The sequence below is a fragment of the Burkholderia sp. Bp8998 genome (assembly GCF_003854235.1).
Classification (GTDB): Bacteria; Pseudomonadota; Gammaproteobacteria; order Burkholderiales; family Burkholderiaceae; genus Burkholderia.
This window is the reverse complement of sequence record NZ_QTQF01000005.1, coordinates 113,429-169,975: the sequence shown is the minus strand read 5'-3', so window position 1 is coordinate 169,975 and position 56,547 is coordinate 113,429. Positions and strand designations below refer to the sequence as shown.

At 66.5% G+C, this 56,547-nt stretch carries 54 protein-coding genes and 2 pseudogenes (2 of these 56 only partly in view); 26 read left to right on the top strand and 30 right to left on the bottom strand.

Features of this window, described 5'->3' with window-relative positions; all coding sequences use genetic code 11:
* The 3 genes in view from DIE06_RS08375 to DIE06_RS08365 are tightly spaced (at most 21 nt apart) and all read right to left on the bottom strand, a layout consistent with a single transcriptional unit that may run on beyond the window.
* Positions 1–812 carry the 5' portion of a branched-chain amino acid ABC transporter permease gene (locus tag DIE06_RS08375; protein WP_260433559.1) on the bottom strand. 118 nt of this gene lie to the left of the window's left edge, so 812 of the gene's 930 nt are visible here — the first part of the coding sequence; the start codon lies at positions 810–812; the stop codon falls past the left edge of the window.
* On the bottom strand, positions 809–1,669 hold the full coding sequence (locus DIE06_RS08370; protein ID WP_124660991.1) for a branched-chain amino acid ABC transporter permease: 861 nt from the start codon (positions 1,667–1,669) through the stop codon (positions 809–811). Before DIE06_RS08370 ends, DIE06_RS08375 begins: the two co-directional genes overlap by 4 nt.
* Positions 1,670–1,690: 21 nt before the next feature.
* Positions 1,691–2,932 carry an ABC transporter substrate-binding protein gene (locus DIE06_RS08365; protein WP_185733369.1) on the bottom strand — a complete coding sequence of 414 codons (1,242 nt, stop codon included), beginning with the start codon at positions 2,930–2,932 and terminating at the stop codon, positions 1,691–1,693.
* A 241-nt stretch (positions 2,933–3,173) separates the two neighbouring features.
* On the opposite strand from DIE06_RS08365, the gene DIE06_RS08360 reads away from it, so the two are divergent.
* The 6 genes from DIE06_RS08360 (at position 3,174) to DIE06_RS08330 (ending at position 10,698) form a co-directional block, all read left to right on the top strand.
* Entirely contained in the window at positions 3,174–4,382 is a 1,209-nt protein-coding gene (locus DIE06_RS08360) for a S9 family peptidase (protein ID WP_057928674.1), read from the top strand.
* Positions 4,379–5,317 carry a branched-chain amino acid transaminase gene (locus DIE06_RS08355; protein ID WP_124660990.1) on the top strand — a complete coding sequence of 313 codons (939 nt, stop codon included), beginning with the start codon at positions 4,379–4,381 and terminating at the stop codon, positions 5,315–5,317. Before DIE06_RS08360 ends, DIE06_RS08355 begins: the two co-directional genes overlap by 4 nt.
* 543 nt (positions 5,318–5,860) lie before the next feature.
* Complete coding sequence (locus DIE06_RS08345; RefSeq protein WP_260433558.1) at positions 5,861–6,406, top strand: intradiol ring-cleavage dioxygenase; 546 nt, start codon at positions 5,861–5,863, stop codon at positions 6,404–6,406.
* Positions 6,407–6,891: 485 nt separating this feature from the next.
* Entirely contained in the window at positions 6,892–7,872 is a 981-nt protein-coding gene (locus tag DIE06_RS08340) for a DNA-binding protein (protein WP_124660988.1), read from the top strand.
* A gap of 12 nt (positions 7,873–7,884) precedes the next feature.
* Positions 7,885–9,366, top strand: coding sequence for a tyrosine-type recombinase/integrase (locus DIE06_RS08335; RefSeq protein WP_124661073.1), 1,482 nt, complete (start codon positions 7,885–7,887; stop codon positions 9,364–9,366).
* Between the two features lie 309 nt (positions 9,367–9,675).
* Positions 9,676–10,698, top strand: a complete 1,023-nt coding sequence (locus DIE06_RS08330; RefSeq protein WP_124660987.1) for an AraC family transcriptional regulator — start codon at positions 9,676–9,678, stop codon at positions 10,696–10,698.
* A 28-nt stretch (positions 10,699–10,726) separates the two neighbouring features.
* On the opposite strand, the gene DIE06_RS08325 is transcribed toward DIE06_RS08330, so the two are convergent.
* Positions 10,727–12,034, bottom strand: a complete 1,308-nt coding sequence (locus DIE06_RS08325; protein ID WP_124660986.1) for an MFS transporter — start codon at positions 12,032–12,034, stop codon at positions 10,727–10,729.
* A gap of 525 nt (positions 12,035–12,559) precedes the next feature.
* On the opposite strand from DIE06_RS08325, the gene DIE06_RS08320 reads away from it, so the two are divergent.
* Complete coding sequence (locus tag DIE06_RS08320; protein ID WP_124660985.1) at positions 12,560–12,784, top strand: hypothetical protein; 225 nt, start codon at positions 12,560–12,562, stop codon at positions 12,782–12,784.
* Positions 12,785–12,972: 188 nt separating this feature from the next.
* A complete protein-coding gene (locus DIE06_RS08315) occupies positions 12,973–14,730 on the top strand; it encodes a SulP family inorganic anion transporter (protein ID WP_124660984.1) in 1,758 nt (585 codons plus the stop codon).
* Positions 14,731–14,822: 92 nt separating this feature from the next.
* On the opposite strand, the gene DIE06_RS08310 is transcribed toward DIE06_RS08315, so the two are convergent.
* The 6 genes from DIE06_RS08310 to DIE06_RS08285 all read right to left on the bottom strand — a co-directional run bounded on the left by DIE06_RS08310 (position 14,823) and on the right by DIE06_RS08285 (position 17,941).
* Entirely contained in the window at positions 14,823–15,062 is a 240-nt protein-coding gene (locus DIE06_RS08310; protein WP_124660983.1) for a hypothetical protein, read from the bottom strand.
* 55 nt (positions 15,063–15,117) lie between these two features.
* The gene (locus DIE06_RS08305; RefSeq protein ID WP_124612133.1) at positions 15,118–15,768 is read right to left on the bottom strand and encodes a BON domain-containing protein; all 651 of its coding nucleotides are present in this window, start codon (positions 15,766–15,768) and stop codon (positions 15,118–15,120) included.
* A 57-nt stretch (positions 15,769–15,825) separates the two neighbouring features.
* Positions 15,826–16,260, bottom strand: coding sequence for an Hsp20/alpha crystallin family protein (locus tag DIE06_RS08300; protein WP_124660982.1), 435 nt, complete (start codon positions 16,258–16,260; stop codon positions 15,826–15,828).
* 179 nt (positions 16,261–16,439) lie between these two features.
* Positions 16,440–16,715: a DUF1488 domain-containing protein gene (locus DIE06_RS08295; RefSeq protein WP_124660981.1), complete on the bottom strand. Its 276-nt coding sequence runs from the start codon at positions 16,713–16,715 to the stop codon at positions 16,440–16,442.
* Between the two features lie 34 nt (positions 16,716–16,749).
* Complete coding sequence (locus tag DIE06_RS08290; protein ID WP_124661072.1) at positions 16,750–17,223, bottom strand: universal stress protein; 474 nt, start codon at positions 17,221–17,223, stop codon at positions 16,750–16,752.
* Between the two features lie 88 nt (positions 17,224–17,311).
* Positions 17,312–17,941, bottom strand: a complete 630-nt coding sequence (locus DIE06_RS08285) for a hypothetical protein (protein ID WP_260433557.1) — start codon at positions 17,939–17,941, stop codon at positions 17,312–17,314.
* 203 nt (positions 17,942–18,144) lie between these two features.
* On the opposite strand from DIE06_RS08285, the gene DIE06_RS08280 reads away from it, so the two are divergent.
* Positions 18,145–19,746, top strand: a complete 1,602-nt coding sequence (locus DIE06_RS08280) for a bifunctional aminoglycoside phosphotransferase/ATP-binding protein (protein ID WP_124660980.1) — start codon at positions 18,145–18,147, stop codon at positions 19,744–19,746.
* Positions 19,747–19,814: 68 nt separating this feature from the next.
* Here DIE06_RS08280 and DIE06_RS08275 read toward each other — a convergent pair whose 3' ends face one another.
* The 7 genes from DIE06_RS08275 to DIE06_RS08245 all read right to left on the bottom strand — a co-directional run bounded on the left by DIE06_RS08275 (position 19,815) and on the right by DIE06_RS08245 (position 27,648).
* On the bottom strand, positions 19,815–20,264 hold the full coding sequence (locus DIE06_RS08275; protein ID WP_124660979.1) for a CBS domain-containing protein: 450 nt from the start codon (positions 20,262–20,264) through the stop codon (positions 19,815–19,817).
* Between the two features lie 186 nt (positions 20,265–20,450).
* Entirely contained in the window at positions 20,451–20,915 is a 465-nt protein-coding gene (locus DIE06_RS08270) for a hypothetical protein (protein ID WP_124660978.1), read from the bottom strand.
* Positions 20,916–21,068: 153 nt separating this feature from the next.
* On the bottom strand, positions 21,069–22,328 hold the full coding sequence (locus DIE06_RS08265) for a nitrate/sulfonate/bicarbonate ABC transporter ATP-binding protein (RefSeq protein ID WP_185733372.1): 1,260 nt from the start codon (positions 22,326–22,328) through the stop codon (positions 21,069–21,071).
* A 119-nt stretch (positions 22,329–22,447) separates the two neighbouring features.
* The gene (locus DIE06_RS08260; protein ID WP_124660976.1) at positions 22,448–24,181 is read right to left on the bottom strand and encodes an ABC transporter permease subunit; all 1,734 of its coding nucleotides are present in this window, start codon (positions 24,179–24,181) and stop codon (positions 22,448–22,450) included.
* A 197-nt stretch (positions 24,182–24,378) separates the two neighbouring features.
* On the bottom strand, positions 24,379–25,338 hold the full coding sequence (locus DIE06_RS08255) for an acetyltransferase (protein ID WP_124660975.1): 960 nt from the start codon (positions 25,336–25,338) through the stop codon (positions 24,379–24,381).
* 171 nt (positions 25,339–25,509) lie between these two features.
* Positions 25,510–26,874, bottom strand: a complete 1,365-nt coding sequence (locus DIE06_RS08250; protein WP_124661070.1) for a nicotinate phosphoribosyltransferase — start codon at positions 26,872–26,874, stop codon at positions 25,510–25,512.
* 324 nt (positions 26,875–27,198) lie between these two features.
* Complete coding sequence (locus DIE06_RS08245; RefSeq protein ID WP_124660974.1) at positions 27,199–27,648, bottom strand: CBS domain-containing protein; 450 nt, start codon at positions 27,646–27,648, stop codon at positions 27,199–27,201.
* A gap of 608 nt (positions 27,649–28,256) precedes the next feature.
* Between DIE06_RS08245 and phaZ the strand changes: the two genes are divergently transcribed.
* Entirely contained in the window at positions 28,257–29,471 is a 1,215-nt protein-coding gene (phaZ, locus tag DIE06_RS08240; protein WP_124661069.1) for a polyhydroxyalkanoate depolymerase, read from the top strand.
* Positions 29,472–29,615: 144 nt separating this feature from the next.
* Here phaZ and DIE06_RS38930 read toward each other — a convergent pair.
* From DIE06_RS38930 to DIE06_RS08220, 4 genes and pseudogenes are all read right to left on the bottom strand, one after another.
* A pseudogene (locus tag DIE06_RS38930) lies at positions 29,616–29,816 on the bottom strand (glucose-6-phosphate dehydrogenase); the annotation flags it as partial.
* Between the two features lie 72 nt (positions 29,817–29,888).
* Positions 29,889–31,382 carry an argininosuccinate lyase gene (gene argH / locus DIE06_RS08230; RefSeq protein WP_124660972.1) on the bottom strand — a complete coding sequence of 498 codons (1,494 nt, stop codon included), beginning with the start codon at positions 31,380–31,382 and terminating at the stop codon, positions 29,889–29,891.
* 128 nt (positions 31,383–31,510) lie between these two features.
* Positions 31,511–32,857 (bottom strand): MFS transporter, encoded by a 1,347-nt coding sequence (locus DIE06_RS08225; protein WP_124660971.1) that lies wholly within the window; start codon positions 32,855–32,857, stop codon positions 31,511–31,513.
* Positions 32,858–32,875: 18 nt separating this feature from the next.
* Positions 32,876–34,081 (bottom strand): porin, encoded by a 1,206-nt coding sequence (locus DIE06_RS08220; protein ID WP_124660970.1) that lies wholly within the window; start codon positions 34,079–34,081, stop codon positions 32,876–32,878.
* Positions 34,082–34,759: 678 nt separating this feature from the next.
* Between DIE06_RS08220 and DIE06_RS08215 the strand changes: the two genes are divergently transcribed.
* A complete protein-coding gene (locus DIE06_RS08215; RefSeq protein ID WP_124660969.1) occupies positions 34,760–35,800 on the top strand; it encodes a substrate-binding domain-containing protein in 1,041 nt (346 codons plus the stop codon).
* A 171-nt stretch (positions 35,801–35,971) separates the two neighbouring features.
* Here DIE06_RS08215 and DIE06_RS08210 read toward each other — a convergent pair whose 3' ends face one another.
* Positions 35,972–36,877, bottom strand: coding sequence for a LysR family transcriptional regulator (locus tag DIE06_RS08210; protein ID WP_124660968.1), 906 nt, complete (start codon positions 36,875–36,877; stop codon positions 35,972–35,974).
* 119 nt (positions 36,878–36,996) lie between these two features.
* On the opposite strand from DIE06_RS08210, the gene DIE06_RS08205 reads away from it, so the two are divergent.
* From DIE06_RS08205 to aroE, 5 genes are read left to right on the top strand one after another with little or no spacing between them, the layout of a single operon-like run.
* On the top strand, positions 36,997–37,947 hold the full coding sequence (locus DIE06_RS08205) for a ketopantoate reductase family protein (RefSeq protein ID WP_124660967.1): 951 nt from the start codon (positions 36,997–36,999) through the stop codon (positions 37,945–37,947).
* The gene (locus DIE06_RS08200; protein WP_124660966.1) at positions 37,944–38,336 is read left to right on the top strand and encodes a VOC family protein; all 393 of its coding nucleotides are present in this window, start codon (positions 37,944–37,946) and stop codon (positions 38,334–38,336) included. Before DIE06_RS08205 ends, DIE06_RS08200 begins: the two co-directional genes overlap by 4 nt.
* A gap of 2 nt (positions 38,337–38,338) precedes the next feature.
* On the top strand, positions 38,339–38,797 hold the full coding sequence (locus DIE06_RS08195; RefSeq protein ID WP_124660965.1) for a MaoC family dehydratase: 459 nt from the start codon (positions 38,339–38,341) through the stop codon (positions 38,795–38,797).
* Positions 38,797–40,020, top strand: a complete 1,224-nt coding sequence (locus DIE06_RS08190) for a CaiB/BaiF CoA-transferase family protein (protein WP_124660964.1) — start codon at positions 38,797–38,799, stop codon at positions 40,018–40,020. The genes DIE06_RS08195 and DIE06_RS08190 overlap by 1 nt, the downstream gene beginning before the upstream one ends.
* Positions 40,017–40,850 (top strand): shikimate dehydrogenase, encoded by an 834-nt coding sequence (gene aroE / locus DIE06_RS08185; RefSeq protein WP_124660963.1) that lies wholly within the window; start codon positions 40,017–40,019, stop codon positions 40,848–40,850. The genes DIE06_RS08190 and aroE overlap by 4 nt, the downstream gene beginning before the upstream one ends.
* 152 nt (positions 40,851–41,002) lie before the next feature.
* On the opposite strand, the pseudogene DIE06_RS39530 reads toward aroE, so the two are convergent.
* From DIE06_RS39530 to DIE06_RS08175, 3 genes and pseudogenes are all read right to left on the bottom strand, one after another.
* Positions 41,003–41,332, bottom strand: a pseudogene (locus DIE06_RS39530) (methyltransferase domain-containing protein); the annotation flags it as partial.
* A complete protein-coding gene (locus DIE06_RS38220) occupies positions 41,310–41,465 on the bottom strand; it encodes a hypothetical protein (RefSeq protein WP_185733375.1) in 156 nt (51 codons plus the stop codon). The gene DIE06_RS38220 and the pseudogene DIE06_RS39530, both read right to left, overlap by 23 nt.
* A 65-nt stretch (positions 41,466–41,530) precedes the next feature.
* Positions 41,531–41,875, bottom strand: coding sequence for a DUF3088 domain-containing protein (locus DIE06_RS08175; RefSeq protein ID WP_124660962.1), 345 nt, complete (start codon positions 41,873–41,875; stop codon positions 41,531–41,533).
* A 188-nt stretch (positions 41,876–42,063) separates the two neighbouring features.
* On the opposite strand from DIE06_RS08175, the gene DIE06_RS08170 reads away from it, so the two are divergent.
* The 5 genes from DIE06_RS08170 to DIE06_RS08150 all read left to right on the top strand — a co-directional run bounded on the left by DIE06_RS08170 (position 42,064) and on the right by DIE06_RS08150 (position 46,796).
* Positions 42,064–42,363: a hypothetical protein gene (locus DIE06_RS08170; RefSeq protein ID WP_124660961.1), complete on the top strand. Its 300-nt coding sequence runs from the start codon at positions 42,064–42,066 to the stop codon at positions 42,361–42,363.
* The gene (locus DIE06_RS08165; RefSeq protein ID WP_124660960.1) at positions 42,360–43,544 is read left to right on the top strand and encodes a porin; all 1,185 of its coding nucleotides are present in this window, start codon (positions 42,360–42,362) and stop codon (positions 43,542–43,544) included. Before DIE06_RS08170 ends, DIE06_RS08165 begins: the two co-directional genes overlap by 4 nt.
* Before the next feature lie 124 nt (positions 43,545–43,668).
* Positions 43,669–44,937 (top strand): sulfite dehydrogenase, encoded by a 1,269-nt coding sequence (gene soxC / locus DIE06_RS08160; RefSeq protein ID WP_124660959.1) that lies wholly within the window; start codon positions 43,669–43,671, stop codon positions 44,935–44,937.
* Complete coding sequence (locus DIE06_RS08155) at positions 44,930–45,487, top strand: c-type cytochrome (protein ID WP_124660958.1); 558 nt, start codon at positions 44,930–44,932, stop codon at positions 45,485–45,487. Before soxC ends, DIE06_RS08155 begins: the two co-directional genes overlap by 8 nt.
* 109 nt (positions 45,488–45,596) lie before the next feature.
* Positions 45,597–46,796 (top strand): LLM class flavin-dependent oxidoreductase, encoded by a 1,200-nt coding sequence (locus DIE06_RS08150; protein WP_124660957.1) that lies wholly within the window; start codon positions 45,597–45,599, stop codon positions 46,794–46,796.
* 2 nt (positions 46,797–46,798) lie between these two features.
* On the opposite strand, the gene DIE06_RS08145 is transcribed toward DIE06_RS08150, so the two are convergent.
* Both DIE06_RS08145 and DIE06_RS08140 read right to left on the bottom strand, forming a co-directional pair.
* Positions 46,799–48,187 carry an LLM class flavin-dependent oxidoreductase gene (locus DIE06_RS08145; protein ID WP_124660956.1) on the bottom strand — a complete coding sequence of 463 codons (1,389 nt, stop codon included), beginning with the start codon at positions 48,185–48,187 and terminating at the stop codon, positions 46,799–46,801.
* Between the two features lie 39 nt (positions 48,188–48,226).
* A complete protein-coding gene (locus DIE06_RS08140; RefSeq protein WP_124660955.1) occupies positions 48,227–49,444 on the bottom strand; it encodes an acyl-CoA dehydrogenase family protein in 1,218 nt (405 codons plus the stop codon).
* A 209-nt stretch (positions 49,445–49,653) separates the two neighbouring features.
* On the opposite strand from DIE06_RS08140, the gene DIE06_RS38215 reads away from it, so the two are divergent.
* The 5 genes from DIE06_RS38215 to DIE06_RS08120 all read left to right on the top strand — a co-directional run bounded on the left by DIE06_RS38215 (position 49,654) and on the right by DIE06_RS08120 (position 53,186).
* Positions 49,654–49,818, top strand: a complete 165-nt coding sequence (locus DIE06_RS38215) for a hypothetical protein (protein WP_185733368.1) — start codon at positions 49,654–49,656, stop codon at positions 49,816–49,818.
* An 82-nt stretch (positions 49,819–49,900) separates the two neighbouring features.
* Complete coding sequence (locus tag DIE06_RS08135) at positions 49,901–50,854, top strand: transporter substrate-binding domain-containing protein (RefSeq protein ID WP_185733367.1); 954 nt, start codon at positions 49,901–49,903, stop codon at positions 50,852–50,854.
* The gene (locus DIE06_RS08130; RefSeq protein WP_124660953.1) at positions 50,851–51,585 is read left to right on the top strand and encodes an amino acid ABC transporter permease; all 735 of its coding nucleotides are present in this window, start codon (positions 50,851–50,853) and stop codon (positions 51,583–51,585) included. The genes DIE06_RS08135 and DIE06_RS08130 overlap by 4 nt, the downstream gene beginning before the upstream one ends.
* Positions 51,575–52,360, top strand: coding sequence for an amino acid ABC transporter permease (locus tag DIE06_RS08125; RefSeq protein ID WP_124660952.1), 786 nt, complete (start codon positions 51,575–51,577; stop codon positions 52,358–52,360). The genes DIE06_RS08130 and DIE06_RS08125 overlap by 11 nt, the downstream gene beginning before the upstream one ends.
* The gene (locus DIE06_RS08120) at positions 52,347–53,186 is read left to right on the top strand and encodes an amino acid ABC transporter ATP-binding protein (protein ID WP_124660951.1); all 840 of its coding nucleotides are present in this window, start codon (positions 52,347–52,349) and stop codon (positions 53,184–53,186) included. The genes DIE06_RS08125 and DIE06_RS08120 overlap by 14 nt, the downstream gene beginning before the upstream one ends.
* 1 nt (position 53,187) lies before the next feature.
* Here the strand turns inward: DIE06_RS08120 and DIE06_RS08115 are convergent, their stop codons facing one another.
* From DIE06_RS08115 to DIE06_RS08105, 3 genes are all read right to left on the bottom strand, one after another.
* Entirely contained in the window at positions 53,188–54,519 is a 1,332-nt protein-coding gene (locus tag DIE06_RS08115; RefSeq protein WP_124660950.1) for an LLM class flavin-dependent oxidoreductase, read from the bottom strand.
* On the bottom strand, positions 54,516–55,883 hold the full coding sequence (locus tag DIE06_RS08110) for an MmgE/PrpD family protein (protein ID WP_124660949.1): 1,368 nt from the start codon (positions 55,881–55,883) through the stop codon (positions 54,516–54,518). The genes DIE06_RS08115 and DIE06_RS08110 overlap by 4 nt, the downstream gene beginning before the upstream one ends.
* A 113-nt stretch (positions 55,884–55,996) precedes the next feature.
* Positions 55,997–56,547, bottom strand: the 3' portion of a protein-coding gene (locus DIE06_RS08105; RefSeq protein WP_124660948.1) for an ABC transporter permease. It continues 337 nt past the right edge of the window; the window shows 551 of its 888 coding nt (coding positions 338–888); the start codon falls outside the window, past its right edge; the stop codon is at positions 55,997–55,999.

Below are 56,547 nucleotides of genomic sequence, written 5' to 3'. Positions count from 1 at the left end.
ACGACGACACGAAACAACACCACGATCACCGCGCCCGCAAGGGGCCCGAGAAGCGTGGCAGGACCGCCGACGATCACCATGAGCAGGGTTTCCGCCGTCTCGCCGAGGGCGAGCGCGTGAGGGCTGATGAACTGCTGGTGAAAGACGTACAAGACCCCGGCGAGCGACGCAACGAGACCCGCGATTGCAAACGCGCACATGCGGATCGTCCAGATGTCGAACCCAAGCGCGGACATGCGCTTGGGCTGCGAGCGCACCGCGGCCAGACTGATGCCCAGCGACGAGTGCATGAAGCGATGCAGCGCAACGACCAGCACCAGGAACAGCACGCTCACGCACTCGTACCACACGACAGGTTCAGCAGCAGACCCGACCGGCAAGGACGGCCGCGGAATACCACTGATACCGTTTTCTCCTCCGGTGACTCCGCTCCAGTGCAGCGCGAGCCCCCACATGACCTGCGCCAGCGCGAGCGTGATCATTCCGATGTTCAGGCCGGTCGCGCGCAAGGCCAGCGCACCGATCGCGACGGACAGCAACAGCCCCGCGGCCACTGCACCCAGCGCAGCCAGCCACGGCGAAAGCCCGCCCATGACACATCCCAAAGCGGCCATATAACTGACGGTGCCGGCAAGTGCGGTCTGCGCAAACGACAGGAGACCGCCGAGCCCGAGCAACAGGTTCAGACTGCTGGCAATGAGGCCTGCAATCATCATCTGCACGAGCAGGTCGAGATAGAACGGCGAACGGATGGCGACAGGCACGAGCAGCAACAGCGCACCAGCCAGTGAAGCGAATGTCCTGGATTTCACGATACGGCCCTCCCGAACAGCCCTTCCGGACGCACCGCGAGAACGAGGATCATCGGCACGAACAGAAGGACATAGGAGAGCTCGGGCAACCAGGCCTGCCCAAAGCTGTACACGAGGCCAGTCACGACGCTGCCCAGAAGCGCGCCGCCGATGCTTCCGGTTCCGCCGAGCACGACGACGATCAGCACCAGCGGCAGCACTTCCATGTCCAACCCCGGATACACGGACAGGATGGGTGCCCCCACCACGCCCGCGAATCCAACCAGCGCGGCCCCGACGAAAAAGCTCGTCGCGAACAGCCGGTTGACGCGGATGCCCGATGCCCGCGCCATCGTCCTGTCCTCGACTGCTGCGCGAACCCGGGCGCCGAGCACTGTGCGGGTCAGCGACACATCGAGCCCGATTGCGATGACGATTGCGAGCGCGATCACCGCGAGCCGGTAGAGCGGGAACGCCCAGTTGCCCAGGCGGATCGTGCCTGACAGCCACTGGGGCGCAGCCACCTCGAGAGGCATGCCGCCCCAGAGCACCCGGCAACCGTCCGAAATGACGAACGCGATACCGAGTGTGGCGAGCACCTGGGCCAGTTCGTTGCCGGCGATCTTCGCGAGCACCGTTCGCTCGATGAGGGCCCCGATCGCCCCCACGCCCAGTCCGGCCATGATCGCTGCCGCGGCGAAAGGCAGGCGACACGACAGCAACGTCACCGAGATGTAGGAGCCCAACATGAAGAAGCCGCCATGCGCCATGTTGGGAATGCGCATCAACCCGAAGATGAGCGTGAAGCCGGACGCCATCAAAAACAGTAGCGCGGCGAAGGTCAGCCCATTCAGCGCTTGCGTTGCGAGGAGTGACATGATGAATTCCTTGATCGCCCGTTACTCGACGTTCCGCGACGGCGGAAAATCTCGTGAGTAAACCGGGTTCGCCAGAAACGCTTTCGGTTCGTAGGTCCAGAACTGGCTCACGTCCGGATAGCGCTGAAGCACTGCGTTCACGAGCCTCCCGTCCACGCGCTTGATCTGGCGGATATAGACGGTGACGATCGGGTTGCCGTAACTGTCCAGCTTCAACGGGCCGCGCGGGGACGCGTCGAGCTTCACCGCATGGAGTGCGGTGGCGAGCGCCTTGCCACTGACGGGTTGATCGCCCATGGACTTGAGCGCCTGCTCGAGAATCAGCCCGGCGCTGTATCCTCCCGTCGCGTAAAAGCCCGGGGTGCTTCCGTAGGCCTTGCGGAAGCCGTTCACATAACGCGTGTTGTCCGCTGTCTCGATTGCCGCGCTATACCAGCCGGCGGACACGATACCGATCGCTTCATCGCCCATTTTGTCGAGCAACGACTCGTCGACCGTATTCATCCCCGCGATCAGCGGAATCTTCTGCTTGAGCCCGAAATCGGCGTACTGCTTGAGGAATCGCGTGGCATTTGCGCCCGAGAAGTTGATGAATACCGCATCGACGTCCGGCTTGATCTGCGCAATGACTGTTGCGAAATCGCTGGAATTGAACGGCGGCCACAGCTTCTGGACCACCTTGCCGCCAGCTTCTTCGTAGCTGCGCTGGAAACCGGCCACGGTCTCTTGCGAGAACGAGAGATCCTCCGCCACCACGGCAACCCGCTTGTATTTGAGGGTCTTCGCGACGTAGACGCCGAATGGCTGGGTCGCCTGTGCCGATGAACTGGAACTGCGCACCATCCAGGGGTCGGCCTTGCGCTGGGTCAGGTCCTCTGCCGCGGCCGAACTCAAGATGAGCGGCACGCCTGCGCGGGCGACGTCGTCACGGATCGCGACGGCCTCGAATGTCGCCAGCGGCCCAACCACCACGTCCACGTGGTCGCGCTCCGTAAGCTGGAGAAACTTTGCCTTCGCCGTGACCGGAGACGCAGCCGTGTCGACCACGACAAGCTCCACTGCACGCCCGGCCAGTTTGCCGCCGCGCTCCCTGAGCAAATACTCGAAACCGTCCTGCATCTGCGTGCCGATGCCTGCCGCCACGCCTGTCTTGACGGTCATGAGACCAACCTTGATTGGGGCGGGATCCGCGGCCTGCGCGGCCGAGCCAAGCGTTGCCGCCAGCCCCGCGACGCATAGCGCCATAAGCTTTCGAGACAGCATTGAAGACCTCCGGATGACCCTTCGACGGGTCGTTGTTGAAAGTTTCGAACACTGTCATTTTTGTGATCACAGATCGCAACTGGCGTTTACACCTAAGATCCAGCGAACCCGGCAATCCGCGGTAATTCGGCGCTTTTTTGCCAGTATGGCCAAGCGCAGCGCTCTTATTTTCTCCTTGTGTGATCTCAGATCACGAATGTATGCTGGTCCGTGTAGTTTCAAAAAACGGAGAAAGGGAATCATGGATACGATGCGCAAGGGCCAACGCTGGGTGTTGGATGCGTTTCTTTCGGTAGGCGGATTGGACGTGCTGCACCCGGACGCGGGTGCGCTTTTCGAGCAGATCGGCTACGACTCGACGGACATCAAGCGTGTCTTCGCGCCAGTCAAGGCCGGCTCGATGTTGCCGGCATGCTGGAGTGCGGCGGCCAGGGAAATCGAGCAGCGCGCCAGGCACTGGGAGCAGCGCGGCTTCGCGTCGACAGCGAAGCGCATGTATGAACGCGCGACGCTCCTTTACGCGCGCACGCATTATTCGGTGCTTGCCGATGACCCGCGACGCACGCGTTACCTGAACAAGGTCGTGCAGTCTTTCGAGAAGGTCATCGAACTGGCTGCCCACCCCATCGAACGGATTGCGCTGCCATTCGAAGGCAAGCATCTTCACGGCATTCTCGAGACGCCGGCCGGCGCCGCAAGCGTGCCCTGCGTGATCATGCTGCCGGGCATGGACATGTTCAAGGAAGACTGGCACAAGGTGATCGAGCAGCGCATCCTGCCGCGTGGCTGGGCCGGCTTCTCACTCGATGGCCCCGGCCAAGGCGAAAGCCTGACCAAGGGCTTGAAGATGACGCTCGACAATTACGACCGCGCCATCAGCACGGTCATCGACTGGCTGTCCAGCCACCCTGCCATCGACCCCTCACGCATCGTCATCATGGGATCGAGCATGGGTTCGTGGTGGGCGACGCGCGCGGCCGCGGTCGAGCCGCGCATCGCGGCGATTGCGGCGAACATGTCGAACCTCGGAGACAAGTACGTCCTGCTGAACCAGGCGCAACCGAGCTTCATGGCGGGTCTGATGTTCATGACCGGCATCACCGACCCTTCGGTAATCCAGGACCTGTCCAGGAAGATGCTGCTGGACGACCTGGCGCCGAAGGTCAAGGTGCCTTATTTGATCGTCACCGGCGAGAACGACGAACTGACGACGATCGATGCAACCATCGACGTCTATGACCGGCTGCAAGGTCCCAAGGAGCTGTGGATTTACCAGCACGAGTTTCACCCGATCGGACCGCAATCGGACGAGTGGATCAACGCGTCGCTCGACTGGCTCGGCGCAGCCCTTGCCGGCCGATTCCAGCATGGCCACGAGGTGCGAACGTTCATTACCAAAGGTGGCGAATACGTCGACGGAACGGGCCAGCCGACGTGGTGGAATCCATGAACAGCAAAACCACGGCAGCAATCGACGACCGCGACGGAAAAATATGGCTGGACGGCAAGCTGGTCGAGTGGCGGGACGCCCGGATTCATGTGCTGACCCACACGCTGCATTACGGCATGGGGGTGTTCGAGGGCGTGCGCGCATACGACGGTCCAGACGGCGCGGCGATATTCCGGCTCACGGAACACACGCAGCGCTTGCTGAACTCCGCGAAGATCTTTCAGATGAATGTGCCCTTCGATGCCGAAACGCTTGCGGCCGCGCAGCGGGAGGTGGTCCGCGCGAATGACCTCCAATCGTGCTATCTGCGCCCGCTCATCTGGATCGGCTCGGAAAAGCTCGGCATCGCGGCGAAGGCCAACACCATCCATGTCGCCATCGCCGCGTGGCCTTGGGGCGCGTATCTGGGCGCGGACGGTCTCGAAAAAGGCATTCGCGTCAAGACTTCGTCGTTCACGCGCCATCACGTCAATGTTTCGATGGTTCGTGCGAAAGCCTCGGGGTGGTACGTGAACTCGATCCTGGCGAATCAGGAAGCGTTGACAGACGGTTACGACGAGGCGCTCTTGCTCGACGTGGACGGGTACGTGTCAGAAGGCTCGGGCGAGAACTTCTTCATCGTCAATGGCGGGACGCTCTTCACGCCTGACCTTGCCTCGTGCCTCGACGGCATTACGCGCAACACCATCATTACTTTGGCACGCGACCTCGGGATACCGGTCATCGAGAAACGCATCACGCGCGACGAAGTGTACACGGCCGATGAAGCTTTCTTCACCGGAACGGCGGCGGAGGTCACGCCGATTCGCGAGCTGGACAATCGGACCATCGGTACCGGCGGTCGCGGAGCGATAACGGCGATACTCCAGGCGGCGTATTTCGACATCGTTACCGGAAGGGATTCACGGTACGCCCGCTGGCTGACAAGGGTCTGACTGCGCTTCATGATACGCCCGACGGGCTATCCCGCCGTCGGGCGTATGCCGTTCTTCGACGCACCCGCTCAACTACCGGCCGTCCGACAAGCCGCTCTTGATGCCACGCGGAAATCGTCAATGCACGCGCGGCGAACATGCGCGCGCTGCGCGGCAGATCGGTGGCAGGACGGGTAATACCCGACGTCAGAAACACGCTGCGACATCTCGAGGATCGAGGGCGATGCTGTGCGGTTGAACGGTTAAAGCAGACAAGCGCGCAGCGGTACGCCGGGAGAGATCCGCCTCCATTACGACGACAGATCATTCACCGGCTGTGCCCCTGAAGGCTCACCTGACCTGAAGTTTCGGCTTACCATGGTTGGCACGGGTGCAGGCTCCGGTCACCGTGACGGCGTCCGCACGGCCGCTCGTCGGCTCCACTGCGCGCACCGCGCAGCGTGACGATCGAGCGGGAAGCAAGGAGCCTCCGCGATGAGGACACGAAGTGTGAGCCGGGGACGGCGCGATTTTCTTCGCAGGTCGGGTGTAGTGCCGTCCGCGTTGCTGCTGTTGGCCCTCGGCAATGTCAACCATGGCCGGGCCGGCACGGTTTCCGCTACGCCCGCGTGCACCGACGATCACGAACCGACGCCGCGGCAGACGGCAGGCCCGTTCTTCCTGCCACAATCGCCGCAACGGGCAACGCTGCTCGAACCCGGGATCAATGGAACGAAGATCGTGCTGACCGGGCGGGTGCTGTCGACACGATGCACGGCGGTGTCCGGGGCTTTGCTCGATTTCTGGCACGCCAATGACGCAGGGGAGTATGACGTCGAGGGGTTCCGGCTGCGCGGCCACCAATTCGCCGACCGCGAGGGACGCTACCGCCTCGAGACCATCGTGCCGGGTCTATACCCGGGGCGCACGCGACATTTCCACGTGACGGTGCGGCCACCGAACGGACCGATCCTCACCACTCAACTGTACTTCCCCGGGGAGCCGCGTAACGCTCACGATTTCCTGTTCGATCGCCGGCTGCTGATGACGATCGACGATCACGGCGAGCAAAAGGCGGCCCGGTTCGATTTCGTGCTCGCGCTCACGTAGCGCAATTCTTCCTGACGGCGGCGGCGCTGCCGTGGTGGCTGCCCGGAGCCGCGTCGAGCGAACGCGCTACGGCCCCGACTTGCTAACGTCGGTCATGTGGGCCGGATCGCCGACATGCACACCAGGCTGTGTGGCGGCGCAGCCGCGACTCACCGCAATCTCCAACAGTCCTATTGTGGGGTCCCCTTGATTTCGCCGCGTTTTCCAGGGGTAGACTGATCTAGGTGCGACAAGGCTTAGCGCTCCGCCCCCAAAACAATAATCAATCAAATCAGCCACTTCCTGACTGGTCTATCCATCGTTCCTCAGCACCTTTTCGCCGATTCCCATCCGGCGGCGGCATACGCTGATCGCCGTCCAGGAGCCTGCATGGACGCGATAAGAAAACTTATCGTGGGTAGATGATCAGATATCGTCATAAATGTGGTCTTATAACGATAGACTTGTGTGGAATAATTTGACCACCTTGACCGAATTCCCGCACCATGCCCCGTCCTGTCGCCGTGACCGCCGAACAGATCCGCTCCGCCGTGCTCGCGATGCTCGCCGAGGCCGGCGATGCCGCGCCGGCCACCGGCGCGCGCTTTCGCCAGATCGTGTCGGTCCGCAAGCTCCGCGCGCGACTGGGCGTCGGGGACCCCGCGACGCTCGCGCGCGCCCTGAACACGATTGAGGCGGAGGTCGTGCGCGCGGGGCTCGCCGAAATCGCGATTCCTGACATTCCGCCCGACGTTGCCGACTTGATGCGCACGCTCTGGCAGGCCGCCGTCGCCGTGCAGATTGACGACGTGGCGCGCCTCAAGCAGTCGGCCGATGACAGCGTCGCCGCCGCCGAGGCGGCCCGCACCGATGCCGAGCTGCGCGTCGAACTGCTGCGTCAGGAGGTCCAGGACCTGCGCACCGCACTCACGGCCCGCGACGCGGAGCTAGCCGACCTGCGTGCACAACACGGGGTGCTGCAGGACCGTTGCGCGTCCCTCGACGCGCAGGCTCACGAGTGTCAGGCTGCCCTTAGCGCGTTGGCAGCCGAACAGGTCGACCGCGACCGCGCGCACACCGCGGCGCTCGAGGCGGCGCAGCACCGCTATGAGGCGCTGTCGAAGCAGCTGCTGCAGGAAACTGCACATCAGCGCGAGGCCCTGAAGAAAGAACACGCGCAGGCGGCGTCGCAACTGAAATTTGCCGAGCGCCGGATCGCCGCGCTGGAGGGCGAGCGCGACCGCCTCGACAGCGAGCTGGCGCACGAACGCGAGGCGCGTCAGCATGCCGTCGGCGAAGCCCTCGCCCTGAAGGCGGTCAACGCGCAGCAGCACGCCCAGCTCAGCGACCTGTTGCGTGATATCGCGCCCAAGCCGACACGGACCGCGACACATGCGGGCCTCGCGACGGCGAAGCGCGCGACAGGTGGCGCGACCACGAAACGCAAGGGAAAATGCCCCGGACGGCCACCTGCCTCCGTTTGCTGATCAGCCATGCCGATGAACTTTGCCGACTGGATTGACACCGGCGCGACGCCGCCGCAGCGCCTGCCTGACGGCATCGATCCCGCCATCGCCTACGTGACCGACATACTTGGTCACGTCGTTTACGTGCGCTGGACGTTGGAAGTCGTCAAGCGGCACTATCCGTCGCTCGCCGACGCGAAGGCAGCCAAACCGACCGTGATGCGTCTGCTACTTGACCAGAGGGCGGCCGTTGAATACTGGGACCGCGGTCGCGCGCGGGTCGTGCCGATCGACGACGCGCCCGAGCCTGAAATGGTGTTGGTACGTGTGCTGCGTGCGCACACGCGACGCTTCAAGCGCGGTCAGGCGCCTCTGCCTGCTGTGACGAGTGGTGAGGGGCTACAGGAGCCGATGCCGGTGGTCGCCGGGATACCAACCGCGTTTCGGCAATGGTTCGCCCGCGCGGGCCGCTTCGCCAATCTCGCGAGCGCGACCAATACACTCGGCGTCGGTAACGACGCCCAAGCGGTGGCGCTGTTTCTGCGCGATCGGGGCAGCCGGTCGCCGCATACCATGCGCGCTTATCTGACCGAGATCCGCCGCCTCGCAGTGTGGTGCATCGCCCATGAACGGGGACCGCTGTCGGATCTGACACGCCACGATCTACTCGAGTACAAGCGGATGTTGCGTCGTCCTTCGCGTGTGGCAACTGAAGATTCTCGGCTCAAAGGCATGCTCTCCGTGGCGGCGCAGGCCCGCGCGCTCGCGGTGATCGCGAGCCTGTTCCGGTACTGGACCGAAACCGGTTATCTGACGGCGAACCCGGCTGCCGGCCTGGTGCGCGGACAGCCACGGCACGCCGGTTTCGCGCCGACCCGCATGCTGACGCCCGCGCAACTGGCCGCCTGCGACGTGCAAGTCGATCGCGTCGACAGCGATGTTGAGCCGCTGGTGGCCGCACGGCGCCGAGCGATCTGGAGCCTGTACCGCTACGCCGGCGTGCGGCTCGTCGAGCTGGTGTGGTCCGACGAACGGCGCCTGCCCGCGCTCGACGTCGACGCGAAGGGAAACTGGACGTTGCACGTGTGCGGCAAAGGAGAGAAACACCGTGCGATTCCGTTGCCGGTGGCCTGCGTGTCGGTCCTGCAGGTCTATCGGCGATTGCGTGGCCTCCCCACTCAGCCTGAACCAGGCGAGCACGTCGCGTTGGTTCATGGCCTCAAGGGCGGGTCGCTGCAAGGCTCGGGGCTGTACGACGAGGTCAAGGCGATTTTCCAGTCGGCGGCCGCGCTGCTCGCCCGGAGCGATCCGGCGAGTGCCGCCACGCTGCGGCGAGCATCACCGCACTGGCTGCGCCATGCCTATGCGCGCACGTTGGTGGTCGACCGGCAGGTGCCGCTGCCCGCCGCGCAGGCGCTGCTCGGCCACGCCTCGATTCAGACCACAGCCGGCTATGCGAAGACCGACCTGTCACAGTTGCGCGGATTCGTCGATCGCGCATTCGGTGTCGATTAGGGGTGCCGTCAAGATTCGGACGTTTAGTATTCCAACGGCGAAGCCGTCAGATTTGGGCCTGAGACGTCGATGCGGAGGCATCACTAATGGGGAAAACGACGGTAGCCGGCCAGGACTGGTCGTTCACACTCTTGAACGAGTGACCCAAATGCGTCGGGCTACGGCCGATCTCGTGTCCTGCGTGTCAGCTCACGAGAAATTCCAGGCCCGCTTTTTTGAAGAATTCGCTCCGGACAAATATTCGGTTAGATTCCCAAAGCGTATACTCGACAAGACTTTCGGGCACATTTCAGTAAAGAACTTCTTCGCATGAACTCCCGCGCACCCACGGTTGATGTCGGCCGTCCGCTTGAACGCGGGATTGCGCATAGTCATTTCAGCGTGCATGGCGAACCGCCACGACTTCGCCTGCCGGCCTGGCGCGATCGGGTCGGTCATATTGTTGACGTGCTGCCGTCGCGGGCTGACCTGGAGAGGCCGTTTCAGGCTTCAATTGACCGCTTTCAGGTTGGCGATCTGGTGTTGACGGATTGCCGGTCCGACATGATGGTTCTCGATCGCTCACTGGCCCGGATCTCGACAGACCGGATACGCGACTTCGTCTTTCATGTGTTTTTGGAGGGTGGCGTCGACAACGTCGCCATACGCCCCTCTCATCGCAGTCCCCCGCCCGCTCCGGCACGCATCCTCGCACTGGATATGAATCAGCCCTTTCGCATGCGACGCCTCGCATGCAGGGTAATCACGTTTTTCGTGCCGGGCGCGTTGGTTCAGGAAGTCTTTCCCGATCCGGAGGCCATCCACGGCCGGGTGCTCGATGGGACGATGCCACTCGAACGGCTGATCGTCGAACACGTCACGGCGCTCAGCCAGACGATTACCCGCATGGAAGCCCCTGAGGCGGACGACGCAATTTGGGCGGCGGGCAGGCTCCTGGTTGCCGCGTTCGGTCGGCAGGCACGCCTGAGCGGCGACGCGCGCGCGGCAGCTCGGGCGGCCATGTGCGGTCAGATTCGGCGCTATATTCGGGCGCACCTGACCGAGGACGACCTCTCCCCCGAAAGCGTGCAGGCTGCGTTTCAATTTCCCCGCCCGACTCTTTATCGCCTGTTTCAGCACGAGGGCGGCGTAGGCGCGTATATCCGCCATCTGAGGCTGCGCCATGCGGCTGACGAGCTGATCCGTTATCCGCACGTCGCGGTAGCGGAGATTGCTTACGGATTCGGCTTTAAAAGCGCTTCTGATTTCACGCGCGCGTTCCGGCGGGCGTACCACATGGCGCCACAGGATTTTCGGGCGCTGGTGAGCAGCAAGATGCTTCGGACGCCGTGAGCGAGGCGTCAACGCGTGCGCGGAGAGCTCAGGCTTCAGCGCGCCGTTCCTTGAAAAGCATCAGCGCGCAGAAGCTGACTCCACATGCGGGCGCGACATACCAGGCCGCAGACAGGGGATCACCGGTCCATTTGATCAAACCGGTCACGATGAATTGAGCAGTGCCGCCGAACAACGCAACGTTCAACGCATGCGAAACGGCCATGCCGCTCGCGCGCACCTGCGGGGGCAGCGCTTCGAGCACAAGCAGGGTGACCGCGACGGCGCTGAACGCCACCGTGATGCTGAAGACTGCGACGCCGCACAGGATCGGCAGTACGCTCGTCGCGCGTGCGATCATCAGAAAGACCGGATAAACCAGCAGCGCCGAGCATCCCGAGGCCACAAGGGCCAATGGCTTGCGGCGCGGCAGACTGTCTATGAGACGGCCGGCCAGCGGCGGAATGGCCACTAGCAGCAGCGCGGACAACGCGGAAGCCTGGAATCCGGTGACGGCGGGCATGTGCATCACGCGAGTCGCATAGCTCGGCATGAAGTAGACGATCGCGTAGACCGGTATGGTTTGTCCCATCGTCATCAGCATCGCCAGCACGATCGTCGTCCGATGTTGGCGGAGCAGTTCGGTCAGGGGAGGGCCCGCGTGTTCGGCGGCGTTGGCGAGAAACGGATCATCGCGAAGCCGGCGGCGAACGTAGAGCCCGACCGGCGCGATCAAGAGACCGATCAGGAACGGGATTCGCCAGCCCCACAAGGCAAGCGCCGCCGGCGACACCGTGCTGGTGATCAGCACGCCCAGGGTCGCCCCCAGCAAGGCGGCCGCGCCCTGACTCGCGAGCTGCCAGCTGACCAGATAGCCCCGGCGCGACTCGGGCCCTGCCTCGAGGACGAAGGCAGCGGCAACGCCGATGTCGCCGCCGACGGCAAAGCCCTGCAACGATCGACCGGCGATGACAACGAGCGGCGCAATCACGCCTATGCTGGCAAACGACGGGCACAGAGCGAGCGCGGCGGTCCCCAGCGCCATCATCCAGCTCGTCCTCGCCATCGCTGCACGGCGTCCCACGCGGTCCGCGTAAGTGCCGATGACCATTGCGCCAACAGGCCGCATGAAAAACCCGATGCCAAATGTACCGACGGCCCACAGCAGCGACGTCATCGGATCGTTCGCCGGGAAGAACCGGTCTCCGATCACCACCGCGAAAAATCCGAAAACGGTGAAATCGAACATTTCGAGGCCAGTCACAAGTGATGCCGCGACGACGGATTTCGAAAGTTCACGGGGAGGTTCCTGATTGCCGGATAGCTGGTCGCACGGCGGGATGATAGGCGTGAACATTCGTTTGTAAGGTGATCAGTATTGGCGCATGAGTTTCACGTTGAAAACGCATTCTCGCTACTTGATGCGTTGCACGATACCACGTGCGCTCCTTCGCTGATCGACCGCGCACAGAGGGTTTGCGCTCCCGGAGGCCATTACGGAAACATGGAATAGCCCCGCCTCATCAGTCGAGGGGATCTCGGGAAACGTGCGGGAGATTCGCCAGGCTGCCCGTCGGAGAATCATTGGTGATTGACTGGTGCCGGCCTGGGAAAGGACCGTCTTGAATGTTGTCCGATCGGCGGCTTGGGGTGATCAGCGACGCTCGCCCCGAGCGCTTGGCGTACGAAAAAATCCCTATCTTGACGGCACCCCTTCTTCTTCGATGTCCCGCGCCGTGTAGGAATCCGCCGACGAAACGGGTGCGATTCCTACCGCGACTTCGGGACACGCTGATTGAACCGGGGGCGCGCGGCAGCGATACTGAAATCACGGATACCGGCAGCCCGGCACACCGATCGCAAAACAACCAGGAGAGACGTCATGTCACACGCCGACTATCGTTCCGATTCGGGGATGCAGGCCGCCACGTCCGACACCGCCGCGCTCGATACGATCGCACTCGTCGCACTCGCCCGGGACGCCGGCATGCTGGTGACACTCGACGGGCAGATCGGGCGCGAGCGGTACGAAAGCGTGACGGGATCGATCGCCACCCTGGCCCGCTTCGCCCAGGCGCTGCAATTGTCGGGGTTCAAGGGCGCGTGAAGCGGCGTGCGGCCCTGTCGGGACACTGCGCCGGAATCCGGAGCGCCGGCATCGCCGCGGCATTCGACGCCACGGTCACGTTCGTACCACCATTCGTACGTCTGTCGATACCGACCGCATCCCGATGAACTCGCGCCCGCCGGACCCGGCCCCGTTTTCCGCGTGGATTGCGCCCGGATGACGCCGCGATGAACGGGCCCCTTTCCGGACGGATCGTCCGCATGCTCCCGGGCGTCGCGCTGCTCGCGCATTACCGGCGTGCATGGCTGTCGCGCGACCTGTACGCGGGCATCGCGCTGTCCGCCGTGCTGGTGCCGGTCGGCATGAGCTACGCGCAGGCGGCCGGGTTGCCCGCCATCACGGGCCTCTATGCATCGATCGCCGCGTTGCTCGCCTATGCGCTGCTCGGCCCGAGCCGGATCCTCGTCCTCGGCCCCGATTCCGCGCTCGCGGCACTGATCGCTGGCGCCATCGTCCCGCTCGCCGGCCACGACCCGCAGCGCGCGATCGCACTGTCCGGCGCGCTGGCGCTGTCGGCGGGAACGATCTGCATCCTGCTCGGCGCGCTCGGCCTCGGCTTCGTCACCGATCTGCTGTCGCTCCCGATCCAGTACGGTTACCTGAACGGCATCGCGATCGCACTGGCGGTCGGGCGGCTGCCCGAGCTGTTCGGCATGCCGGTCCCGGCGGGCGACGTGTTTTCCAGCGTCCCGCGTATCGTGCATGCGTTCGCCGACGGCCGGTTTTCTCCCGGTGCCGGCGTGCTCGGCGTCGCCGCGCTCGCGGCCATTTTCCTGATGAAACGCGTGATCCCGCGCTGGCCCGGCATATTGATCGCCGTGCTGGCGGCCACGCTCATCGCCCGCCTGCCGCCCTGGCACGGGATCGCGACGGTCGGCACGTTGCCGGCCGGCATGCCCGCCCCGCATCTTCCGGTCGTCTCGCTCGCCGACGTGAGCGCGCTCGCGTCCGGCGCGATCGCCATTGCGCTGGTGTCGTTCGCCGACATCAGCATGCTGTCGCGCGCGCTGTCCGGCCGTGCAGGCGATGCGCCGGACCGCAACCAGGAACTGATCGCCTTGGGTGCCGCCAATCTGCTGGCCGGCGTGACGCGTGGCTGCGCGGTCAGCAGCAGCGCATCGCGCACGCCGGTCGCGATCGCCGCGGGCGCGCAGAGCCAGGTCACGAATGTCGTCGCGGCCGCGTGCATCGCGATCCTGCTCATTGCCGCGCCGGCGCTGCTGACCTTCGTCCCGCGCACGGCGCTGGCCGCGGTCGTGATCTACGCGGCGTTCGGCATCGCCGACGTCCGCAGCGTCGTGCGGCTGTACCGGATGCGCCGCGGCGAATGCCTGATTTCCGTGCTGTGCTTCGCCGGCGTGATCGGCATGGGCGTCGTGCCCGGCATCCTGCTCGCCAGCGCGCTGTCGCTGCTGTCGTTCGTCTGGCGGGCCTGGCATCCGTACGACGCAGTGCTGGGCCGACTGACGGGCGTGCGCGGCTATCACGACGTCACGCGGCATCCGGACGCGGCGCAAACGCCCGGGCTCGTGCTGTTCCGCTGGGATGCGCCGCTCTTCTATGCGAACGTCGAGATCTTCTGCGAGCATCTGGATGCCGCGATCGCGCAATCGGCGAGCCCGGTCACATGCATCGTAGTCGCGGCCGAGCCCGTCACCGACATCGACGTGAGCGCCGCGGACCGGCTCGTGGCGCTGCACGAGGAGCTCGGGGAGCGCGGCATCGCATTGAATTTCGCGGAGATGAAGGGGCCGGTGAAGGATCGCCTGCGCGCTTACGGCCTGTTCGACGTGTTCGGCGCCGCCAGTTTCTTTCCGACCGTGACCGATGCGGTTGCCAATCATGTCCGACAGCCGCGCCGGCATACGCGTGCCTGCAAGAGAAGGCGGGCCCCGCGCCGGCGTGTCTCGAGCAAGACAAGGTAGGCGATGGCGGCGCGAATCGATACGTCGGTCGCCGCGTCGCGCGACGGGACCGACGCCGCTGTCGACGCGCCCCGCCCGCGACACCCGCCGGTTCAGACCGTGAAGGTGTTCGACTTCTTCATCTCGATCCACGTCATCCCGGTGCGCAGCCCGTCGATCGCGGCCTCGCGCTCGGTTGCATGGGTCCTGCAGTGCGCGAACGTCCGCTCGCAGACGCCATCCGGCGACGCGAGCGTGACGTGGATCCGGCAACGAAAGCCGCCTGGTTCGGCCGCGACCGTCTCGATCGCGACCGACCAGTCCGCTTCGTGCAGTTCGCCTGACAGTGTCATCCGACGTTCCTTCCGGCGCCCTGCGGGCTGCGTATCCGCCGGCCGCCTGCCGGCTTCATTCGACGACCAGGTCGTCGACGACCGCGCGCACGCCGCGCGCCGACCACGCGGCACCGCGCACGGCCTTGCGCTCGGAAAACGAGCCGACCTTGCCCGACAACCGCACGGTGCCGTCGTGCACGTCGATCGCGATGTGCTTCGCTTCGCGCTCCGCGTGACGCATGATCGCGCGCTTGATGTTGCTGCCGATGTCGTCGGCGCCGACCGTCCCCTGTACCGCGATGTGGTCGGTCACGCCGGTCACGCTGCGCATCTGCGAGATCGACCGCACGGCCAGATGGCTCTGGTACGCCCAGTCGACCTTGCCGGACAGCGTGATCCAGCCGCGTTCGACCTGCACCTTGACCGCATCGTCGTGCAGACCGACCGTCCAGTGCAGGACCGAGCGCACCGCTTTCGCGATGTCCTCGTCGGTACGCACGTCGTCGTCCGGCAGATGCACGGTCATGTCGACGACGAGCGCCTTGACGCCGCCCACGCGGTTCGCCGCGCGCTCGATCGCCAGCTTCTCCGCATAGCTCGGCGGGTGCCCCGAAAGCGTCACGATCCGGTCGGTCACCTCGACACCGATGCGTGTCGAATCGATCGACGGGTCGGACTCCAGTTCATCCTGAACGTCCTGCTTCAACTGCTTGTCGGTTTTCATCGTCTGCTCTCCTGTGAGCCGCGGCGTGCCTGCATCGCCCGTCGCCCGATCAGCTGATCAGCTGATCGTGAGTTTCTTCTGGCCGACCGGCGCCTTCTTCGGCAACGTCAGCGACAGCACGCCATCCTGATACGTCGCCGTCGCGTTCGCGTCGTCGATATCGCCGGACAACGAGAACGTGCGGCTGATCGCACCGCTGTAGCGCTCGCGCCGGATCACGCGCTCGCCCTCCTTCTGCTCGCTGTTGCGCTCGATCTTCGCGTTGATCGATACGGTATTTCCCGTGACCTGGACGTCGATGTCGTCCTTGGCGACGCCGGGCAGTTCCGCGTTGACCGTATACGCCTTGTCGTTTTCGGTGACGTCGATCTTCATCGACGCAAGTTCGGGTTCGTCGGCCAGTGCCATGCCGCGCAGCGGCCTGAACAGCCCCTGGAACAGGTCGGAAACGGGTTCGATCGAAAACGGATCGTAACGCGTCATGTTGCTCATGGTTCGTACTCCTTCGACAGTTGACGTGCGGCCGTCGCCTTCGTCCCGACGGCATCGGCTGCAATGAAGATCGGATGGCGCGACGCCGCGGGCCGCGCAAGGGACGAGTGATCGTTCGAAAATCCAGCGTACTCGCCCGCCCAGGCACGCGCTTGATGCGCGTCAAGGGCTCAGGCCGCTTACGTGCAGAACCGGAAATAGCCGCTGTGAAGCAGGATCGGCCGCCCGCCGACTTCCTCGAGCAGGCAGCGCGCCGCGCGTTCGATGGCGGGACGATGGCGCGCAAACGCATCGACGAGATCCTGCTCGCGAGGCGACGCCGCGCGGAAGTGATCTTCCAGCGCGGCCGCGGTGATCGCGCAGTGCACGCGGCGGCCTTCGACGAGTGCCGTAAAGCTCAGCGCGGGGTCGATGCCGCAATACGTCGGATGTTCGGAAGGAAACGAGATCTGCATGATGATCACCTGCGCAGGTGGCATGGCCGCGACACTAGGCCGCCGCGACGGTGGCGTGCGCGGCATCGTCGCCGCGCACGAGCAGGACCGGGCAACTCGCGGTGCGCAGGAAGCGTTCGGCGACACTGCCGAGCACCAGCCGCCGGACACCGCGTCGACCGTGCGTACCGACCACGGCCAGATCGATCGAATGATCGGCGACGTATTGCTGCAGGCGCTCCGCGACGTCCTGACCGAAATCGGTCTCAATGATTTCCGTCTCGCCGTTGACTGACGCGCGCGAGATCGTCCGGTCGGCATCCCGCAGGATCGCCGCGCCATGCCGCCGGATCTCGTCGAGCAACGCTTCGGGCTCCATGCGGCCGCCGTAAACGAACAGGGTCGATTTGTCGACGACGAAAACGGCGAACAGCCGGGCACCGGATAGCCTGGCCATCCTGAGACCTTCGTCGAGCGCCAGTTTCGCGGAAGGACTGCCGTCCGTGGCGACCATGATATTCGTGTACATGCGAACCTCGCGGAATGAGCGGACGCGCGTCCGGCGTCCGGATTCATTTCCATCATCGGCACTCGGCGCAAGCCCGCGTTGACCGAGGTCAACGGTTTGGAACCGCATCGGGCGGGTTCTCGTACGACTGAAAACCGTTCCCGATCTCGAGGATTTTCCTGGCGCACGCATCGTATTGCCACCCGGGGCCGCCATTGCTGTCGTACATGCCCTTGCACATCGCCTTGAGCCGGATCACCGCGCCGCCGTCGCCCGATGCCGCGCGCGATGCCCAGAGATAGACGTCTCCCGCCAGATGCGGTTGCGCCGTTTCGATCCGGTCGGCGCTCGCTCGCGTGATGCGGGTTGACGAATGAGCTTCGACGTAGCGCCGCGTGCGACTCCACGCACGATCGCATTCCGACGGCGTCGCGCACTGCAGCGATGCAGCCTGACGCATCGCAAGCAGTCGCGTTTCCGTCGTCCTGAATGTCCCGGCCCGCTCTGCCCCCGCACATGCGCCCAATACAAGCAGCACACCGACCATCAACGCTCGTCGTTTCATCGTGAATGCCTCGTCGGGCCGTGAGTTCCGCCCGCAATCGAGCGACATGACCGCGCCCGGTGCCCATCCCGCCGTGGCGCGGCGCGCGTGCTGCATGCCGCGCGCTGTCGCGCCTTCCCGGGTGCTGGAACCGACTGTATTGCCGCTCCCGCGAGCGCGGTTGACCTGCGTCAAGCGCCCTCTTGCGTGGCAGGCTTGACGCGTGTCAAGCCGGCACGCGCGATGCTCGGCTGCAATGGAGTCCGTTGGCCGGTGGTGCGTGGCTTGCCCCACCGATCCGCAAAATCGAGCCGACGAGAACGTGCCGTTCTCGTGCGAATCCAACCCGCGGGGTGCGGCAACCAGGACGCGCGCCCCGCCACACCGATCCGTCCATCATGTCCCGAACGCGTCACGTACCGTTTGCGCTGGGCCGCGGAAATGCACGACGAAAGGCGATGCAGTTCGATCGCGCATTGAGCCGGCCCGTCACGTATCCGCACCCCGCGGGCCGCATCGAGCGGATCGAAACCCATCTGTCCGTCGTCTATCTGGCCGGGCGCTGCGCGTACAAGCGCATCAAGCCGGTGCGTTTCGCCTTCGTCGATCTCGTGCGCCCTGCGCGGCGGCGCCGCTGCGCGCTCGCGGAGTGCACGCTCAATCGACCGTTCGCCGGCCCGCTGTACCTGGGCGTCTGGCCGCTCGTCGCGCGCGGCCGGCGCTGCACGTTCGGTGCGCCGGTACCGACCGGCGGGCGCCGGCGGCGGCAGACGGCAACCGGCGAGTACATCGTGCGCATGCGCCGGTTCGACGCGGATGCGATGTTGTCGGTTCGCATCGCGTCGCGCGACGACGGCCTGGCCGATGCGGACGCCCTCGCCGATACGCTGGCCCGCCATCATCTGCACGCACCGCACCGTACGCCGCGCGGCCATCCCGGCAGCGCGGCGAGCGTCGCGACCCAGTGCCGGCCATTGCTCGACACGCTCGACGTCGCCGTGCCGGACGAAGCCGCGCTGCGCGCCTGGTACGAAGCCGAGTTGACCCGCATCGCACCGCTGCTCGCCGATCGGCATGCGAACGGTTTCGTGCGCGCGTGCCACGGCGATCTGCATCTCGACAACATCGTCCGCTGGCGCGACCGGATCCTGATGTTCGACTGCATCGAATTCAACGACGCGCTGCGCTGGATCGACGTGGCGAGCGATCTCGCGTTCGCGTTGATGGATTTCTCCGCCCACGGGCGCGAGGATTGCGCTCACCGCCTCCTGTCCGGATGGCTGGCACGCACGGGCGACCATGCGGCACTGGGCGTGCTGCCGTGCTACTTCGTCTATCGGGCGCTGGTGCGCGCGCTGACCGCGCGTCTGCGCAGTGACGAAGCGGCGCGGGCCCGCTATCTGCGCATTGCGTCGGCCATGGCCGATGCACGACGCGATGCGCAGCCGGCGTTGCTCCTGTGTCATGGGGTGTCCGGGTCGGGCAAATCGCTGGCCAGCCGCGCCCTGGCCGAGCGGCTGGGTGCCATCCGGCTGTCCAGCGATGTCGAACGCAAGCGTGATGCCGGTGTCCCCGGGAACACGCGCCTGCCGCCCGGCGCGTATTCGGACATGGCGATCGACCGGATCTACGAAAGGCTGCTTTCAGAGGCCGACGTGGTGCTCGCCAGCGGCTACACGGCGATCGTCGACGCGACGTTCCTGCGCGAACGCAACCGCGCGGCGTTCATCTCGCTCGCCGCACGGCGCGGCGTGCGCGTCGCGATACTCGATTTCGCCGCGAGTCAGGCGACGCTCGCCGCGCGGGTCGCGGCGCGGGCGGCACACGGACGCGATGCCTCCGATGCCGACACCGCCGTGCTGGCCCGACAGATCGAGCATGCGGACCCGCTGACCGAACCGGAGGCCGCGATCGCGATTCGTTTCGACACCGATTGCGATGCCGCGGCGTACGGCAGCCACGCGTTCTGGGCGCCACTGCTCGCCGCTTTGCGTCAGTAAGAAGCTGGCGGCGCGAGCCCCGCGTGCAAGCGGCCAGGCCACCCGCGCCGGGCCGCTTGCCCGCAACGTCACGCGCGGAATCGCTGCTCCTCGATCTGCTGCAGCTTGCCGACTTCCGCGACGCCGCCGAGCAGCCCCGCGAGATGCTCGACGATATCGTCGAGCGTGACGATGCCGACGAGGCGGCCTGCGTCGTCGACGACCGGCAGTCGCCGGATGCCCGAGCGGCGCATCTCCTCGAGCGCGACGCCGATTTCGTCCGTGTCCGACACGACGACCAGGCCCCGCGACATGATCTGGCCCGCCGTCACGTCGGCCGGGTCGTCGCCGCGGGCCATCACCTCGATCACCAGGTCACGATCGGTCACCAGGCCGATCGGAACGGCTTCGCCATCGCGGTACTCGATCACGACGATGTCGCCGACATGGGCGTGCCGCATGCGATCGGCCAGTTCTAACGCACTGCATTCGGCCGTGCACGATTCGACCGGCTGGGTACTGATTCTTCCGATGTGCATGTTGAGACTCCCGTTGCCCTTTGCGTGGACGATACGCACGTGCCCCCGCCCGGCGGCGACACATGCTTCCCGAATTCAGCGTAAGCGCGGCGCCCCGGGCAGGCTTGACGCACGTCAACGTGCCGCTCGCCGTCGGGGCCGGCGACGAACGCGCGCCTGGCGCCCGCTCCCGATTTCAACCGCCTGCTAGATGCTGAGATAACCCTGGAACAGCCACGGCGGGCCGGTGCGCTCGCCCGTCGCGCGACCGCTCGCGGCCGGCGCGCAGATCCCCGAGAAGCCGGGCGACCCGTCCTGCCAGAACGACGGCACGAAGGAAAATTCGCCGTTGACCGTGACGACGAAGCTGCGATTGAACTGCGACGGCGCGAAAATCGTCACCTCGCGGAAAAACGACGCGGCATCGTCGCGCGCCGTGCTGCGCGCGGCAAGCAGCCCCCTGGAGTCATAGCGCGCCGGCAGCGTGTAGATTTTCCCGCCGCGCTCGACCGCTTCCGCCGGCGTGAAGACGAGTTCCACACCCGGATACGGCAGGCGGTAAGCCTCGCGACAGATCGGGCCGTCGGGCCCGAGCGCGAGCGGCGGATGAGCCCACAGCGCAAGCGACAGCGGGCTCGTGCGCTGGGCGAAGTATTCGGCAAGCCAGTTCATGGTCAGTCCTCCCGTGAACGGTCATTGGCGTGGAGATGCGGAGCATGGCGACCGGATCGACGCGGCAGCGCCGTCGGTACATCCAGCGTCGCACGCCCCGCCGCGCGACACTTGATGCCGATCAAGCGCGCAACCGACATGCGACCCGAACGATCAGCGGCCGAAGGTACGGGTATGGTCGTCGTAGTCGAACAACCCCGCGTAACGCCCCCAGTCGGTCACGACCCGCAGCGCCTGCTCCGCGCTGCGCGGATCGAGATGGTCCTCGAGCTCGAGCTCGAAACGCGCGCGCGGCGCGCGATGCCCTTCGCGTTCGCCCAGCACTTCGTCGATATGCGCGGCGAGCGGCACGAACCGGACAATATGCTCGCGAAACAGACGCCGCCGCGCATCGTCGTCGCTGTGCGCGAACACGTGGCCCGCGGCGCTCAACCGGATGGTCCGGTCGTGCCATTCGGCAAACGCGAGCAGATGGAGCGCGGCCGCGGTCGAATACAGCGCGTCGACCCGGAGAGCCAGCGCCGATGCGATCGCACCGAGCTCCACATGACCTTCGTATGGCGCGGCCGCGAGCGTGTCGACGAACCCGGCGAGATGGTGGCTCGACACGTTGGGCAGCTTCATGGCCAGCGCGCTGCCAGCCGCCTCCCGGCCGGCGGTCGCGTCGGCGATGCGCGCGGTCAGCGTCGCATAGATCTTGCCGACGATCGCCTGAACGGCCGGATCGTGCCGGCTGCGCGGACGCGGCAGCGGCACGCTCAGCGTAGCCTCGATGTGCGCGGGACCAGCGCCGAGCACCAGGATGCGATCGCACATGAGCACGGCTTCCTCGATGTTGTGCGTCACCATCAGCACCGAACGCGTCGACAGCTGGCGCGCGTCCCACAGGTCGAGAAAATCGGTGCGCAGCGTTTCCGCGGTCAGCACGTCGAGCGCCGAGAACGGTTCGTCCATCAACAGCAGCACGGGGTCGCTGACGAGCGCGCGGGCGAAACCCACCCGCTGGCGCATGCCGCCCGACAGCTCGCGGGGAAATGCCGATTCGAACCCGTCGAGCCCGATCAGCTCGATCGCGGCGGACGCGCGTTCGCGCACGGCGCGCGGCGCGAGGCCCAGCGCGTCGAGGCCGAGCTCGACGTTTTCGATGACGGTCAGCCACGGGTACAGCGCGAAGGTCTGGAACACGACCGCGATGCCGTCGGTCGGGCCGGTGAGCGGTGCACCGCGATATGCCACCGCGCCGGACGAGGGCTTGACGAGCCCGCCGGCGATCCGCAGCAGCGTGGACTTGCCCGAGCCCGAGCGGCCCAGCAGCCCCAGTATCTCGCCTTCGTGCAGGGCGAGATCGATATCGGCCAGCACGTGCAGCGGTTCGCCGGACGGCTTCGTGAACGATTTGCATACGGCCCGCATCTCCAGCACGACGGCCGCGTTGTCCGAAGGTGGCGCAGCCGCGCTCGCGACGTTCCCTTCCGTGTATTCGCTGAGGTTCGGCAAGCGGGTCTCCCGTGAGCAAGTGATCAGGCGCGGGCTCAATCGAGCCGCGTGCGGCGCTCCGCGAACGCGTACATCGGACGCCACACGAGCCGATTGGTCGCGATCACGAGCAGCGACATCACGGCGACGCCGAGCGCGATCCGCGGATAGTCGCCGGCGTCGGTCATCCGTGCGATATAGGCGCCGAGTCCACCGGCATTCAGGCGCGTGCTGCCCCAGCTCACGGCTTCGGCGACGATGCTCGCGTTCCATGCGCCGCCCGACGCGGTAATCGCGCCCGTCACGAAGTACGGCAGGACGCCCGGCAGCATGACCTGACGCCACCAGGCCGCCGGCCGCACCCGGAAGCAGGCGGCCGCTTCGCGCAGGTCGGCCGGGAACGCGCTCGCGCCGGCGATCACGTTGAACAGCACGTACCATTGCGCACCCAATATCATCAGCGGGCACAGCCAGATGTCGGGCTCGAGCCGCAAGCGCACGATCGCGAATACCGCGACCGGAAACAGCAGGTTGGCCGGAAACGCGGCGAGGAACTGCGTGACCGGCTGGATACGGGCGGCAACACCGGGCCGCAGGCCGATCGCGATACCGATCGGCACCCAGATCGCCGACGCGAGCGTGACCAGCACGGTCACGCGGACGAACGTGAGCCCGCCTTCGCTTGCGACGACGCGCAGGTCCGTCCAGGTGAGCGTCGCGCGTCCGAGCCGGAACAGCTCGTACGCCGCATACGCGCATCCCGTGCCGCACAGTGCGAACCAGAGCACATCGCCCGTGTGTCGCGGCAGCGCGATCCGGTCGCGCCACGGCAGCGCCAACCCGCGCAGCCGCGCGCGCGCCGCACGACGCAGCAGCGCGCGGATCGGGCCGCTCGCGCGGGCGACCCATCGCGAGCGGTGGAACAGGTCGAGCATCCAGCTGCGCGACGCGACCGTGGGCGCCGCGTCGCCGTACCGGAACCGCTCCGACCACGCGACCAGCGGCCTGAACAGCAACTGGTCGTACAGGACGATCGCGACGCTCATCGCGACGATCGCCCAGCCCACCGCAGCCAGGTCGCGGTTCGCGATCGCCTGCGCGACGTAGGCGCCCACGCCCGGCAGCTCGACGTGCAGGTTGCCGACCGCGATCGCCTCGGATGCGACCACGAAGAACCAGCCGCCCGACATCGACATCATCGCGTTCCAGACGAGGCCGGGCATCGCGAACGGCACGTCGAGGCGCCAGAAGCGCTGCCACGCGGACAGCCGGAAGCTGCGGCTGGTCTCGTCGAGATCGAGCGGCACCGTGCGCAGCGCCTGGTAGAAGCTGAACGTCATGTTCCACGCCTGGCTCGTGAAGATCGCGAAAATCGCCGCGCACTCGGCACCGAGGATCCGCCCCGGGAACAGCGACAGGAAGAACAGCACGGTAAACGACAGGTAGCCGAGGATCGGCACCGACTGCAGCACGTCGAGCAGCGGGATCAGCACGCGCTCGGCGCGGCGGCTGCGCGCCGCCGCGGTCGCGTAGACGAACGTGAAGACGATCGACGCGAGCAGTGCCGCGAACATGCGCGCGACGGTGCGCAGCGTGTAGCCGGGCAGCGCCGCGGGCGACGTCGAAATGGCAGGGGGATGCGCCACCGCCAGCGGGCCGGCCATCTGGTGCGCCCAGATACCGGCCAGCAGCAGGAAACCGACGACGATCAGCGTCGCGGCGAGATCCCGCCAGCCCGGCACGGGCAGCGTCCAGCGCCCGCCGCGCAAAACCTCCGCATGGTGCTCCACGACGCCTCTCCCGGCGATGACGGCGGTTCATCTTCCCGGGGCGGCAGGCCGGCGGCCTTGACCTGAGTCAACCGCCCTGCAACGGGCGGCGCCACGATTGCAGCGCGTACCGCCGGGCAATGCCCCAGCTCAGGCGCCTCTCGATGACACCCGTTCCGGCCACGCCGGATCGCGCCGGCGGGCACGCCTGCGCAGGCTCACGCGGCGGGATACGCGTTCGAGAGTGCGTCGACGAATGCGTCGAGGCGATCCGGCGCGAGCCGATTGATGCCGGCCGCCCCTTCCCGGCCGCCGCCTTCCGGAAACGCGCGGCACAGACGATCGGCGCCGTACGGCGCGGCGACCGGCGCGCGAACGCTGACGGTGTAACCGCCCGCTGCCGACCACGTCAGCACCGCATGGGCACGCACCGGCTCCCTGCACGCGAGCCGGTTCGCGAACACGCCGCGCACGCGGCGTGCCCAGCGCGCGTCGGGCAGGAGATAGACGTCCGCCCCGGGCAACGCGATGTTCGCGCGCTGTCGCTCCGCACGCGCGATATCGCGCCGCCGGTTGGTGTCGAGCCGCCGCGCGAGCGGCGACTCCGCGAAATCGAGCGGGTTCGCATAGTGCCGCAGCACCGCATACACGGCCAGCGGCGCCATGAAGAGATCGGCGGGGAAATCGCCGTATCCGTTGTAGTTGACGGATTCACCGAGCACCTGCAGCCGGCAGGCATCGGCATCCGTCAGGCCGCAAGCGGCGGCGAGCCTGGCGGCCACGCCGACGAGATTGTCACCATATGCGCCGACCACCGCCCAGCGCCGCTGCCGGCCCGCCAGGTACCGGTCGACGATGACGCTCGTGCAGGTGTCCGGCGCCGTATCGATATGCGCGCGAAGATGCGGATGAGCGGGCACGGCACCGGGCATGTGGTGATCGAAATAGTCGACGTCGACCCCGCGCGCCAGCAATGCCTCGAGGGCCGCGCGGTTCGCGTCGAGCGAAACGTCCAGGACGGTGACGGTGTCGCCACGGGCGGCCGGCACGCGCGCGAGCAATGCGATGTCGCGCTTGGGCCCCGTCACGAGCACCGACTCGGCCGGCATCGCGAGCCGCAGCTGCTGGAGCGCGCAGATGCCGTCCGCATCGCCGTTGAACACGTCAAAGCGGGCCATGATGCGCGACACCCGATGGCCGCATGAATCGCGGCGGTGAGGCCATGGAACGTCCTCCTTTCAACCTGGCGGCGTTCGCCGCGTGTCGTGCGTTCGGCGAGCGTGACAAGCACCACGCGGCCGCGCCGTCGTTCGGCGCGATCGCGCGGCCGTCCGCGATACGGGCATCGTTCATGCCGCTTGCTGCCCCGCGTGCCCGCCCCACTGCGCGGCGAGTGCCGCCAGCGCCGGGGAAATCAGCGGCTGCAGCGGCATGACGGGCATCAGCGCATGCATGGGATCGGGCAGCGTGGACAGTTCGCGCAATGCGTGAATGCGGCTCTCGCCGAGCGTGGGGGCCGGAAGCCGCGTCCCTGCGGCCATGGCGGGCCGCAACAGTGGCGCTCCGTCGATGCACTCGCCGTCGAGACCGACGCAGTCGGCGCTGATTCGCCCGTCCGGGCCGTATTGCCGGAACACCTGCTTGCGGCCGGGCAGCGTCGCCTTGCCCTCCGAGCGTTTGCAGCGCGCCCGGCCCGCATATTCGACGAGCTTGTACGCGCAGTCGAGGCACGGTGCGTCCGCCGACGTACTCATCTGCGTGCCGATCCCGAAACCGTCGATGGGCGCGTGCTCGCGGACGAGCGCCTGCAGCCGGATTTCGTCGAGATTGCCGCTCGCGAAGATCGTCGCATCGGTCAGGCCGCCCTGATCGAGAATCGCGCGAACGTTGCGCGCGTGCGCCGCCAGATCGCCGCTGTCGATCCGCACGCCCTTGATGCGCACGTTGTCGGGCGCGAGCCGCCGCGCAAGCTCGACGACCTTGTCCGCCGCGTGCTCGGTATCGTACGTGTCGATCAGCAGCAACGCGTTATCCGGCTGCGAGCGCGCGAAGTGCTCGAACGCGAGCGCTTCGTCGTCGTGTGCCTGAACGTATGAATGCGCCAGCGTGCCGTACACGGGAATGCCATAGCGCAAGCCTGCGAGCAGGGTCGCCGTACCGGAGAATCCGGCCAGGTAACTGGCACGCGCGGACAGCATCGCCGCCTCCGCGCCATGGGCGCGCCGCAGGCCGAAATCGACCAGCAACCTGCCGTGCGCGACGAGCGTGATGCGCGCGGCCTTGCTTGCGACCAGCGTTGCGTAGTGGAGCAGGTTCATCACCCGGCTCTCGACGAACTGCGCCTCGCGAAACGGCGCCGTGATCCGCAGGATCGGTTCGTCGGCGAAGAACACCGTGCCTTCCGGCATCGCGTCGACGGTGCCCGTAAAGCGGAAGCCGGCGAGCGATGCAAGGAAATCCGCGCGAAAGCGCCCGGTTGCGGCCAGTCGTTCCAGCGCGGCGGCCGTGAAGCGCAGGCCCTCCAGATAGTCGAGCACCGGTTCCAGTCCCGCCGCCATCAGGAATGCGCGATGCTCCGGCAGCGCCCGGACGAAGAACTCGAAGCTGGCCGCTTCGTTCATGCCGGCATCGAACGCGGCCTGCATCATCGTCAGCTCATACAAATCCGTCAGCAGTACGTCGTCGACGTCAGCATCCGGCGAGGATCCGTTCATCATGTGCCTCCCGCGTCGCCTGCGTGCCATCGTGCGGCCGGTACCCGGCCGCTCCGGTGCGGACAAGCGTCGCTTCGATCATTGCGGCGCCGGGCCCGGGCTCGACGGAACCGCGGTCCAGACGCCATTGCACGACGCGACATAGGGATAGTATCCGCGCGAGTCGTTTGCAGTAGTAGTACTACGCGCGTGCCGGTGGAAGCCGGCCGGGAGTGGGCTGCGGCCGCGTGTCATGGCGTCGCGCGCGCACGGGCGGCGCACCGCGCCGGTGTCGCGCCCGCCGCCATGTCGTGCACGGCGCGGCGCAAGCCGGACCGCACCGGATCAGCCGCGCTGCTTCTCCTCGAAATACGTCTGGCGGGCCGACACGAGGCGCAACTCGTCGAGCAGCGTCGCTGCCGCGCGCAGCAGATCGTCGAGCGAGACGACACCGACCAGGTCACCGTCGCCATCGACGACCGGCAGCCGGCGGACACCGTGCTGGCGCATCCGCTTCGCGAGCAACCAGATGTCGTCGTCGACGTTCGCGATCGACACGGGCGTCGACATGATGTCGCCGACGAACAGCGAGCGGGCCTCCGCGTCGGCGCCGACCACGGTGAGCACGATGTCTCGATCGGTCACCATGCCGACCGGCGCACGTCGTCCGTCCTGTTCACGTACGACGACCAGATCGCCGGTGTGCGCGTTGCGCATCATTTCAGCCGCCTCGACGACGGTTGTCCGCGTGGAACACATGGCGACATCGCGGGTGCAGAGCATCGCGGCATTCATGTTCATTCTCCCGGCCGGGGCGTAGCGGAACGTCGATCGACGTCCGTCGCCGCCCGAACCATCACGCAACGGAAACGTCCGCGCCGATGCGCACCGCATCGATCCGCGGTTCCCTCTCGAGCGCCTGCTCGACACCCTTCCTCGGCTCGCGGTCGCCTTTCATGGCCATCGGCTCGTGTCCGCATCCGATAAAGACAACGGTAGGTGCGACTTCGCCGCACGGAATTGATGCAGGTCAGCGCGACGCGCCGATCGATGTCGCCGCCATGACCGTGCGACACGCGGTCGTGAAGTCGACGTTGCGACCGTATCATGAACATGACAACGCGGTCGGCACGGAACATGTCGGTCCCGATCTGCGATCGACACGCGGGAACGTCGATCTTCGCGCCTGCCGGCCAATCGATATTGACGCGCGTCATGCGGCGGGCCCGGGCGATCGAAACAGTCGCCGATTCGTCCGACGCAATGTCGCCGAAACCGCATTCGCGTCGCGCGCGATCGGCAGGCCGGCGATCGGGACGACGCTGATTCAGGTCAACCCGTCGCCGCGCGATCGGGCGACAGTAGACGTGTCCGAATTCCCGGCGATTTCCGGCACATGCGCCATGTGGTACGACCTGATCGAACGGCAACGGCAATGGTTGCGGACGTGGGACGCGGCGGTGCGGTTCACGCGCGGTCTGTGGCCCGATGCCGCGTCGTCGTGCTACGCCGACCTGTTCGAACCCCTGCTCGACCTGCAGTCCGACGCGCCACGGTTCAACATTGATTCGGTCGACCTGGGCGGCCATCGCGTCGACGTCGACGAGACGATCGTCGCGCACCCACCGATTTGCGCGCTGCGCCGCTTCGCGCGCGCGGGTGCGCAACGCGTGATCCTGCTCTGCGCGCCGCTCGCCGGCCATGCGGCCGTGATGATGCGGGAGACGGTCGAGACCCTGCTGGCCGACGGCGACGTCTGCGTCACCGACTGGACCGATGCGCGCGACGTGCCGCGCGACGCGGGTCGATTCGGCCTCGACGAATACGTGTCGATGCTCGACCGCTTCATCGATGCGCTGCTGGACGACGCCCGGCCGCTGCACGTCGTCGCCATCTGCCAGGCCACGTTTCCGTCGCTCGGCGCCGTCGCGCTGCGCGCACAACGCGGGGCCGCGCTGCCGGCGAGCCTGACGTTGATCGGAGGCCCGCTCGATGCCCGCATCAATCCGAGTGCGCTCGGGACCGCGGCCCGGTCGCATTCGCTCGACTGGTGTCGCGCCACGCTGATCGACACGGTGCCGCGAGGCTTCGCCGGATACGGGCGGCAGGTCTTTCCGGCCTATCTGCAGCGTGCCGAGATCGCGGTCGTGTACCCGCAGCGCTACATGACGCTGGTCGAGCGCTATCGGCGCGCGGTGTCGAGCGGCGATGCCGACGCGCTCTCACGCGCGCGCCGGGAACTGCGCGAATACCTGACGCTCCTCGACATGCCCGCCGAGTACTTCATCGATACGGTCGACATCGTTTTCCAGCGCGCGTGCCTGGCAAACCGGACGTGGGACGTTCTCGGCCGGCGGGTCGACCCCGCCGCGCTGCGCGCGATCGTGATGCTCACCGTCGAAGGCAGGTGCGATGCCGTCACCGGTGCCGGCCAGACCCATGCGGCGCTGGCCATGTGCAGCGGCCTCGCAGCGGATGCGCGGCAACGCGTCGACGTCGACGATTGCGACCACTACGGGCTCTTTACCGGCGATCACTGGCGCATCGACGTGCATCCGGTGCTGCAGGCGACGTTCGCCCGCGCCGAAGACGGCCGGGCACGCTCGTGCGCGGCGTGACGCCGTCTTCAACCCGGTACGGTACGGTGCGGTCGTCCGACCATCCGGCCCCGTTCACGCCGGCGACGCATGTTCGCCATCTCGCGCATATCCAGCGCACGCGCCTCGGTAATGAATTGCACGCGCTTGGGCACCGACAACATGACAGGCGCCGACGGCAAGCAGGGAGCTCGCCGCCGCCGGGCCCCACGTGCCCGCCGCGTAGGGTCTTGGTCGCTGATCACGGGCAGGTTTGTCGAGGAGCGGTTGTACCCAATGCCACGCTTGCTCCTGTTCGTCACGTCGCACGAGGAGCGAGAGTCGCCCCTCGACTGCGTCGAGCAGCAACCTTTCGTATGCGTCCATCAATCTCGGCCCTCAGCGCAACGTAGGCTACGAGTGAAATGCGCGCAGCGCACCGAAATGATGTATCGGGTTTCAGCCTTCGACGAGATTCGCAAAGGACGATCGCAGCTTGGCAATGGCATTGCGCTCGCGCTCGGCCGTTGCCGCGGCGATGTCGTCGAATTCCGTCAGCCTGTCCGCATATGCATCGAAAGCTGCGTCAAGGGAGGTGGCGGCAGGGCCGCCGAATCGGTCGCGAACCGCGATGAAATGCTCGGGAGACACGATTTCCCGGAACGCCTGTTCATCGATTCCGGGCACGCGGCCACACGTCCGCGCGAACACATCCTGAAAGAACAGGTAACCTCGTTCGGCGAGACCGCTTTCGATCGATACCACGGCCTTTGCCGTGTGAGCGGCAATCTCGTGAGCCTGCCTGAACGACAGCCCTTCGACGCGCACGAGTGTATCGGCCAGCTCCGTCACCGTGATGCAGCTCTTCCCGATATTCGCTCGGACCTTATCCTCGTTGACCGTCAATACCTGCACGAATCCCGCAAGCAGATCCAGCACGCGGCCGGCGAGATCGAACGCGGTGTGACCTTGAGTGTGCGTTTCGCCCTCGCTGTCGTTCATGTCGGTAAACGGAGTGTTGTGCATGACGGTAAGCATCGCGTGCGAACGCGTCATCGCGTGTGATGCCAGCAGGCGCAGATGTTCGATCGGTACCGGGTTGCGCTTCTGCGGCATGATCGAGCTGATTTGTACGAATGCGTTCGGTACGTAGAGCTGACCGACTTCGAAGCTCGACCAGAACTGGAAGTCCTGAACCAATCGGCCGAGATGAAGCATCATCAGCTCAATTGCAGAGTACGTCGATGTCACGTAGTCGGCGGCTGCGATACAGCTGTATGAGTTTCTCAGCGGCGCAGAGAAGCCGAGAAGCTCTGCTACACGATGTCGGTCGATCGGAAATCCCGTCGTTGTAATCGCCGCGGCGCCCATCGGACACAAGTCCACGAGCTCCCTCACACCCTGCAAGCGATCGATGTCGCGCAACAGCACCTCGATTGCTGCCCCCAGGTAATGGCCGAACGTCGTCGGTTGGGCCGGTTGGCCATGCGTATAGGCGACGATCAAGGTCGCTTTCTCTCGCCGAGCCGTCGCCAGCAAGGATCGCACGAGCGAGCGCGCCTTGGCCAGCAGCTCGTCAATCCGCGGCTTCATGGCGAGCTTGAACAATGTGTGATCCATGTCATTGCGCGAGCGAGCGGTATGTAGCCGCCCCGCGATATCGACGCCGAGGCGCTTCTTCAACTCACCTTCAATAAGGAAAAAGAAATCCTCGACTTCTCCGGTGTATTTCAAGGCATCGATATCGAGTTCGCGCTCGATATCCTGGAGCGCGCGGCCGATGGACGATGCGGTGTCACGGTCGACGACACCCGTCTCCATCAGCATGACCAGATGCGCGCGGTCGACGCGTTGAAAGTTCCGGTGGTGCTGCTTGGCGCCTTCGAATAGCGGCGAAAGAACGGTCTTGGTATAGACCGGTGCGGGAAAGCGACTTGAGTCTTGAGTTTTCATGATGGTACCTCTTTGGAGCTGCGGCCCGCAGCCCGCTCTATTGGATGAAAGGGTTGGAGACGAGCGTGGCATTCGTCGCCCGGTTCCGGAATCCCGATATAGGAATCGAATCGGATCGCGCGAGAAACTCAGGATGCGATGCTGCGCACCCGTTCGATGTCCTGTCGGATCGTGCGGAGTCGCGTCAGGATCAGCACGCCACCGATGAAAAATAGGCTCGAGAAGATCGCAAAGCAGTTGCCGAGGCCGAACGGTTTTGCGAGCGCGCCGAACGTGATCGACGACACACTTGCGCCGACAACCCCAATCGCGAGCATCGTGCCAGTCGCTGTCGCTCGTGCGAATGACGGAATGACGTCGTGCAACGCAGCGTAGATGTTCGCGTCGTACGCGCCTTTGAAGAACCCGGCACCAACGAGGCACAAGACGGCGACTGTGACATTGCCGGATAGCCCCGCGCCGAGGACGAAGCCGGTTGCAATCAGGAGGCTTGCGCCGAGAACAATGAAGCGGCCTTGCACGAACCGTCGGGATATCAGGTCGCCCGTCACGCCTCCAGCGAGCACCGCCGCGAGGGCCGAGAGGTTCTGGATGCTCCCGAAGAATGCGGATACAGTCAGCGACGTATTGAACTGACGATAGAAATAGGTGGGCGCCCAAGTCCACAACGCGTCCGCCACGAAGTTCCCACAGAAGAACACGATGATCAGCAAGACAGCCGACGGGATCCCGAGAACGACGCGATACGTATTTGCCTGCACCTCGCCGTTCGTTGTGGCGCGTGCCGGTATCGCCTTGCCGTTTGTCATGTAGCGCCGGATGGCAAAATAGAGAACGGCTGCCCAGATGATCCCGAATGTGCCGTAACCGTAGAACGCCAGGTGCCACGTGTAGTGTTCAGCGAGATAGGCGACCGACACGGCGCCCACGAGGCCGCCGATGAAAGTTGCGGCCTGGTGAATCGACAAGGCAGTCGACCGTGAGCGATCGTTGTGGATGCCGCTGATCAATGCCGTCCCGGATGGGAAGTAGGACCCTTCGCCGAATCCCGTCAGCGCCCGCATCGTCAGGAATCCGATGAACGATGCCTGGATCGGACTCACGAGAATGCAGATGCTCCAGAACACCAGTCCGAACAGGATCGTATAGCCGCGCCCGAGCCGGTCCGCAATATAGCCTGTCGAGATACATCCGACGCCGTACAACATCTTGAATGCGACATTGAGCCAGCCGAGTTGAAGGTCGGTCAGATTGAAGGTGTGCTGCAGGGTCGGCATGATCGCCGTGACGACGGTCCGATCGGCGTAGTTGAGAAACGACACGACCGAGAGGAGCGCGAGAACGAACCACGCATAGGCGCCGCCCCGATTCGTCTGCAGCACTTGAGTGCTCGCGACGTTTCCGGCCAAGGGAGCGGCAATCTGTGCCGTTTCGAGTGATCCCGTGCGACGGGATTGGGAGTTGGTCGAGTTCATGTTTGCCACTCTCCCCTGTCAGAAGCGGTGAACGATGCCTACGCCAGCCGCAAACACGCGACTGCCGGACGAAGGCGTGCTCTGAGTGCCGTCGCCGACGGTCGCCGTCGCATCGATGACATGTCCGGCTCCAGCTGTGCCGAGCGTCTGACCGTTCGCGGTCTGGAACGCCTGGAGGGCATAGATGGCGGTGCGCTTCGACAAACTGTAATACTCGGCGAGGCTGAACTGCTGATATTGCGCTGCATGAGCCACACCGTTTGCCTTCGTGGCCCGGGTGAAGCTGTATCCGGCGGCCAGGTCCCAGGTCAACATCGGCTTGAAATGAAGGACCGCCCCGGCCGTGTTGAACGTCGCCGTGTTCGCGAAACTGGAGTGAACGCCCGGAATGTACTGAACATTCGAATACGATGCCGATACGTCCCAACGCGGCGAGAACGCGTAGCCGGCCGTCACGGCAATGCGCTGCTGCGCGGCGGCGGTCAGATAACCGTTCGTCACCGATGAAACGCCGATCTGTCCGCCCGACGTCGTGGTCGAATCTGCTCCCCATGCCCCACCGCCCGGCGTCGAATTGTTCACGCGCTGAACGGCGGCGGCGATCCCCATCGGACCAGCCTGATACTGCGCACCGACGCTCCAGGTGGAGCCGCTATTCAAACTGCCCGGGACGCCGCCCACCGAATACGAGCCGCTGAAAGTGAATCCATGAAGCTTCGGCGACGTATAGACCAGGGAGTTGTTAGCGCGATAGTTCGTATCAAGCGAATCCAGATCGCCGGGGTGTGCGCCGAAATAGCCGGTCAGCCAGGTAGTCGGACTATAGGGGGAAAGCATCGTGTAGTACGACGTGTACTGGCGTCCAGCAGTCAGCGTGCCGAAACGCGCATTCGTTATGCCCACATAGGATTGCCGCCCGAACAGGGCGTTCGCATATTGCTGGGCACCGGTATTGAGATTGAAGCCGGACTCGAGCTTGAAAATGACCTTCGTGCCTCCGCCCAGATCCTCGGAACCCAGCAGGCCGAAGCGGTTGCCGTTCCAGATGCCTGACGCGAATTTGATTGCCGAGCGGCCACCGGACGTTGTGCCGAGTGAACTTTGATTGTTCTGGTACACGATGCCCGTGTCTACGACACCGTAAAGGGTAACGCTGCTTTGCGCATACACGGGCAATACAGCGAGGACGCTCGCCGCTGCCACAGTCGATTTGAGGAAATGCATCGAGATGTCTCCGTATGTGATTCGTTCGGCCCGTTGCTCGTTGGCGTCGAGCCCAGCGCAACAAATCGACGTCGCTACGCGGCTTGCTCAATTGGCAGTACTAAGCTGACCTCGACCACGCGTGCGGTTTGGCGCCAATTTGCACCCTCGCCTCTCCTCTGGAGGGATCTGGTATCAGCCGCGCGACGATAATTTAAAGCGCTTGCGTATACTGTTCCGAAGGGATTTCGCTGTCAACGGCGAAAATTTGCCGTAAATGTAGGTGTTTACGCCAACATGTTTGCGGTCTCACTCATCGCGAGCATAGAAGGAATTAAAGCGCTTACCTGCTCGGTCGGCGCCACACGTGACACCGTTAGCTTTTTATTCGAAAAATTATTATTTTCACCGCATATAATTCTACATCTTGGCTGATTGGCGGTTGCACGGTTGGTGTGACGCGGCCCTTTGGGAACAAGCTCGCCATGCATCGCCGCCGGCCGGCGGCACGCATATGTCTGGCCCATTTATGGATGTCTGGCGCGTTCGGATCGAGGTCGGATGGTCGGATGCCTCGAACAGGATGGCCGTCACCGAGACGCTTACACGGTCACGCGAGGAGCGCACCTGGCGACTCGGCCATTTCAATGAATTTAAAGCGGTTACAATTGGCAATCGGACGAACGGAGTGCGGTACTCATGAGCAAAGGGAGAGTCGATCTCAAGACACTTGCGAACCATTTGGGGGTGTCTCAGGCGACAGTGAGCCGAGCTCTGGCCGGCCATACGCAAATCAGTGCAAAGACTCGCCAGCGAGTGGCTGAAGCGGCTGAAGCACTCGGTTATCGGCCCAATGAGGCCGCTCGCCGGTTGGCCACCGGGCGGACGAATGCGGCGGGATTGGTATTCCCGCTGGAACGGCTTTTGCTGGCTCAGACGAACTTTGTCGACGTACTGGCCGGTATTACGGAATCGCTCAATCACCAGCACTTTGATCTGGTCCTTGCGCCATTTGGTGAAGAAGGCGAGGAAGCAGTCATTCGCCGTCTTGCTGCGGCGCGTTCGATCGACGGAATCATCATCACCCGGGCCAGGGTCGACGATCCACGAGTTCCGCTACTCAAGTCGCTGGGCATGCCTTTTGTCGTTCACGGTCGCACGTCCACATGTGAGAACTACGCATTCGTTGACATCGACAACGAGGCAGTCTTCTTCAAGCCTGCGTCGTTGCTGCTGAGCCTTGGGCATCGACGAATCGTGATGCTAAACGGGCTGCCCGAATTCAGTTATGCTGCGGCGCGTTCGCGAGGCTTTTTGCGAGCCTATGAAGAACAAGGGTTACAGCCTGATCCCGCATATCAATTCGGTGTTGCGATGACAGAAGAATCCGGGTATGCCGTCGCCAGCGAGATGCTCGCCGCGCATCCAACCCCTACGGCATTCCTGTGCGGATCGGTGTTTCTTGCTCAAGGTGTTTATCGGGCGGCACACGACCGAGGACTCAAAATTGGTCGCGATCTCTCGGTGATCGCGCACGATGACAAGCTTCGGGGAATTCAAGCTTCGTCGTTTACGCCTCAATTGACGGCAACCGAAGTCGCAATCCGACGTTCCGGCGAACTCCTTGGCGAAATACTCGTGGATCAGATCGTCAATCCATCGGCACCCAGCACGTCCTGGCACCAGGTCACCTCCGTCGAACTCGTTGTCCGGGAGTCGATTGCGCGAGCGCAGGATTGAAACGCGCTGCCGGGGAGGCGACCAGGTTAAACGGGCAAGGCAGTTCGATCAGGTATTTGGCGAGCGTGTCAGGTAACGCTTCAACCTCCATCCGCTGCGCGCTCAGTGAGTGCACTTGCCATGGGTTCCGCCTCTTCTGGCAACAATTTCACCAATCCTGGCCGCCCCTCATCACCGCGCGTTCGCGAACAACTGCCCCACCACCCCGCGCAGCCAGCGATTGCCGGCTTCATGGTGATATCGCGAGTGCCAGTGCTGTCGAACCGCGAACCCCTCGACCTCGATCGGACAAACATGCACCGTCAGATCGTTGGTCTGGGCCAGCGTCTCGCCGATATGGCGAGGTAGCGTCGTGATCAGGTCCGTGCTCTGGACGATCGCGCCCAACCCCAGAAATCCGGGCAGCGCCAGCACGACCTGACGCTCGATGCGCTCGCGCATCAGCGCCTGGTCGAGCAGCTGCGCGCCCGTTCCGGCGGTAATGACCACATGGCCCTCGGACCGATACTGTTTCACGCCGAGGCGCGCGCGAATCCTCGGATGATGGCGATTGGCCAGGCACACCCAGTCCTGGTCGTACAGTTTCTGCTGATATATCCCGCCGCCCAGCCACGGCACATAGCCGATCGCGAGATCGGCTTCGCCCGACTCGAGCGCCCGTTCCGTGTTGCCGTCGATCCTCGCCGCCTCCAGCCGGACGCCCGGCGCCTGCGCGCGAACGTGCGCCAAAAGCCGCGGCAACAGCGTGACATGGCTCGCATCGGTCATGCAGATGCGAAACCGGCGCTGGGCTGTCGCCGGGTCGAACGCGATTTCCCAGGCCGCGAAACGCCGCAACGATTCGAGGATTTCCCGGCACGGGCCGATGAGCGCGTCGGCCTGCGGCGTCGGCGCCATGCCGCCGGGCGTTCGAATGAACAGCGGATCGTGCAGGTGTTCCCGCAAGCGTCCGAGCCAGATGCTGACCGTCGGCTGACTCTGCCCGAGTTGCTCGGCCACGCGGGTGACGCTGCGCGCGTCGTACAGCAGATCGAACAGCTGGAGCAGCTTCAGGTCGGGAAGATCGGTCGGCATCATGGAATCGTCGCATTATTGTCCATCGCAATGACGTCATTGTAGTCATTGCATTGCCAGCATGACGGGCGACTTCTATCGTGCAGCGATACATCAACACTGCATGACATCGGAGACACCCCATGAAGATTGCAATGCTGGGCGCCGGCGCGCTGGGCTGCGCGATTGGCGCCGCCCTGACCGAAGGCGGCCACGAGACCTGGCTGATCGCCCGCTCGCCGTCGCACGTCGGCGCGATGTGCCGCGACGGCCTCCAGGTCGACGATACGAGCGGATCCCGCCGCGTGCGCGTCCGCGCGACGACGCAGGCGGCCGACGTCGGCGTCGCGGATCTCGTGATCGTGCTGGTCAAGTCGTTCAGTACTGACGCGGCCATGCGCGGCGCGCAAGGGCTGATCGGGCCCGACACGCTCGTGCTGTCGCTGCAGAACGGCCTCGGGCACGAGGACATCCTCGCCGACGTCGTCGGCCGCGAGCGCGTGCTCGCCGGCAAGACCTACGTCGGCGGCGTGCTGCGCGGCGACGGACACATCGAATCCGGCGTGGCCGGCAAGCGCACCTCCATCGGCGAGCTCGACGGCCGCATCACGCCCCGCATACAGGCGATCGCCGACGCATTCAACGCCGCGGGCCTCGCGACGACGGTCAGCGACAACATCGTCGGCACGATGTGGGACAAGCTGCTGGTCAACGTCGCCACGGGCGCGCTCACCGGCGTCACCGGCCTGACCTACGGGCAGCTGTACGACGAACCGCTGCTGAAGGCGACGTCGCTCGCGGCCGTCGCCGAGGCGATCGCGACCGCGCAAGCGGCCGGCGTCAGGCTGTCGATGACGGACCCCGAGCAGGCGTGGACACTGGCCTCGGAAGGCCTGCCCGCCGCGTTCAAGACGTCGATGCTGCAGAGCCTGGAGCGAGGCGCGATGACCGAGATCGACTTCATCAACGGATCGGTCGTGCGCTGGGGGCAGCGGTACGGCGTGCCCACGCCGGTCAACACGACGCTGGTCGCGTGCATCAAGGGGATCGAGCGCGCGATGGCCGATCGCCAGGCGCAGGAGGCTGCCGCATGAGCGCCACGAAAGCCTATCTGGAGCACGTCGCCATCTGGGTGAAGGACATCCATTGGCATATCCGGTTCTTCGAGGACGTGCTCGGCATGACGATGCGCGAGGTGGACGGCACCGTCGACGCGCCACGGCAGTACTGGACGCTCGGCGGCCTGCAGTTCATCCATGCCCCTGGGTGGGACGGCCCCGAGGGCCGGCTCGGCCATCTGGGCGTGATGTGCGAGGACCTGGAGGCCGCGCTGGCCGCGGCGCAAGCGTACGGCGTCACTGAAATGCCGCAGGGGCGCAACTGGCTGCGCCTGCCCGACGGCCTGGCCGTCGAACTCATTCAGGCAACGCCCGCCTCCTGTGTCGCGCAGGCGCTGGCGATCAATCCGCGAACGGAGGCATGACCATGACGATCATCGAAAAATACTGGGACGATGCCCGCGAGGGCGACGCATGCACGAGTCCGGGCTACACGGTGACCCAGGCGCGCATCCTCGCTTATGCCGACCTCACCGGCGACCACACGCCGGTGCACGTCGACGAGGCATACGCGAACGCGAGCCACTTCGGCTGCCTCGTCGCGCACGGCCTGTTCGGGCTGTCGATCGCCGACGGCCTCAAGACGCAGAGCGACTACCGCTTCGTGCCGGGCATGTCGCTCGGCTGGACCTGGGACTTCCTGCTGCCGATCAAGGTGAACGACGTGCTGCACGTGACGTTCCGCGTCGGCGCGATGCGGGCGAGCAAGAGCCGCCCGGGCTGGGGCATCGTCGTGCTGCCGTCGGAGCTGATCAACCAGGACGGCCAGGTCGTCCAGCGCGGCGAACATCGGCTGATGGTGCCGCGCCGGCCGGGAGCGTTCTGATGCAGGCCCGCCCTCTCGAAGGTATTCGCGTCGTCGACTACAGCCATTTCCTGGCCGGCCCCTATGTCGGGCGCTGCCTCGCGGCGCTCGGCGCCGAAGTGATCAAGGTCGAGCGCCCCGGTACCGGCGACGCCGGCCGCCAGCACGCGACGGTACTCGACGACCAGCAAAGCGGCTATTTCCTGCAGCTCAACATGGGCAAGCGCGGCGTCAGCGTGAACATGAAGGACGCGCGCGGCAAGGCATTCATGCAGCGGCTGTGCGACTCCGCGGACGTGTTCATCGAGAACTACCGGCCGGGTGCGCTGGACAAGCTGGGGCTCGGCTATGCCGAGTTGTCGGCACGCAATCCGGCACTCGTCTATTGCTCGATTTCGGCATACGGGCACACCGGCCCCGACGCGCATCGCGCGGGTTTCGGGCTGATTGCCGAGGCCAAGAGCGGCATCATGCAGATGGTCGGCACGCCGGGCGAGCGGCCGCCGCTGCTGCGCATCTCGCTTGGCGACATGTACACCGGCATTCACGCGGTCGCGGCCATCAACGCCGCGCTGCTGGGACGCGTGAAGAGCGGCCGCGGACAGCACATCGACATGGCGCTGTACGACACGCTCGTCTCGATGCACGAATACGCGGTCCAGTGCTACACGCTGCAAGGCGTGCTGCCCGAGCAGACCGGGCACGACATGCCGACTTCGACGCTCTACGGCGTCTTCCGCGCGGCGGACGGCGATCTCGTGATCGCCGCGCAGGTCGACGACGCGTGGAAACGCTTCGCCGCCTTGATCGAGGCGCACGGCGGGCCGGCGGGCTTCGGCGCCGACCCGCGATTTCACGACAGCGTCGGGCGCAACGCGCACCGCGTGGAAATCCTGTCGGTCGTCGAGCCGTGGGTGGCCGCCCGTTCCGTCGCGTCGGTACTCGAACTGCTCGACCGCATCGACGTGCCCTGCGCGAAGGTACAGCGCATCGACGAGGTACTGGCCGATCCGCAGATCCAGGCCCGGGGCATGGTGGTCGAGCAGCAGCACCCGCGCTACGGCACGCTGCGCCTGCCGAACCTGCCGTTCCGGTTCTCGGATTGCGATACGACGATCCGCGACGTCGCGCCCGATCTCGGACAGCACAACGCCGAGGTCGCCCGTTCGCTCGGGTTCGATCCCGCCGAAATCGATGCCATGCAGGCCGATGGTGTTCTCTACTCAAACGCGAGCCAACGATGACTGACCAGTACGCGGTGATCGGCAATCCGATCGGACACACGAAATCTCCGCTGATCCACGGCATCTTCGCGCAAGCGACGCGGCAGGATCTGCGCTACTCGGCCATCGAGGGGCCGGTCGAGCCGCCAGGCGCCTTCGCCGACGTGGTGCGCGCATTCGCCGCGAGCGGCGGCAAGGGCATCAACGTTACCGCGCCATTCAAGCTCGAGGCATTCGCGATGTCGGACGAACGCAGCGAGCGCGCATCGCTCGCCGGCGCGGCCAATGCGCTCAAGTTCGACGGCGGACGCATCCTGGCCGACAACTTCGACGGGATCGGGCTCGTCCGCGACATCGAGATCAATCTCGGCCGGCCGATGGCCGGCAAGCGCGTGTTGATGCTCGGCGCGGGCGGCGCGGCGCGCGGCGCGCTGCTGCCCTTCCTCGCGGCCGGGCCGGCCGAGCTGGTGATCGCGAATCGCGACGTCGACAAGGCGCGCGCACTGTCAGGGCCGGCCGCCGGACGCGGGCCGCTGCTGGCGTGCGGCTACACCGATCTCGCCGCGATGGGACGTTTCGATCTGGTGGTCAACGCCACGTCGGCGAGCCTCGCCGGCGATCTCCCGCCCGTCCCGCCGAGCGTGTTCCACCCGGCAGGCGCCGCGTACGAGCTCGCTTACGGCAAGCGGCTGACGCCCTTTCTGCGGCTTGCGCGCAATGCCGGCGTGCGCAGCATCGCGGACGGCGTCGGCATGCTGGTCGAGCAGGCAGCGGAAGCGTTCGCGTGGTGGCGCGGCGTGCGGCCGGAGACAGCCGCCGTGATCGAACGGCTCACGGTCCCGCTCGACTGACGGCCGTGCGGACACCTGGTTGAAGGAGATGCCGATCGACGCCGCGGCACGGGCACGCTGTCACGCAAGGAACTCGAAAGCCACGCCGGCGCCGCCGCACGATCGAAAACCACGTGCAACTCCGGGCTGAACGATCCGAATTCGAGCCCGTGCCGCGTCGCCAGCAGCGTCAGCGCCTGGCTCGTGTAAAACGAAATATGCCCGTTGCGCGGCACGCAGTACCACCATTGCTCGATCCCTCGCGCAAGGATCTCCGGCGTGATCAGGGACGTCTGAAATAGCAGTGCGCCGGCAGGTCCCCTGTACTGGCATTCAGCACGGTATGGAAGCACAAGCGCTCGCCGTTCGAGCTGGACGACAACGTGCGCGCGTCGATCTACGGCCGGCTGACCGGCATCGCGCTCGGCCAGGTGTTCGGCATCATGGTCGCGACGACGTTCTCCTGATCCGGTGCGCGCGTCACGCCGACGCCACCACCGCATTGAACGACGTATCCCAGAACGGCGCGACATTCGCCGGTCCATCCAGCACGCCGATTCGCGCGAACACGGGGGTCGCAGCGATCGCGGCGCCGGCGAGCAGCAGGCGGCGGCGTGCCGCCGAAGTTGACACCATCGGATACTCCTGTCGATTGAACAGTGAGGAAAAAGGACGCCGCCGTGCTCGACGGTCGACGCGCGTCAGTGCAGCGTCGGGAAACCGTGGCGCTCGGCCAGCAGGTCGAGGATGCGGCGCGGGTCGGTGACGAAGCGCACCGCCCCGAGCGTCTGCGCATCGTCCGGCGCCGGTTGAGTGCTACCGAGCACGAGCACCGGCAAGCCCTGATGCGCGTCGTCGAGCACGTCGATCACCGCGTGCCGCGGCCGTTCGAAACCAACCCGGCGCACGTCGAGGCGGCCGGCCCGATCGGGCGCGCTCGCCAGCAGCCCTTCGATCGCCAGTCCGTGCGGACAGACGAAGTGTTGGCCCGGATACTTCGGATCGGCAAAGCCCGGTTCCAGCAGAAACAGCACATCCCGACTCATTTCACACCGCTCCCATATTCGTGGTTCCACCGGGTTACGCGCACGCAGCGTGCACCGCGCCCGGCGCTGGCCGGCCCACGGCCGGATGCCCGACTCTACAGCCTTGCATCGCGCGGCCCTACCAACGTTTTGCGGAATCGATATGCGGGCATGCCTACCGCATCGGCCGTGCGTCTCACAGAGCCGTGTTGCATAAAAGCATCGGCATCCGAACGGTCTTCGTTGCGATATCCAACGATTTCATCGATCGATATGTCCACGACCGCGCATCGTCGCCGCACGATGTCTGCCATCGACGCCAATGCGTGCGCCGCAGCATGCTTGCCGGACGCGATCGCTGCGCGCGCGCCGTGCGTGCATCGGCACGCATTGCAATTCGGTCGCGCAGCGAATTGCAAACCACGGATCGGACGTTCGTCGACCAAACCGAAGTCAATAGCATCGTGATCCTCGTAGCGGTACCCATAAAAAACAGAGGTTATTCATGATCAAGAAATCGGTAGTTCTGGGTTTGGTTTCGATCGGTTCCATCGGTGCGCATGCGCAGAGTTCCGTCACGCTGTACGGCCTCGTCGACGCCGGCTTCGCCTATACGAACAACCAGGGCGGCGCGAGCAACATCCAGCAGACGAGCGGCAAGCTGAGCGGCAGCCGCTGGGGCCTGAAAGGCAGCGAGGATCTCGGCGGCGGCCTGGCGGCCGTGTTCACGCTCGAAAGCGGCTTCCGGCCGAGCGACGGCGGCCTCGGCCAGGGTGGCCGCCTGTTCGGCCGCTCCGCGTACGTCGGCCTGAGCAAGGCCGACATCGGCACGCTGACGTTCGGCCGCCAGTACGAGCCGATCACCGACCTCGTCGCGCAGTACGCGGGGTCCGGCTTCTGGTCGCCGGCGACCCATGTCGGCGACAACGACAACCTGAACCAGAGCTTCCGGATCAACAACGCGGTGAAGTTCCGCAGCGCGACGATCGCCGGCTTCACGGCCGACGTGCTGTACGCGTTCAGCAACCAGGCAAACGGCGGCGCGGGCACCGGCTTCTCGAACAACAATGCGTGGGGCGTGTCGGCGAATTACGTGAACGGCCCGCTGTCGGCGGGCGCCGGCTACGTGCGGCTCAACCACCCGAACGCGACGTCGAACACGAGCGGCGCGGTGGGCGGCGCGACCACGACGACCGGCAACGACTACAGCGGCGCGTTCTTCTACGGGTTGAACGGCGGCGTGCGCAAGCAGCAGATCGGCGTCGCCGGCGCCAACTACGCGCTCGGCCGCACCACGCTCGGTTTCGCGTGGAGCCACACGCAGCTCGACTATGTCGACGGCTCGTCGCGCAAGTTCAACAACTACGACGTGAACGGGCGCTACCAGATCACGCCGGCGGCGACGCTGATCGGCGTCTACACGTTCACCGACGGGCGCGCGAACGGCTTGCCGGGCACCGGCGGCCAGACGCTGAAGCCGCGCTGGCACCAGTTCACGCTCGGGTTCGACTATGCGTTGTCGAAGCGCACTGACATCTACCTGTCCGGCATCTACCAGCTCGCGGCCGGTGATCCGAGCACCGCGACGTCGGGCGGCTATCGGAGGATCGCGGCGATCTCGAACATCGGCAGCGCATCGTCGACGAATCGCCAGCTCGCGTTCGTCAGCGGGCTGCGCGTGAAGTTCTGAGTGTTCGCGCAGCGGGCGCGGCGCGATAAGCAAAGCGGGAATCGTTGTTTGCCGCGTCGCACCCGGTTGCCGAGAATGTCCGTTTTTCCGGATGCTGCCGCGCCCGCGCGGCACGGCTTCGATCATGACCGACTCCCTTTCCCGCCCACGCCGCGCCGGTCGACGCGCGGCGCTGCGCCAGCTCGCCGGCGGCTGGGCCGCCGCGATGCTGCCGGCCGGCGGCGCGCTCGCGGGCCAGCCGCTCACCCTGCTTGCGCCGCTGGACGTGCCGCCGTGGACGCGCACGCCGGGCGCGCCGCTGCTGTCGCCGCCGTATGGCGTGCCGGGCGCGCACGAACGTGACGTCATCCGTCGCAGCGCGCGCACGCCGGCGCTGCCCGGAGCCGGCTCGTCGATGACGCCGCTCGCCGACCTGTTCGGCGACATCACGCCGAACGGTCTCGTCTACGAGCGCCATCATGCGGGCGTGCCCGATATCGATGCGCAACGCCACCGCGTCGTCGTGCACGGCCTCGTGCGCGAGCCGCGCAGCTTCACGCTCGACGACCTGCTGCGCTTTCCGTCCGAATCGCGGATCCACTTCCTCGAATGCTCGGGCAATACCGGCAGCGAATGGAGCGGCCCGAGCGGCCTGCCCGTCCAGTTCACGCACGGGCTGCTGTCGTGCTGCGAATGGACGGGCGTGCGGCTGTCGACGCTGCTCGACGAAACGGGCATCGATCCGGCCGCGCAATGGCTGCTCGCGGAAGGCGCGGACGGCGCGGCGATGACGCGCAGCCTGCCGCTCGAGCGGATTCTCGAGCGCGCGCTCGTCGTCTATGCGCAGAACGGCGAGCGGCTGCGCCCCGAGAACGGCTATCCGGTGCGGCTGATCGTGCCGGGCTTCGAAGGCAACACGAACATCAAGTGGCTGCGGCGGCTGAAGCTGGTGCGTGCACCGGAGATGACGCGCGAGGAAACGTCGAAATACACGAGCCTGCTGCCGAACGGCTGCGCCCGCCAGTTCGTGTTCGAGATGGACGCAAAATCGGTGATCACGCGCCCGTCGGCCGGCCACCGGCTCGCATCGCACGGCTACTACCCGATCAGCGGCTATGCGTGGTCGGGGCGCGGCCGGGTTCGCGCGGTCGACGTCTCGACCGACGGCGGGCGCACCTGGCGCGCCGCACGGCTTGCGGGCGACGTGCGCGATCGCGCGCTGACGCGCTTCGAAGCCGACTGGGTCTGGAACGGCGAGCCCGCGGACCTGCAAAGCCGCGCAACCGACGAAACGGGCTACGTGCAGCCGACCCGCGACGCGCTCGTCGCCGCGCGCGGCGTCAATTCGCAATACCACTACAACGGCATCCAGAACTGGCGCGTCGGCGCGGACGGCGAGGTGCGCAATGCGTAACACGATCGTGCGTCCGCTCGTGTCGTTCGCGGTTGCGTCGGGCACGATCGGCGCGCTGGCGTTGCTCGCGCCGCCCGCGTTCGGCGCGGGCTTCGGTCTCGGTCAGCCGGTCGACCGCGCGGCGATCGCCGCATGGGACATCGACGTCGCGCCCGACGGCAGCGGCCTGCCGCCCGGCGCGGGCACGGTCGCGCGCGGCGCGCACGTCTTTGCCGACAAGTGCGCGATGTGTCACGGTGCCGGCGGCCAGGGCGGCGTCGGCGATCCGCTCGTCGGCGGCGTTGGTTCGCTCGCCGGCGCGACACCGAAAAAGACGGTCGGCAGTTACTGGCCGTATACGACGACGCTGTTCGACTACATCCGCCGCGCGATGCCGTACAACGCACCGCAATCGCTGAGCGCGGACGACGTCTATGCGGTCACCGCGTTCGTGCTGCACCTGAACGGCATCGTGCCGGACAACACGACGCTCGATGCGCGCTCGCTGCCGCGCATCAGGATGCCGAACCGCGACGGCTTCGTGCCCGACCCGCGGCCGGGACGACTGTGACGCGACGCGATCCGCTGGCCGGCAGAACGGAGATCGGCCTGCCTCGACTGCCGGCCTGGCGTGCCGGATTTTTTCATTCGGCGCGAGCGCGCCGCGCAGGGAGCCAACCTTGACCGACCCATCCGCCGCGGCCCAAGCCGTCACCCCGCTCACGCCGTCGCCGTTCGTCGACGTCCGTTCCCCGGCCGACTTCCCCGACAGCCCCGCGTCGCGCGTGCTCGCGCAGCCGCTGATGCTCGGGCTGTTCCTGCCGATCCAGGCGGGCGGCTGGAGCGCATCGACGCTGCCGCGCTCGACCGACTGGACGTTCGACTACAACGCCGACCTGGTCGCGCGGGCCGAGGCACTCGGCTTCGATCTCGTGTTCGCGCTGTCGCAGTGGCTGCCGAAAGGCGGCTACGGTGGCGTGTTCGATGGCCAGGCGCTCGACTCGTTCATGACGCTGGCGGCGCTCACCGCACGCACCGAACGGATCATCCTCGTCGCGACGAGCCACGTGCTCTACGGGCCGTGGCATCCGCTGCATTTCGCGAAGTTCACGGCGACGCTCGATCACATCTCGCGCGGCCGCTGGGGCATCAACGTCGTGACCGGCCACCGCGCGATCGAACACGAGATGTTCGGCTGGAACCGGATCGAGCACGACCGGCGCTACGAGATGGCCGCCGAATTCGTCGACGCGGTCAGCCAGTTGTGGGCCCAACCGGACAACTTCAGCTACTCGCCCGCGCTGTCGAGCTGGCGGCTCTCCGGCGCGTTCGTCACGCCGAAGCCGCGCTACGGCCGCCCGCTGCTGGTCAATGCGACGGGCTCCGACGCGGGCATCGCGTTCGCGGCCCGCTATTCGGACATCGTGTTCGTCACGAGCCCGGCCGGCCCGGATGTCGATCTCGCGCTGGACGCGCTCCCCGCGCATACGGCGCGCGTGAAGGCGGCCGCCGCCGCGCACGGCAGGACGATCCGCACGTTGCTCAATCCGCTCGTGATCTGCCGCGAGACGGCGGCCGAAGCGCGCGCGTACCGCGACGCGATCGTCGCGCATGCGGACGAAGGCAGCTTCCACCGTTTCGACAGCGACGCCCACGCGTGGCGGGGCGGCTTCGCGCAGCGCTCGCAGGCGGCCGCGCGCGCGATCGGCGGCAACATCTCGATCACGGGCTCGCCCGAGGAAGTCGCCGACACCATCGTGCGGCTGCACCGGGCCGGCATCGACGGCATACAGTTGAGCTTCTATGACTTCAAGCCCGATCTCGACTTCTTCGGCGCACGCGTGCTGCCGCTGCTGCGCGACGCCGGCCTGCGGCGCTGAGTTCAGGCGGCGGAGGCCGCCCGCGTCGCCGGCGTCGCCGACGCAGCGGGTGCAGCGGGCGGACGCCGCGCGGGTCGCCGCAGCCCGAGATGATCGCGCAGCGTGCGACCGGCGTAGTCGCTGCGAAACAGCCCGCGGCGACGCAGTTCGGGCAGCACGAGCGCGATGAAATCGTCGAGGCCGCCTGGCAAGGTCGGCGCCATCACGTTGTAGCCGTCCGCGCCGTAATGGACGAACCGTTCCTCGAGCGCATCGACGATCTGCTCCGGCGTGCCGACGAGCTGCCAGTGACCGCGCGCACCTGCAATGCGCAGGTACAGTTCGCGGATCGTCAGGTTCTCGCGGCGCGCGAGCTCGAGCGTCAGCGTCTGCCGGCTCTTGCTCGCATTGGTTTCCGGCAGCGGCGGGATCGGGCCGTCGAGCGGATACGCGGACAGATCGACGCCGCCGGTCAGGCCCGACACGAGCGCGAGCCCGACCTTCGGGTCGATCAGCGCCTGCAGCGCGTCGAATTTCTCCTTCGCCTCGCTTTCGGTGCGGCCGACCACCGGAAAGACGCCGGGCATGATCTTCAGCGTGTCGGGGTCGCGGCCGAACGTGGCGAGCTGCCCCTTCACGTCCGCGTAGAACGCGATCGCGTCGTCGAGCGTCTGCTGCGCGGTGAAGATCACCTCGGCCGTGCGGGCGGCCAGCCGCGTGCCGGCCGTCGACGAGCCGGCCTGCACGACGACCGGATGCCCCTGCGGCGCACGCGGGACGTTCAGCGGCCCATGCACCTGGAAGAAACGACCGCGATGATCGAGCACATGGCGCTTGTCCGGGTCGAAGAAGCGGCCGCTTGCGCGGTCGCGCACGAACGCGTCGTCGTCCCAGCTGTCCCAGAGTCCGCGCACGACGTCGGCGAATTCCTCCGCGCGCGCATAGCGTTCGCCGTGATCGAAATGCGCATCGCGGTTGAAGTTGCGCGCTTCGTGCGCGCTCGACGACGTGACGAGGTTCCACCCGGCGCGGCCGCCGCTGATGTGGTCGAGCGACGCGAACTTCCGCGCGATGTGGAACGGCTCGTTGAAGCTCGTCGACGCGGTGCCGACGAGGCCGATGCGTTCGGTGACGGCTGCGAGCGCCGACAGCAGTGTCAACGGCTCGAACTGCGCGACGTAGCTGTGCGCAGTGCGGCTCAGGAATTCGACGTCGTCGCCGCGCGTGCCGACGCCGTCCGCGAGGAACACGAGATCGAACTTCGCGGCCTCGGCCGCCTGCGCAAGCCGCACGTAGTGACGAAAATCGACGCCGGCGTCCGCCTGCGAACCGGGGTGGCGCCACGCGGCGATGTGATGGCCGGTCGGATACAGGAACGCGCCGAGGTGCAGATGGCCGGTGCGGGTCGTCATCGTGAGGATTCCGGAAAGTGGGCTGCGGATGCAGCAGAATCAGAACACGCGTCCTTCGGTCAGGTGCGTGGTCACGCCGTTCAGGTCGTAGTCGCCGATCACCCGCGCCTTGTGCAGCAGCGGGTTGTGGCTGAAGATCGTGCGCAGGTTGCGCCAGTGCCGATCGAGGTTGTGCACGCGCGCGGTCGCCGACGCGCCGCCCACTTCGAACAGCCGTTCGGCCGCATACAGCGCGAGCTTGCCGACGATCAGCTGCGTGCGCGCGGTCGCGAGCGCGCTGTCGAGCACCCGTTCGTGCGCATCGGCATCGCCGGCCTCGATCGCGTCGGCCGAGCGGTCGAGCGCCCGCGCGTTGTCGCGCACGAGCGCATCGATCGCGTGGCTGTGCGCGGACAGCTCGCCGACGATCTGCTGGATGAAATGATCGTCGCGCGCACTCGCCGCCGGGCTGTGCAGCACCGGCCGGCCGTGCGCGAGCACGTAGCGGCGCGCGTCGGCCACCACGTTGCGCACGATGCCCGCCCCCGTCGCGACGAGATGAAGCTGCCGCAGCGCGCCGCAATGGCGGCCGACGAGCGTCGAGCCGTCGCGAGCCGCCACTTCGTCCGCGAACACCTGCACGTCGTGCAGCAACAGGCTGCCGCTCGCGGTCATGCGCTGGCCCATGCCGTCCCAGTCGTCGAGCACCTGCACGCCGTCGCGCGCGACCGGGATGATCACGGCGAGCGCGTCGCCCTGCTCGTTCTCCACGTTGATGCGCGCGAAATCGGCGAACGCGGTGCCCGTCGAATAGTATTTGCGCCCCGTCACACGATGGTGTTCGCCGTCCCGGCGCAGCACGGTCGTGTTCTCGCCCGGCCGCGACGTGCCGCGCTCGGTCGATGCGCCGCCGAAGATCGCGCCGGCCAGCGCGCGCTCGAGCTGCACGTCGTAGAATGGCGTGCGCGGCGACAGCCGCAGCGTCTCGGTCAGGTCGTAGTGAATGCGCAGCGCGTGCGCGAGATTCGAATCGGCGGCCGCGAGCGTCGCGATCGTGTCGAACAGGTCGACCAGCGTGCCGCCGAGGCCGCCGCGTTCGACCGGAATCCGCAGCACGCCGAGCGACGAGCGGCGAAACAGCGCGAAGCCTTCGAACGGCAATTCGCGCCGCGCCTCGCGTTGCGCGGCGTCGCGCCCGATCTCGGTCGCGAGTTCAGGCAGTGCAGCGAGCGCGGCACGCAGCGCGTCGCGCGGTTCGGCGCCATGACGGGCGTTCATTCGGCAGTCCCTCTTCCAGGAAAAACGACGGCCCGCCGCACGATTGCGTCGGCCGTCGCCGCAGCCCGCGGGCGGCACGGAAAAGTATAGGGACGCATCCGTCGCGCGTGAAAAACCGATTTCAGCTTTGGTTATGCGCGCGCCGGGAATGTGCGCGCGTGCTCGCCCGGCTCGGTGCGTGGCAGTGCTGGATGCGCCGGCGGCGCAGCATGACTGATCCCGAGCAGACCGGGCGGCTGCTGAACGTCCACTACGGGCATCCAGGCGACGCGATCGAAAGCCTGCGCGGCAGCCCGCCTTTCTCATCACGCCGGCCGACGCGGGCACGCACCGGTTTAACGGTAGAACAGGTGCAGCAGCAGCGTGCATCGTGACGGCAGATTCCTCCGTCATATCGCCACTCCGGCTGCGCGAGCGTCGTGTTCCTCTGCGTAAATCTAAGGACCAGATAACGGTATGAGAATTTCTTGGTTCCTGGATGCGTTCCACATCCCGAAAATTCAGGGTTCCGACAACCGGGTGCGCGATGCGCTGCCCCGCTTCGCTCACACAACGTCCATTTTTCCCATGTTCAGCAGATCGTTTCGCACTACGTCAGGCCACGCGCTATTCCTCGCCGCCCTCCTTTCGGCTTTGTCCGGTGTCGCTCGCGCGGACAGCACGCTCGATCGTATTCATCAACGTCACAAGATCACGATCGGCGTGATCCTGTCGGGCCCGCCGTTCGGCTCGCTCGATCCCGCGACGCAAAAACCGGTCGGCTTCAACGTCGATCTGGCGAACGACGTCGCGAAACGGCTCGGTGTCGACGCCGAGCTGACACCTGTGCAGCCGTCGAACCGCGTGCAATTCCTGCAGCAGGGCAAGGTCGACGCGCTGATCGCCAACATGGAGCTGACGACGGAGCGCGCGGAGATACTGTCGTATGCGCCGACGCCGTTCGAATCCATCGGCGGTGCGCTGATCACGCGCAAGGACAGCGGCATCAAGTCCTGGGCCGACTTGCGCGGCAAGCCGGTCTGCGTATCGCAAGGCAGCAACTACACGAAGCCGCTCGCGACGGAATACGGCGCGCAGGTGAAGGCGTTCCGCGGCCAGCCCGAATCGCTGCTCGCGCTGCGCGGCAACAACTGCGTGGCCGCCGTGCACGTCGCGCCGACGCTGCGCATGCTGGTCGAGCGCAACCCGGACTGGAAGGACTATGCGACGCCGCTGCCCGCCGACCTGATTCCGTCGCCGGCGGTGATCTGGGTTCGCAAGGGCGAGACCGATACGCAGGCCGCGCTCGACCGGATCGTCCAGGACTGGCATCGCAGCGGCTGGCTGCTCGACGTCGAGCGCAAGAACGGCATGACGCCGTCGCAAGCCGTGCTCGACCTGCACGCGAAGCTCAAGGCGCAGCGCACATGACGGCGGCCGACGCCGTCGATGCGCTCCGCAAGCTCGGCCTCGACTACGGCTTCGTGCTTGCCGCGGACGAGCGCGCGTCGTTCGTGCACGGGATGGGCGTGACGCTCGAATTGTCGGTCGCGACCGTGCTCGGCAGCCTCGCCTGCGGCGTCGTGCTCGCCGCGTTGCTGGTGTCGCCGAGCGCGGCGCTCGCGCGCCCTGCACGCGCGTTCGTCGAGCTCACCCGCAACACACCGACGCTCGTGCAATTGTTCTGTGCATTCCTCGTCGTCAACATGCTGATCAGCGCCGCACTGCGCGATTTGGGCGGCAATCCGCTCACGCCGTTCATCTGGAGCGTCATCGTGATCTCGCTGCACAAGGGCGCGTTCCACGCGGAAGCGCTGCGCGCCGGCCTCGAAGCGGTGCCACGCGCAACGCTCGAAGCAGCGCAGTCGCTCGGCTACAGCCGGCGCCAGCGGCTCTGGCACGTGCAGCTGCCGCTCGCGGTGCGCTTCGCGCTGCCCGCGCTCGTCAACAACCTGGTCGACCTCGTGAAGATGACGACGGTCGCGTCGGCGATCGCCGTCGGCGACGTCACCTATGCGTCGATCATGATCTGGACGCAGCGCGACAACGTGCTCGAGTTGATGATCCTGATCCTGCTCTTCTTCGGCGCGCTCACGTTCACGGTCAACCTCGCGGGACGCTGGCTCGAAAACCGCTTGAGGATACCCGGCTATGGCCATTGACTCGCTCGCTTCGCCCGCGCGCCTCGTGCGCTGGCCCGCGGTCGCGGCAATACTGGCCGCGCTGGCCGTCATCGCGCTGGCTGTTGCCGGTCGGCGCCATCCGACCCTCGTCGCGCTCGCCACGTGGCTGCCCGCGCTCGGCAAGGCGATGCTCGTCAACATCGGCATCAGCGCGCTGGCGATCGCACTCGGCACGCTCGCCGGCCTCGCGCTCGGCCCGCTGACGCTGTCGCGGCTCGGCATCGCACGCGTTGCGGCGCGCGCGTACGTGCAGGTGTTCCGCAACGCGCCGCTTCTCGTGCTGATCTATTTCTCGACCTACGTATTCCCGTTCGAAATCCGGCTCGGCCACGCGTCGCTGCCGTTTCCGGACTGGTTCAAGGTGACGCTCGGTCTCGCGCTGCCCGCGAGCGCGAACTTCGCGGAAATCTTCCGCGGCGCGATTCAATCGATTCCGCACGCGCAGTGGGACGCCGCACGCTCGCTCGCGTTCAGCCGCGTGCAGGTGTTCCGCTGGATCATTCTGCCTCAATGCGTGCGCCGCATGCTGCCGCCGTGGATGAACCTGTACGCGAGCATCACGATGGCCACCGCGCTCGCGTCGCTTGTCGGCGTGCACGACCTGCTCGACACCGCGCAGGTCGCGAGCAACACCGTCGCGCGCGCCGACTTCACCGTCGTCGTGTATTTCACGGTACTCGGCCTGTTTTTCGCGTACTGCTACCCGATCGCCCGTTTCACCCGCCTTCTCGAACGACGTCATGCATTCCACTGAAACTCCGCGCGGCGCGGACGAGCCGCTCGTCCGCCTGCGCGACGTGCATCTGTCCTACGGCACGACGCCCGTGCTGCGCGGCATCGATCTCGACGTGCACCGTGGCCAGGCCGTGTCCATCATCGGTCCGTCCGGCTCCGGCAAATCGACGATCCTGCGTTGCATCACGGGGCTGTTGCGACCCCAGCGCGGCCTGATCGACGTTGACGGCACGCGCGTCGACCGGCTCGCATCGGAGCGCGACGAAATCGCGCTGCGCAAGCGCGTCGGCTTCGTGTTCCAGCAATACAACCTGTTTCCGCACCTGAGCGTGCTCGACAATCTCGTCGTCGCACCGGTCAGGATTCTCGGCCGCGACCGCGCCGAAGCCGTGCGCACCGCGCACGCGCTGCTCGAACGCGTGCGCCTCGCCGACAAGGCGCACGCCTACCCCGGCGAGCTGTCGGGCGGCCAGCAGCAGCGCGTCGCGATCGCGCGCGCGCTCGCGATGCAGCCCGACCTGATCCTGTTCGACGAGGTGACGTCCGCACTCGATCCGGAAACCGTCGGCGACGTGCTGTCGGTAATTCGCGATCTCGTGCGCGACGGCATGACCTGCGTACTCGTCACCCACGAGATGCGGTTCGCCGAGGAGATCAGCGATGTCGTCTACTTCACCGAGGCGGGCGTGATCGTCGAGCACGGGCCGGCCGCGCAACTGTTCCGTGCGCCGCAAAGCCCGCGCACGCGCGCATTCCTCGCGCATGCGCTCGGCCCGGCCGGCACTGCGCTCGCGAGCCGCGACAGCGCACCGGTCGCACTCGACCTGACGCGCTTCGCGGTCTGACTCAGCGTGCCACGTAGCGGCTCGCCGGGCGCGCGAGCCCGAGATGTTCGCGCAGCGTCGTGCCTTCGTATTCGGTACGGAACAGGCCGCGACGCTGCAGCTCCGGCACGACATGCTCGACGAAATCGTCGAGCCCGCCCGGGAAATAAGGCGGCATGATGTTGAAGCCGTCGGCGCCGCCGCCGGTGAACCATTCCTCCAGCGCGTCCGCGACCTGCGTGGGCGTGCCCCATACGATCCGGTGCCCGCGCGCGCCGGCGACGAGATAGTAGAGTTCGCGCAGCGTGAGGTTCTCGCGGCGCGCGAGATCGGTCAGCAGCCTCGCACGGCTCTTCAACTGATCGGATTCGGGCAGGTCGGGCAGCGGGCCGTCGAGCGGATACTTCGACACGTCGTGGCCGAGACGGTCGGACAGCAGCGTCAGCGCGCCCGACGTATCGGTCCATTGCTGGAGCTGCGCATATTTGTCCTTCGCCTCCTGCTCGGTGCGACCGATCACCGGGAATACACCCGGCATCACGGCAAGCGCGTCGCCCGCACGACCGTACGCCGCGAGCCGCCCCTTCAGGTCGCGATAGAAGGCCTGCGCTTCGTCGAGCGTCTGCTGCGCGGTGAACACGACTTCCGCGGTGCGCGCGGCGAGATCCTGGCCGGGGCCCGACGAGCCGGCCTGAATCACGACCGGGTGGCCCTGCGGCGGGCGCGACGCGTTGAGCGGCCCCTTCACGTTGAAGAAGCGCCCGGCGTGATCGAGCGCATGCACCTTCGCCGGATCGAAATAGATGCCACGCGCCTTGTCCCTGACGATCGCGTCGTCGTCCCAGCTGTCCCACAGCCCCTTCACGACATCGACGAATTCGCCGGCCATCTCGTAGCGCTGCGCGTGATCGGGATGGTTGCCGCGCGTGAAGTTCGCGGCGGTGCGGTCGTACGAGGTCGTCACGACGTTCCACGCGGCGCGTCCGCCGCTCAGGTGGTCGAGCGACGCGAATACGCGCGCGATGTGATAGGGCTCGCTGTATGTCGTCGATGCGGTCGCCGCGAGGCCGATGTGCCGCGTGTGCATCGCGAGCGCCGACAGCAGGCTCAGTGGCTCGAAGCGCATCGCCATCGACGGGTGCGCGTCGGGGCCACTCGTCAGGCCGTCGGCAAGGAAGACCATGTCGAACTTCGCGCGCTCGGCAGTCTGTACGACGCGACGCAGCAGGTCGAAGTTCTCGCTGCCGGATTCGGCGTCGGGGTGGCGCCAGCCGGCGACGTGGTGTCCGGCACCCTGGAGGAACAGCCCGAGGCGCATCTGCCGGCGGGAAGGTGTGCTGTGATCGATGCTCATGGTCGAAGCGAAGTGAAGGTGTGAAAAAGGCGTGCGAGATCGGCCGTGCCGCGCATCGTGTCGATCAGCTCCGGCACGAACGCGAGCGCGGGATCATGCGCGGTCGCGTCCGCGAACTTCGCGGCGAGGTCGTCTGCGCCGACGAGGCGTTCGGTGCGCTGCCGCAGCGTGTCGCCGCCGCGCAGCACGAGCTCGACGATCGAGAAGCGCGTCGCGGGATCGGTCGACGCGCGTGGCGCGGCGGCATCGTGGCGCCGTGTCACGCGTGCGGCAAGTGCGATCAGGTCATCGCGCACGGGCACGTCGGCGAACGTCGCGACGCCCGGCGGGCCGTCCGTCAGTGCGGCGGCCACCGCGTATTCCACGCTGAAGCGCGCTTCGAGCCCGGTTGCCGGCAGTCGGTTCGACAGCGGCGTGTCGCCGCCCGGCGGGAAGGTGACCGTGATGCCATCGATGTCCGCCGGCGCGATGCGGTGGCGAGCGCGCAGATCGAGCGCGGCCTGCACCGCGTAATGGGTTGCCGTGCAGCACGGCCACGGCTTGAAGTACAGGCCGGGCGACACGATCTGCCACGGCGCGCCCCAGTCGGCCAGCACGCGCGTCGGCTGCGCCGCGCCGCCGCCGAACACGGCGAAGAATCCTTCCGGGCCGTCGAGTGCGCCCGGCGCGCCGGCAAGTCCGGCCTCGGCGAGCTCCACGGAGAACAGCCCCGCGCGCGCCGCAAGGCCCGCGTGCAACGGCTTGACCTCGCTGCCGAACTGCAGCCGCAGCCCGGCCGATTGCGTCGCGGCGATGCCGAGTGCGTTTTCGGTGGCCGCCGCATCGAGCCCGAGCAGACGCGCCGCGGCGGCGGCCGCGCCGAGCGTGCCGAGCGTCGCGGTGTTGTGGAAGCCGAGTTCATAGTGGCGGCTGCCGAGCGCGAGACCGACCCGCGCCATCGTCTCGACGCCGACGACGTATGCGTCGAGCAGTTCGAGCGCGCTGCGTGCGCGCACCTGCGCGAGCGCGAGCAACGCCGGCAGCAGCACGGTGCCGGGGTGGCCGCGCACGCTGCTGTGCACGTCGTCGTAGTCGAGCGCGTGGCCTGCATAGCCGTTGAGCAGCGCGGCATATTGCGGCGACGCCGGTGTCGCACTGCCGATCACCGCTGCCGCGCCGGTCGAATCGCGACCGCATACCGCCAGCAGCTTGCGGTAACCGTTGTCGCGAGCGCCGGCGAACGCGGCGGCAAGGAAGTCGAGCAGGCCACGCCGCGCGGCAGCGATGGCGGACGGATCACGCGCGGGCTCGGCGCACGCAATCGCGGCGGCCAGCCGGCGCGTGATGCTGTCGGCCGCGCCGTCGGGAATCAAGTGGGAAGACATGTCGGCAGTTGGAAAGTCGCGAAATGCCACAACGGGCGGCGCAGCCGGGAACCTTCCGGTTCCCGCTCCGATGCGAGCGTTGGCGCCCGCGTGCTCGCCCGGATCGGCGCGTGTCAGTGCTGGATGCCCCAGCGGCGCACCGTCACGCGTTCGAGCGTATCGAACACGAGATGCTCGACCAGCAGGCCGATCACGATGACGGCCGCGAGGCCCGCGAACACGCGGTCGGTATACAGCTCGTTGCGGTTCTGGAAGATGTACCAGCCGAGCCCGCCCTGCCCCGCGCTCGCGCCGAACACGAGTTCCGCCGCGATCAGCGTGCGCCACGCGAATGCCCAGCCGACGCGCAGCCCCGACAGGATCGACGGCAGCGCGGCCGGCACGAGGATCAGCGCGATCTGGCCCAGACCGGTGAGGCCGTAGTTGCGCCCGGCCATCTTCAGCGTGGCCGGCACGCCGGCGAAACCGGTGTACATGCTGAGCGCGAGCGGCCACAGCACCGCGTGCACGAGCACGAACAGCAGGCTGCCGGTGCCGAGCCCGAACCACAGCAGCGCGATCGGCAGCAACGCGATCGACGGCAGCGGATTGAACATCGACGTGAGCATCGTCAGCACGTCGCGGCCGATGCGCGTCGACACCGCGAGCGACGTCAGCACGAACG

Coding starts and splice junctions, on each gene's coding strand:
- DIE06_RS08370 (WP_124660991.1), bottom strand. CDS start 1,669: ATGTCACTCCTCGCAACGCAAGCGCTGAATGGGCTGACCTTCGCCGCG.
- DIE06_RS08365 (WP_185733369.1), bottom strand. CDS start 2,932: ATGCTGTCTCGAAAGCTTATGGCGCTATGCGTCGCGGGGCTGGCGGCA.
- DIE06_RS08360 (WP_057928674.1), top strand. CDS start 3,174: ATGGATACGATGCGCAAGGGCCAACGCTGGGTGTTGGATGCGTTTCTT.
- DIE06_RS08355 (WP_124660990.1), top strand. CDS start 4,379: ATGAACAGCAAAACCACGGCAGCAATCGACGACCGCGACGGAAAAATA.
- DIE06_RS08340 (WP_124660988.1), top strand. CDS start 6,892: ATGCCCCGTCCTGTCGCCGTGACCGCCGAACAGATCCGCTCCGCCGTG.
- DIE06_RS08335 (WP_124661073.1), top strand. CDS start 7,885: ATGAACTTTGCCGACTGGATTGACACCGGCGCGACGCCGCCGCAGCGC.
- DIE06_RS08330 (WP_124660987.1), top strand. CDS start 9,676: ATGAACTCCCGCGCACCCACGGTTGATGTCGGCCGTCCGCTTGAACGC.
- DIE06_RS08325 (WP_124660986.1), bottom strand. CDS start 12,034: ATGTTCACGCCTATCATCCCGCCGTGCGACCAGCTATCCGGCAATCAG.
- DIE06_RS08320 (WP_124660985.1), top strand. CDS start 12,560: ATGTCACACGCCGACTATCGTTCCGATTCGGGGATGCAGGCCGCCACG.
- DIE06_RS08315 (WP_124660984.1), top strand. CDS start 12,973: ATGAACGGGCCCCTTTCCGGACGGATCGTCCGCATGCTCCCGGGCGTC.
- DIE06_RS08310 (WP_124660983.1), bottom strand. CDS start 15,062: ATGACACTGTCAGGCGAACTGCACGAAGCGGACTGGTCGGTCGCGATC.
- DIE06_RS08305 (WP_124612133.1), bottom strand. CDS start 15,768: ATGAAAACCGACAAGCAGTTGAAGCAGGACGTTCAGGATGAACTGGAG.
- DIE06_RS08300 (WP_124660982.1), bottom strand. CDS start 16,260: ATGAGCAACATGACGCGTTACGATCCGTTTTCGATCGAACCCGTTTCC.
- DIE06_RS08295 (WP_124660981.1), bottom strand. CDS start 16,715: ATGCAGATCTCGTTTCCTTCCGAACATCCGACGTATTGCGGCATCGAC.
- DIE06_RS08290 (WP_124661072.1), bottom strand. CDS start 17,223: ATGTACACGAATATCATGGTCGCCACGGACGGCAGTCCTTCCGCGAAA.
- DIE06_RS08280 (WP_124660980.1), top strand. CDS start 18,145: ATGTCCCGAACGCGTCACGTACCGTTTGCGCTGGGCCGCGGAAATGCA.
- DIE06_RS08275 (WP_124660979.1), bottom strand. CDS start 20,264: ATGCACATCGGAAGAATCAGTACCCAGCCGGTCGAATCGTGCACGGCC.
- DIE06_RS08270 (WP_124660978.1), bottom strand. CDS start 20,915: ATGAACTGGCTTGCCGAATACTTCGCCCAGCGCACGAGCCCGCTGTCG.
- DIE06_RS08265 (WP_185733372.1), bottom strand. CDS start 22,328: ATGCGGGCCGTATGCAAATCGTTCACGAAGCCGTCCGGCGAACCGCTG.
- DIE06_RS08255 (WP_124660975.1), bottom strand. CDS start 25,338: ATGGCCCGCTTTGACGTGTTCAACGGCGATGCGGACGGCATCTGCGCG.
- DIE06_RS08250 (WP_124661070.1), bottom strand. CDS start 26,874: ATGAACGGATCCTCGCCGGATGCTGACGTCGACGACGTACTGCTGACG.
- DIE06_RS08245 (WP_124660974.1), bottom strand. CDS start 27,648: ATGAATGCCGCGATGCTCTGCACCCGCGATGTCGCCATGTGTTCCACG.
- phaZ (WP_124661069.1), top strand. CDS start 28,257: ATGTGGTACGACCTGATCGAACGGCAACGGCAATGGTTGCGGACGTGG.
- argH (WP_124660972.1), bottom strand. CDS start 31,382: ATGAAAACTCAAGACTCAAGTCGCTTTCCCGCACCGGTCTATACCAAG.
- DIE06_RS08225 (WP_124660971.1), bottom strand. CDS start 32,857: ATGAACTCGACCAACTCCCAATCCCGTCGCACGGGATCACTCGAAACG.
- DIE06_RS08220 (WP_124660970.1), bottom strand. CDS start 34,081: ATGCATTTCCTCAAATCGACTGTGGCAGCGGCGAGCGTCCTCGCTGTA.
- DIE06_RS08215 (WP_124660969.1), top strand. CDS start 34,760: ATGAGCAAAGGGAGAGTCGATCTCAAGACACTTGCGAACCATTTGGGG.
- DIE06_RS08210 (WP_124660968.1), bottom strand. CDS start 36,877: ATGATGCCGACCGATCTTCCCGACCTGAAGCTGCTCCAGCTGTTCGAT.
- DIE06_RS08205 (WP_124660967.1), top strand. CDS start 36,997: ATGAAGATTGCAATGCTGGGCGCCGGCGCGCTGGGCTGCGCGATTGGC.
- DIE06_RS08200 (WP_124660966.1), top strand. CDS start 37,944: ATGAGCGCCACGAAAGCCTATCTGGAGCACGTCGCCATCTGGGTGAAG.
- DIE06_RS08195 (WP_124660965.1), top strand. CDS start 38,339: ATGACGATCATCGAAAAATACTGGGACGATGCCCGCGAGGGCGACGCA.
- DIE06_RS08190 (WP_124660964.1), top strand. CDS start 38,797: ATGCAGGCCCGCCCTCTCGAAGGTATTCGCGTCGTCGACTACAGCCAT.
- aroE (WP_124660963.1), top strand. CDS start 40,017: ATGACTGACCAGTACGCGGTGATCGGCAATCCGATCGGACACACGAAA.
- DIE06_RS38220 (WP_185733375.1), bottom strand. CDS start 41,465: ATGGTGTCAACTTCGGCGGCACGCCGCCGCCTGCTGCTCGCCGGCGCC.
- DIE06_RS08175 (WP_124660962.1), bottom strand. CDS start 41,875: ATGAGTCGGGATGTGCTGTTTCTGCTGGAACCGGGCTTTGCCGATCCG.
- DIE06_RS08165 (WP_124660960.1), top strand. CDS start 42,360: ATGATCAAGAAATCGGTAGTTCTGGGTTTGGTTTCGATCGGTTCCATC.
- soxC (WP_124660959.1), top strand. CDS start 43,669: ATGACCGACTCCCTTTCCCGCCCACGCCGCGCCGGTCGACGCGCGGCG.
- DIE06_RS08155 (WP_124660958.1), top strand. CDS start 44,930: ATGCGTAACACGATCGTGCGTCCGCTCGTGTCGTTCGCGGTTGCGTCG.
- DIE06_RS08145 (WP_124660956.1), bottom strand. CDS start 48,187: ATGACGACCCGCACCGGCCATCTGCACCTCGGCGCGTTCCTGTATCCG.
- DIE06_RS08140 (WP_124660955.1), bottom strand. CDS start 49,444: ATGAACGCCCGTCATGGCGCCGAACCGCGCGACGCGCTGCGTGCCGCG.
- DIE06_RS38215 (WP_185733368.1), top strand. CDS start 49,654: ATGACTGATCCCGAGCAGACCGGGCGGCTGCTGAACGTCCACTACGGG.
- DIE06_RS08135 (WP_185733367.1), top strand. CDS start 49,901: ATGAGAATTTCTTGGTTCCTGGATGCGTTCCACATCCCGAAAATTCAG.
- DIE06_RS08130 (WP_124660953.1), top strand. CDS start 50,851: ATGACGGCGGCCGACGCCGTCGATGCGCTCCGCAAGCTCGGCCTCGAC.
- DIE06_RS08125 (WP_124660952.1), top strand. CDS start 51,575: ATGGCCATTGACTCGCTCGCTTCGCCCGCGCGCCTCGTGCGCTGGCCC.
- DIE06_RS08120 (WP_124660951.1), top strand. CDS start 52,347: ATGCATTCCACTGAAACTCCGCGCGGCGCGGACGAGCCGCTCGTCCGC.
- DIE06_RS08115 (WP_124660950.1), bottom strand. CDS start 54,519: ATGAGCATCGATCACAGCACACCTTCCCGCCGGCAGATGCGCCTCGGG.
- DIE06_RS08110 (WP_124660949.1), bottom strand. CDS start 55,883: ATGTCTTCCCACTTGATTCCCGACGGCGCGGCCGACAGCATCACGCGC.